This window comes from Streptomyces venezuelae, from assembly GCF_008642275.1.
Lineage (GTDB): Bacteria > Actinomycetota > Actinomycetes > Streptomycetales > Streptomycetaceae > Streptomyces > Streptomyces venezuelae_E.
Window position 1 is genome coordinate 1,184,045 of record NZ_CP029189.1, and the last position, 48,456, is coordinate 1,232,500.

The 48,456-nt window shown below is 71.1% G+C and carries 36 protein-coding genes, 2 rRNA genes and 1 riboswitch (2 of these 39 only partly in view); of the genes, 10 read left to right on the forward strand and 28 right to left on the reverse strand.

Going from position 1 to position 48,456, the window contains the following annotated elements:
* The 4 genes from DEJ51_RS04650 to DEJ51_RS04665 all read right to left on the reverse strand — a co-directional run.
* Nucleotides 1-6,718: the 5' portion of a type I polyketide synthase gene (locus tag DEJ51_RS04650; protein WP_223835666.1), read on the reverse strand. The gene continues 27,710 nt to the left of window position 1, outside the view; 6,718 of the gene's 34,428 nt are visible here — the first part of the coding sequence; its start codon is at nt 6,716-6,718; the stop codon falls past the left edge of the window.
* 283 nt (nt 6,719-7,001) lie between these two features.
* Nucleotides 7,002-8,546 (reverse strand): PH domain-containing protein, encoded by a 1,545-nt coding sequence (locus DEJ51_RS04655; RefSeq protein WP_150256425.1) that lies wholly within the window; start codon nt 8,544-8,546, stop codon nt 7,002-7,004.
* Nucleotides 8,543-9,043, reverse strand: a complete 501-nt coding sequence (locus DEJ51_RS04660; protein WP_150256426.1) for a PH domain-containing protein — start codon at nt 9,041-9,043, stop codon at nt 8,543-8,545. Before DEJ51_RS04660 ends, DEJ51_RS04655 begins: the two co-directional genes overlap by 4 nt.
* A gap of 42 nt (nt 9,044-9,085) precedes the next feature.
* Nucleotides 9,086-9,685 carry a hypothetical protein gene (locus tag DEJ51_RS04665; protein WP_190620209.1) on the reverse strand — a complete coding sequence of 200 codons (600 nt, stop codon included), beginning with the start codon at nt 9,683-9,685 and terminating at the stop codon, nt 9,086-9,088.
* Between the two features lie 157 nt (nt 9,686-9,842).
* Here DEJ51_RS04665 and DEJ51_RS04670 point away from each other — a divergent pair, with 157 nt between their 5' ends.
* Entirely contained in the window at nt 9,843-11,147 is a 1,305-nt protein-coding gene (locus tag DEJ51_RS04670) for a sensor histidine kinase (protein ID WP_223835667.1), read from the forward strand.
* A 19-nt stretch (nt 11,148-11,166) separates the two neighbouring features.
* Nucleotides 11,167-11,772, forward strand: coding sequence for a response regulator (locus tag DEJ51_RS04675; protein ID WP_150261698.1), 606 nt, complete (start codon nt 11,167-11,169; stop codon nt 11,770-11,772).
* A gap of 301 nt (nt 11,773-12,073) precedes the next feature.
* Here the strand turns inward: DEJ51_RS04675 and DEJ51_RS04685 are convergent, their stop codons facing one another.
* The 3 genes from DEJ51_RS04685 to DEJ51_RS04695 form a co-directional block, all read right to left on the reverse strand.
* On the reverse strand, nt 12,074-14,917 hold the full coding sequence (locus DEJ51_RS04685) for a helix-turn-helix transcriptional regulator (protein ID WP_150256428.1): 2,844 nt from the start codon (nt 14,915-14,917) through the stop codon (nt 12,074-12,076).
* Between the two features lie 113 nt (nt 14,918-15,030).
* Entirely contained in the window at nt 15,031-15,795 is a 765-nt protein-coding gene (locus DEJ51_RS04690) for a thioesterase II family protein (RefSeq protein WP_223835668.1), read from the reverse strand.
* A gap of 910 nt (nt 15,796-16,705) precedes the next feature.
* Nucleotides 16,706-17,320: a cysteine hydrolase gene (locus tag DEJ51_RS04695; RefSeq protein ID WP_150256430.1), complete on the reverse strand. Its 615-nt coding sequence runs from the start codon at nt 17,318-17,320 to the stop codon at nt 16,706-16,708.
* Nucleotides 17,321-17,450: 130 nt separating this feature from the next.
* On the opposite strand from DEJ51_RS04695, the gene DEJ51_RS04700 reads away from it, so the two are divergent.
* The gene (locus tag DEJ51_RS04700) at nt 17,451-17,876 is read left to right on the forward strand and encodes a pyridoxamine 5'-phosphate oxidase family protein (RefSeq protein ID WP_352338394.1); all 426 of its coding nucleotides are present in this window, start codon (nt 17,451-17,453) and stop codon (nt 17,874-17,876) included.
* Nucleotides 17,877-17,912: 36 nt separating this feature from the next.
* Here the strand turns inward: DEJ51_RS04700 and DEJ51_RS04705 are convergent, their stop codons facing one another.
* A complete protein-coding gene (locus tag DEJ51_RS04705) occupies nt 17,913-18,833 on the reverse strand; it encodes a LysR family transcriptional regulator (protein WP_150256432.1) in 921 nt (306 codons plus the stop codon).
* Between the two features lie 74 nt (nt 18,834-18,907).
* On the opposite strand from DEJ51_RS04705, the gene DEJ51_RS04710 reads away from it, so the two are divergent.
* Nucleotides 18,908-19,903 carry a DMT family transporter gene (locus DEJ51_RS04710; RefSeq protein ID WP_190620211.1) on the forward strand — a complete coding sequence of 332 codons (996 nt, stop codon included), beginning with the start codon at nt 18,908-18,910 and terminating at the stop codon, nt 19,901-19,903.
* 102 nt (nt 19,904-20,005) lie between these two features.
* Here DEJ51_RS04710 and DEJ51_RS04715 read toward each other — a convergent pair whose 3' ends face one another.
* Complete coding sequence (locus tag DEJ51_RS04715; protein ID WP_150256434.1) at nt 20,006-21,340, reverse strand: aminotransferase class I/II-fold pyridoxal phosphate-dependent enzyme; 1,335 nt, start codon at nt 21,338-21,340, stop codon at nt 20,006-20,008.
* A gap of 37 nt (nt 21,341-21,377) precedes the next feature.
* Here DEJ51_RS04715 and DEJ51_RS04720 point away from each other — a divergent pair, with 37 nt between their 5' ends.
* Nucleotides 21,378-22,040, forward strand: a complete 663-nt coding sequence (locus DEJ51_RS04720) for a pyridoxamine 5'-phosphate oxidase family protein (RefSeq protein ID WP_150256435.1) — start codon at nt 21,378-21,380, stop codon at nt 22,038-22,040.
* Here the strand turns inward: DEJ51_RS04720 and DEJ51_RS04725 are convergent.
* Both DEJ51_RS04725 and DEJ51_RS04730 read right to left on the reverse strand, forming a co-directional pair.
* Complete coding sequence (locus DEJ51_RS04725) at nt 22,022-23,014, reverse strand: DMT family transporter (protein ID WP_223835669.1); 993 nt, start codon at nt 23,012-23,014, stop codon at nt 22,022-22,024. The two genes, DEJ51_RS04720 and DEJ51_RS04725, sit on opposite strands and share 19 nt — an antisense overlap.
* A 162-nt stretch (nt 23,015-23,176) precedes the next feature.
* A complete protein-coding gene (locus DEJ51_RS04730; RefSeq protein WP_150256436.1) occupies nt 23,177-24,181 on the reverse strand; it encodes an EamA family transporter in 1,005 nt (334 codons plus the stop codon).
* A 172-nt stretch (nt 24,182-24,353) separates the two neighbouring features.
* On the opposite strand from DEJ51_RS04730, the gene DEJ51_RS04735 reads away from it, so the two are divergent.
* Entirely contained in the window at nt 24,354-24,782 is a 429-nt protein-coding gene (locus tag DEJ51_RS04735) for an SRPBCC family protein (RefSeq protein WP_150256438.1), read from the forward strand.
* Nucleotides 24,783-24,879: 97 nt separating this feature from the next.
* Here DEJ51_RS04735 and DEJ51_RS04740 read toward each other — a convergent pair whose 3' ends face one another.
* The gene (locus tag DEJ51_RS04740) at nt 24,880-25,500 is read right to left on the reverse strand and encodes a PadR family transcriptional regulator (RefSeq protein WP_150256439.1); all 621 of its coding nucleotides are present in this window, start codon (nt 25,498-25,500) and stop codon (nt 24,880-24,882) included.
* Between the two features lie 239 nt (nt 25,501-25,739).
* Here DEJ51_RS04740 and DEJ51_RS04745 point away from each other — a divergent pair, with 239 nt between their 5' ends.
* Nucleotides 25,740-26,582 carry a PhzF family phenazine biosynthesis protein gene (locus DEJ51_RS04745; RefSeq protein WP_150256441.1) on the forward strand — a complete coding sequence of 281 codons (843 nt, stop codon included), beginning with the start codon at nt 25,740-25,742 and terminating at the stop codon, nt 26,580-26,582.
* A gap of 96 nt (nt 26,583-26,678) precedes the next feature.
* On the opposite strand, the gene DEJ51_RS34395 is transcribed toward DEJ51_RS04745, so the two are convergent.
* The 3 genes from DEJ51_RS34395 to DEJ51_RS04755 form a co-directional block, all read right to left on the reverse strand.
* Entirely contained in the window at nt 26,679-27,434 is a 756-nt protein-coding gene (locus tag DEJ51_RS34395; RefSeq protein WP_190620213.1) for a hypothetical protein, read from the reverse strand.
* Between the two features lie 89 nt (nt 27,435-27,523).
* The gene (locus DEJ51_RS04750; RefSeq protein WP_411757284.1) at nt 27,524-28,363 is read right to left on the reverse strand and encodes a CPBP family intramembrane glutamic endopeptidase; all 840 of its coding nucleotides are present in this window, start codon (nt 28,361-28,363) and stop codon (nt 27,524-27,526) included.
* Between the two features lie 158 nt (nt 28,364-28,521).
* Nucleotides 28,522-30,054 (reverse strand): glutamate-cysteine ligase family protein, encoded by a 1,533-nt coding sequence (locus DEJ51_RS04755; protein WP_150256443.1) that lies wholly within the window; start codon nt 30,052-30,054, stop codon nt 28,522-28,524.
* 487 nt (nt 30,055-30,541) lie between these two features.
* Between DEJ51_RS04755 and DEJ51_RS04760 the strand changes: the two genes are divergently transcribed.
* Nucleotides 30,542-31,162 (forward strand): hypothetical protein, encoded by a 621-nt coding sequence (locus DEJ51_RS04760; protein ID WP_190620214.1) that lies wholly within the window; start codon nt 30,542-30,544, stop codon nt 31,160-31,162.
* Between the two features lie 261 nt (nt 31,163-31,423).
* Nucleotides 31,424-31,612, forward strand: coding sequence for a DUF5999 family protein (locus tag DEJ51_RS04765; RefSeq protein WP_030009772.1), 189 nt, complete (start codon nt 31,424-31,426; stop codon nt 31,610-31,612).
* Nucleotides 31,613-31,735: 123 nt separating this feature from the next.
* On the opposite strand, the gene gcvP is transcribed toward DEJ51_RS04765, so the two are convergent.
* Nucleotides 31,736-34,621, reverse strand: a complete 2,886-nt coding sequence (gene gcvP / locus DEJ51_RS04770) for an aminomethyl-transferring glycine dehydrogenase (protein WP_150256447.1) — start codon at nt 34,619-34,621, stop codon at nt 31,736-31,738.
* 192 nt (nt 34,622-34,813) lie between these two features.
* Nucleotides 34,814-34,912: riboswitch (glycine riboswitch) on the reverse strand.
* Between the two features lie 112 nt (nt 34,913-35,024).
* Here gcvP and DEJ51_RS04775 point away from each other — a divergent pair.
* A complete protein-coding gene (locus DEJ51_RS04775; protein ID WP_150256448.1) occupies nt 35,025-35,390 on the forward strand; it encodes a PRC-barrel domain-containing protein in 366 nt (121 codons plus the stop codon).
* Between the two features lie 34 nt (nt 35,391-35,424).
* On the opposite strand, the gene DEJ51_RS04780 is transcribed toward DEJ51_RS04775, so the two are convergent.
* The 12 genes from DEJ51_RS04780 to DEJ51_RS04835 form a co-directional block, all read right to left on the reverse strand.
* Entirely contained in the window at nt 35,425-36,933 is a 1,509-nt protein-coding gene (locus DEJ51_RS04780; RefSeq protein ID WP_150256449.1) for a DNA polymerase IV, read from the reverse strand.
* A gap of 43 nt (nt 36,934-36,976) precedes the next feature.
* Nucleotides 36,977-37,615, reverse strand: coding sequence for a MerR family transcriptional regulator (locus DEJ51_RS04785; RefSeq protein WP_150256451.1), 639 nt, complete (start codon nt 37,613-37,615; stop codon nt 36,977-36,979).
* A gap of 180 nt (nt 37,616-37,795) precedes the next feature.
* Nucleotides 37,796-38,269 (reverse strand): bifunctional nuclease family protein, encoded by a 474-nt coding sequence (locus DEJ51_RS04790; RefSeq protein ID WP_030009777.1) that lies wholly within the window; start codon nt 38,267-38,269, stop codon nt 37,796-37,798.
* 51 nt (nt 38,270-38,320) lie between these two features.
* On the reverse strand, nt 38,321-39,094 hold the full coding sequence (locus DEJ51_RS04795; protein ID WP_150256453.1) for a MerR family transcriptional regulator: 774 nt from the start codon (nt 39,092-39,094) through the stop codon (nt 38,321-38,323).
* A 19-nt stretch (nt 39,095-39,113) separates the two neighbouring features.
* Nucleotides 39,114-40,058, reverse strand: a complete 945-nt coding sequence (locus DEJ51_RS04800; protein WP_190620877.1) for an FHA domain-containing protein — start codon at nt 40,056-40,058, stop codon at nt 39,114-39,116.
* A gap of 85 nt (nt 40,059-40,143) precedes the next feature.
* Complete coding sequence (locus tag DEJ51_RS04805) at nt 40,144-41,133, reverse strand: DUF881 domain-containing protein (protein WP_223835671.1); 990 nt, start codon at nt 41,131-41,133, stop codon at nt 40,144-40,146.
* Nucleotides 41,134-41,138: 5 nt separating this feature from the next.
* Entirely contained in the window at nt 41,139-41,471 is a 333-nt protein-coding gene (locus tag DEJ51_RS04810; protein ID WP_030010496.1) for a small basic family protein, read from the reverse strand.
* On the reverse strand, nt 41,468-42,376 hold the full coding sequence (locus tag DEJ51_RS04815; protein ID WP_150256454.1) for a DUF881 domain-containing protein: 909 nt from the start codon (nt 42,374-42,376) through the stop codon (nt 41,468-41,470). The genes DEJ51_RS04810 and DEJ51_RS04815 overlap by 4 nt, the downstream gene beginning before the upstream one ends.
* Nucleotides 42,377-42,486: 110 nt before the next feature.
* A complete protein-coding gene (locus DEJ51_RS04820; protein WP_150256456.1) occupies nt 42,487-44,982 on the reverse strand; it encodes a mannose-1-phosphate guanyltransferase in 2,496 nt (831 codons plus the stop codon).
* Between the two features lie 100 nt (nt 44,983-45,082).
* Nucleotides 45,083-45,673 carry a CDP-alcohol phosphatidyltransferase family protein gene (locus DEJ51_RS04825; RefSeq protein ID WP_030718774.1) on the reverse strand — a complete coding sequence of 197 codons (591 nt, stop codon included), beginning with the start codon at nt 45,671-45,673 and terminating at the stop codon, nt 45,083-45,085.
* A gap of 139 nt (nt 45,674-45,812) precedes the next feature.
* Nucleotides 45,813-45,929, reverse strand: a 5S ribosomal RNA gene (gene rrf, locus DEJ51_RS04830).
* A 76-nt stretch (nt 45,930-46,005) separates the two neighbouring features.
* A 23S ribosomal RNA gene (locus tag DEJ51_RS04835) occupies nt 46,006-48,456 on the reverse strand (it continues 672 nt past the right edge of the window).

Below are 48,456 nucleotides of genomic sequence, written 5' to 3' on the forward strand. Positions count from 1 at the left end.
CCGTGAACAGGAAGGCCAGTCCGCCCCCGGACACCGTGCCCCGGGTCAGACCCGGCACCTGCTCGCCTGCCGCGAGGGCGCGCAGTCCGGTGAGCAGCTCCTCGCGGTCGGTGTTCTGCGCGACCAGCACGGCCCGGGTGTCGAGTGCGGACCGTCCGGCCGCGAGGGAGTGCGCGACGTCGGCGGCAGTGGCCCGCGGGTTCTCGGCGAGCCAGGACACGAGCTGTTCGGCCTGGGCGCGCAGCGCGTCCGTTCCCTTGCCGCTGACGACGAACGGCAGGACGGAGGTTGCGATCCCCGTCCCGGTCCGGTGACCGGCTCCCGTTGTCTCGCCGTCGAGCTGCGGGGCCTCCTCGATGATCGTGTGGGCGTTCGTACCGCTCAGGCCGAAGGAGGACACACCAGCCCGGCGCGGGCGGACCGTCCCGGGCCACGCGCGCGGCTCGGTCAGCAGCTCGACGTCACCGGCCGACCAGTCCACGAACGGCGTGGGCTCGTCGACGTGCAGGGTCTGCGGGAGCAGCCCGTGCTGCATCGCCAAAACCATCTTCATCACACCGGCGACACCGGCCGCGGCCTGCGTGTGACCGATGTTCGACTTGATGGATCCCAGCAACAGCGGTCGGCCGTCGGGGCGCTCCTGCCCGTAGGTGGCCAGCAGCGCCTGCGCCTCGATGGGGTCGCCGAGCCGCGTGCCCGTGCCGTGGGCCTCGACGGCGTCGACGTCGGCGGCCGACAGCCCGGCACTCGCCAGGGCCGCCCGGATCACCCGCTGCTGGGACGGACCGTTCGGGGCGGTGAGCCCGTTGCTCGCACCGTCCTGGTTGATCGCCGAGCCCCGGACCACCGCGAGCACCGGGTGCCCGTTGCGACGGGCGTCCGACAGCCGCTCGACGAGCAGCATGCCGACACCCTCACCCCAGCCGGTGCCATCGGCCGAAGCCGCGAACGCCTTGATCCGGCCGTTCTCCGCCAGACCACGCTGACGGCTGAAGTCGACGAACGCGTCCGGGGTGGACATGACGGTGACACCACCGGCGAGCGCCAGGGTGCACTCGCCCTGCCGCAGGGCCTGAACGGCCAGGTGCAGGGCGACCAACGAGGACGAGCAGGCCGTGTCGACCGTGATCGCCGGGCCTTCGAGGCCGAAGACGTACGAGATGCGGCCGGAGACGACGCTCGCCGCGTTGCCCGTACCGACGTGCCCTTCCAGGCCCTCGGCGGCGCCCGCGACCAGGGAGAGGTAGTCCTGTCCGTTGGTGCCGACGAAGACACCGGCGCGGCTGCCCTTGAGCGCGGCAGGGTCGATGCCGGCGCGCTCGAAGGTCTCCCAGGAGGTCTCCAGCAGCAGCCTCTGCTGCGGGTCCATCGCGAGCGCTTCGCGGGGCGAGATGCCGAAGAAGTCGGCGTCGAAGTCCGCCACGTCGTAGAGGAATCCGCCCTCGCTGGTGTACGAGGTCCCGGGCTGCTCCGGGTCGGCCGCGTGGAGCCGGTCCAGGTCCCAGCCGCGGTCGGCGGGGAACTCGGCGACGGCGTCCGCGCCCTCCGAGAGGAGGCGCCAGAGCTGCTCCGGCGTCCGCACGCCGCCGGGGAAGCGGCAGCTCATGGCCACGATGGCGATCGGGTCCTCGTCGGCCGCGACGGCACGGTCCGAGGAGGCGTCGGCCTCGGGAGCGGCGCCCATCAGCTCCCCGCGCAGGTACTCCGCGAGGGCCGAGGCCGTGGGGTGGTCGTAGACGAGGGTGGTGGGGAGCTGGAGCGCGGTGGCCGCGCCGAGTCGGTTGCGGAGGTCGACGGCGGCCAGGGAGTCGAAGCCGAGGTCCTTGAAGGCGCGCTCCGCACCCACCGCCTGCGCGTCGTCGTGGCCGAGGACCGCGGCGACGTGGGTACGGACCATGCCGAGCAGCTCGCGTTCCTGTTCGGCCCGGGGCAGCCCGGCCAGCTTCGCGAACACCCCTCCGACGACGTCGGCGCCGGTGACCACGATCCCGTGACCGGTGACGGCGGCAGCGGGTCGGTGCGTGAAGTCGGCGACCGAGGGGTTGGGGCGGACCGCCGCCACGACGGCGGAGAAGCGCTCCCAGTCGATGTCCGCGACGGTCAGGGCGGCTTCGGTGGTACCAACGGCCTGCACCAGAGCGGTGATTGCCGAGTCGGGCGCCATCGGCGGCACGCCCTCGCGCCGCATCCGCGCATCCATCGCCTCGTCGGCGGCCATGCCGCCCTCGGCCCACGGACCCCAAGCGAGCGAGGTCGCGACCAGCCCGGCCGCCCGCCGCTGCTCAGCCAGAGCATCCAAGGAGGCATTCGCAGCTGCATAGTTGGCCTGACCGGCCGCACCGATCGACCCACTCATCGAGGAGAAGAGAACGAAAGCGTCGAGCTCGACACCCAGCTCAACCGTCAGCTCGTGCAGGTTCAGCGCCGAGACGGCCTTCGCCCGCAGCACGCTCTCGAACCGCTCCGGCGTCAGCGCGTCCAGCACCCCGTCATCCAGCACACCAGCCGTGTGCACGACCGCGGTCAGCGTTTCCGCTTCGGCGGCCAGCAGCTCCCGCAGAGCCTCCCGGTCCGAAGCATCACAAGCAACGACGGACACATCGACACCCAGCTCGGCGACCAGCTCAGCCACACCAGGAGCATCCGGCCCACGGCGGCTGGTCAGCACCAGACGCTCAACCCCGGCACCGGCGAGCCAACGAGCCACCCGGCCACCCAGCGCACCGGTCCCACCGGTCACCAGAACCGTCCCGGACGGTGACCAGGAACCCTCGGCCCGAGGCGCACGCACCAGACGACGACCGAACACACCGGACGACCGGACCGCAACCTGATCCTCGACACCACCCAGGACCGCAACCAGCCGGCCCATGGCCCGCTCGTCGCACACCTCGGGCAGATCGACCAGACCGCCCCAGCGCTCGGGAACCTCAAGCGCAGCCACCCGACCCAGACCCCACACCTGCGCCTGAACCGCAGACACCAGACGGTCCGAACGACCCACACTCACAGCACCACGCGTCAGGCACCACAACGGCGCCCGAACCCCGGCATCACCCAACGCCTGCACCAGAACAGCCGTCGGCACAACACCCGCAGCCTCATCCAGCGCCAGCAACGACACCACACCAGCCACCGAACCAGCACCGGCACCGGCACCGGCACCGGCACCAGCCAGCAACTCGGCCAACCCAGCACGGTCCGTACCCGGCTCCACCACAACCCGGCGCACCCCAGAGCCCAACGCCCCGACGACAGCCGCGTCATCCACACCCACACCCGCAGCCGGCACCACGACCAGCCACTCACCGTCCAGCACACCCGCGGACGCCACCGTCAGCGGCTTCCACGACACCCGGTACCGCCAGCCGTCGACCTCGGACTGGGTGCGTGCCCTGCGGCGCCACGCCGACAGGGCCGGGACCACCTCGCTCAGGGGCTGGTCTCCGTCCGCGTCCAGTTCGAGGGTGGCGGCCAGCGCGGCCACGTCCTCGTGTTCGACGGCGTCCCAGAACTCGCTGTCGGCGGGGTCGGTCCCGCGCGGCCCGGCGGCGTTCTGCCCGGCGGCCTCGGGGCGGGCGTTCATCCAGTACCGCCGGCGCTGGAAGGGGTACGTCGGCAGCTCCACCCGCTGCGCGCCCGTACCGGCGTAGAAGGCGGCCCAGTCCACGTCCGAGCCCTGGACGAACATCCGGGCGACGGCGTCGAGCAGGGTGGCTGCCTCAGGGCGGCCCGCGCGCAGTCCGGCGGCGAAGACGGGTGCCGCTGTCGTGGCGTCCTGCGTGTCGGTGGCGACGGGGAGGCAGTCCTGGGCCAGGGCCGTGAGGACGGGGTCGGGGCCGAGTTCGAGGAAGGAGTCGGCGCCGCGGGCCCGCAGGGTGCGTACGCCGTCGAGGAAGCGGACGGCGTCGCGGACGTGCCGGACCCAGTGCTCGGGATCGGCCAGTTCGGCGGCGGTGGCCGTGGTGCCGGTGAGGAGGGAGACGACGGGCAGGGTGGGGGTGCCGTACTCCAGGACCTGCGCGACGCGGCGGAACTCGTCGAGCATGCCGTCCATGTGCGGGGAGTGGAAGGCGTGGCTGACGGTGAGGCGCTTGGTCTTGCGGCCCTGGGCCTCGAAGGCCTCGGCGACGGCGACAGCCGCGTCCTCGTCGCCGGCGATCACGACGGCCTGCGGTCCGTTGACGGCGGCGATGCTGACCCGGTCCGCCGTCAGGAGCGGCAGGACCTCGCCCTCCGCGGCCTGGACGGCGATCATGGCGCCACCGCCCGGCAGCGCCTGCATCAGCCGACCGCGCGCGGCGACCAGCGCACACGCGTCCTCCAGCGAGAAGACGCCCGCGACGTGCGCGGCGGCGATCTCACCGACGGAGTGGCCGGCCACGAACGACGGCCGCATTCCCCAGGACTCGACGAGGCGGAACAGCGCCACCTCGATCGCGAAGAGGGCCGGCTGGGTGTATGCGGTCTGGTGCAGGAGGGCTGCGGCGGGGGTGCCTTCGGTGGCGAACAGGACGTCGAGCAGCGGGAGTTCGAGCTGTTCGTTCAGGTACCAGGCGGCGTTGTCGAGGGCGTCCGCGAACACCGGGTGGGACTGGTACAGCTCGCGGCCCATGCCGAGGCGCTGGCTGCCCTGGCCGGTGAAGAGGACTGCGGAGCGGCCGGTGGCCGGGGTGCCGTGGACGACGGCGGGTGCGTCGGTCCCGTCGGCGAGGGAGCGCAGGGCGTGCTGGAGGGCGGTGCGGTCGTCGCCGAGGAGCACGGCGCGGTGGCCGAAGCGGCCTCGGGTGGCCGCCAGGGAGTGACCGAGGTCGAGGGGGGTGGCGTCCGGGTGGGTGTCGATCCAGTCTCCGAGGCGTCGGGCTGCGGCGCGCAGGGCCTCGGGGGTCTTGGCGGACAGGGCCCAGGGCAGGAGGCCGGGCAGGGGGCCGGGCAGTTGCGCCGTCCCGTGCGCGGGCTTGGCGGTGGAGTCGTCTTCCGGCGCACCTGTGTGCGCCGGCTCCGGCTCTTCGATGATGGCGTGGGCGTTGGTGCCGCTCATGCCGAACGACGAGATGCCGGCCCGGCGCGGGGCGTCCGGCGAGGCCGGCCAGTCGACGGCCTCGGTCAGCAGGGAGACGGCTCCGGCCTCCCAGTCGACGTGCGGGGTCGGCGCGTCGACGTGGAGGGTCTTGGGCAGCACCCCGTGGTGCATGGCCATGACCATCTTGATGACGCCGGCGACACCGGCGGCGGCCTGGGTGTGGCCGATGTTGGACTTCAGGGAGCCGAGTCGCAGCGGTCGGTCCTCCGGGCGGTCCTGGCCGTACGTGGCCAGTAGCGCCTGGGCTTCGATCGGGTCGCCGAGCTTCGTGCCCGTGCCGTGGGCTTCGACGGCGTCCACGTCGGCGGGGGTCAGGCCGGCGTTGGCGAGGGCCTGGCGGATGACGCGCTGCTGGGCGGGGCCGCTGGGGGCGGTGAGGCCGTTGCTGGCGCCGTCCTGGTTGATCGCGGTGCCGCGGACGACGGCGAGGACCTGGTGGCCGTTGCGGCGGGCGTCGGAGAGGCGCTCGACGACGAGCATGCCGACGCCCTCGCCCCAGGCGGTGCCGTCGGCGGCGGCCGCGAAGGGCTTGCAGCGGCCGTCGGCGGCGAGGCCGCGCTGGCGGCTGAAGGAGACGAAGGAGCCGGGGCTCGCCATGATCGCGACACCGCCGGCGAGGGCCAGGGAGCATTCGCCGGTGCGCAGGGCCTGGACGGCGAGGTGCAGGGCGGCGAGGGAGGAGGAGCAGGCGGTGTCGACGGTGACCGTGGGGCCTTCGAAGCCGAAGGTGTAGGCGATGCGGCCGGAGGCGACGCTCGCGGCGTTGCCGGTGACGAGGTAGCCCTCGAAGCCGTCCGCGGCGTCTTCGAGGCGGGGGCCGTATTCCTGGGTCTCGGCGCCGACGAACACGCCGACCTGGCCGCCGCGGAGTCCGGCGGGGTCGAGGCCGGCTCGGTCGAACGCCTCCCAGGAGGTCTCCAGCAGCAGGCGCTGCTGGGGGTCCATGGCGAGGGCCTCGCGCGGGGATATTCCGAAGAAGTCGGCGTCGAATTCGTCGGCGTCGTGGAGGAATCCGCCTTCGCGCGTGTACGTGGTGCCGGACCTGTCGGGGTCGGCGTCGTACAGGGAGTCGAGGTTCCAGCCGCGTCCGGTGGGGAATTCCGAAATGGCGTCGGTGCCGTCGGCGACGAGTTCCCAGAGTGCTTCCGGGGAATGCACGCCGCCGGGGAAGCGGCAGCCGATGCCGACGATGGCGATCGGTTCGTCGCTGCTGGTCGCGGCGGTGACGGGGGCTTCGGCGGGGGCGGTCAGTCCCAGCAGCTGCGTGTGGATACGGCGGGCGAGGTGGTTCGGGGTGGGGTGGTCGAAGGCCAGGGTGACGGGCAGGAGCAGGCCCGTTCCGGCCACGAGCCGGGCGTGCAGGTCGACGGCGGCGAGGGAGTCGAAGCCGAGGTCGAGGAAGGAGCGGTGCGGGTCGAGGGTGGCCGGCGCGGAGTCGCGCATGGCGGCGGTGACCAGCGCGGAGACCCAGTCGAGGAGCTCGGTGTGCTGTTCGTCCGGGGTCAGCCCGGCGAGGCGCTCGCGCCAGCCTTCCCGGAGGTCGGCGGCGGTGACGCTGTCGGTTCCACCCTGGGTTCCGCCCGCCTCGGAGGCGCCGTCGATTTCGGCTGCGAAATCCTGGGAATCGTTCAACATCGTGCGCTCCATCACTCCGTGCACAGAAACCTGAGACCAGTGACGACCCTGGCACGGAGGAGTTGGCGCAGAAACCCCTATCGCTCCCCTAGGGGCCCCTATTCGGGTTCCTTTGTCGGGGTGTTGGGCGACTCTGCGGGCGCAACCGAATCATGATGCCCTCGGTACGCGGAGAATTGCAAGAATTCCGAAGCATAAATCATGGGCGGGGAAAGGGAGAAACGGAGGAGGAGGGGCGGTCGCGGGGACCGCCCCTCCTCCTCCCGGGGGTTCGCCAGTTGGTCTAGGAGCGGCGTTCGATGAACGGCGCCAGCAGGCCGGGTACGGCCTCCTCGGCGAAGGTGAGGCCGTCGGATACCCGTATGTCGCGGACCTTGTAGACACCGTTGCCCGCGGCGGTGGCGGCGCCCAGGGTGAGCAGTCCGGCCCGGCGCTGGAAGGCGGACCGGGTGATCGACCAGCCGATGATGCCGTCCCGCTGGAAGGCGACGGTGCGGCGGGTGAAGGTGCCGGCGCGGGTGACGAGGTAGGGGCCGTGCAGGGCGTGGCCGAGGCTGCGGTAGGCGTCGTAGGCGAAGGCGGTGCCGATGAGGAAGAGCACGACGGCCGTGATCCAGCCGGTGTGGACGAGGACCGGGGTGAGCCACAGCCCGAGGCCCACGAACGGAGCGGCGAGCAGGGCGGCCCAGATCAGGGCGCGGTTGATCCTGCGGCGCAGGGCGGCCCGGGGGTGGGCGGTGAGGTCGGCGGCGGTCGTCGGGGAGACGGTCTCGCGCAGGACGTCGGCGGCGATCTGGCGGGCCAGGGCGACGGGGACGGGCGGGGTGAGGCGGCTGCGGCTGCTGTTCTCGTCCTCGTCGCCGAGGCCGCTGGCGACGGCCTTGACCCGGGCGCCCCTGGCCCAGCGCAGCAGGAGGGGTTCTGCGACTTCGGCGCCGCGCAGACGCTGTTCCTCGATGCTGACGGAGCGGGTGATGAGCAGGCCGCGGCGGACGCGGATCATGCCCGGTTCGTCGCGGTCGAGGCGGTAGCCGCCCCAGCCCTCGATGAAGGTGGCGGTGGAGCCGAGGACGCCGATGACGGCGATGACGAGGAGGGTGACGAGGATGCCGTACCACAGGGGTACGGAGCCGAAGCGGGCCTCGATGTCCTTGACGATGCCCAGTTCCAGCGGGTCGATCTTCATCTCGTGCAGGGTGCGGTAGACGCTTCCGACGGCGATGAAGACGCCGCCGACGCCCCAGAGGGTCAGGGGGGCGTAGCGCAGCCAGGCCCAGTCGAGTGCGGCGACGGTGGTGTCGGCGGTGGTGTCGGCGGGGGCGAGCCCGTGGCGGGCCTGGCGGAGTTCGCCGAGCTGCTGGTGGAGGGCTACGGCGTCGCGGACGGCGAGGCCGTCCAGGGAGAGGCCGCCGGAGGCGGAGCCCTGGTCGCCGGTGGCGACCTTCAGGGAGGTGAGGCCGAAGATCCGGTGGAGGGGTTTGCCGGTCAGGTCGACGCTGCGGATGCGGTCGACGGGGACGGAGCGCTCGCTGCGGAAGAAGTACCCCTTGTGGAGTTCCACGCGGTCGCCGGTGATCCGGTAGCGCGTGGTGAAGTACCGCATCAGGCTGATGCCGGAGATGACGAGGCAGGTGATGAGGAACGAGGCGCAGGTGATGAGGACCTGGAGGGTGACCTTGCCGCCGGCGAGGGCGGTGGTGGCGCCGAAGGTGGCCAGGGGCGCGGCGACCACGCTCAGGTTGACGAGGATCAGGCGGGGGTTGAGGCGCCCCCAGGTGTCTTCGGGGGCCCGGTCCGTGGTGTGCCGGACCGCGGTGTCGGGGCTCATGTGGCGTCTCCGGGCACGGCCTGGGTGGACCGGGTGAGGTGTTGCACGAGTTCGGTGGCGGTGCCGTGGTCGAGCCCCTTGATCTTCACGGCGCCGGCGGAGGAAGCGCTGGTGACGGTGATCCCGGAGAGCTTGAACAGCTGCTGGAGCGGGCCCCGGAGCATGTCGACGGTCTGGACGCGGGAGAGGGGGACGACCCGCCAGCGCTGCCAGAGCCAGCCGGAGGCGGCGTAGACGGCCTCGTCGGTCACCTCCCAGCGGTGGACCCGGTAGCGCCATATCGGCATGACGCCCATGTAGAGGAGTCCGGGGACGACGGCGACGAGGAAGAGCGGGCCGAAGACGAACCGGGCCGGTGCGATGGTGAGCCAGAGCACGCCGAAGACGAGCGGGAGCGGCAGGGCGAAGAGGGACGCCTGGAGGGTCCACCAGCCGACGGCGCGGCTCTCGAGGCGGTTGTGAGGCGGACGGAGCCTCAGTTCTTGGTTGTCTACCACTGCTTCACCCTTGTTCCTGAAACGGTTGGTGGATCTCGCCGGTCAACTCGTGCCGCGCTGTCGTCGGTGAGCGTGGTCGGTCTCGGCATCGGTGTCGTCGTCGGGCGCGGCATCGGCGACGGGGACGGGCACGGGGACGGTGGCGGCCCGGACGGCCCGCAACCGGGACTGCAGCACCGCGGTGCGGGCCGTCACCATCGACAGCGACATCAGGGCGAGCGAGCTGATGAGGACGTCGCTGCCGCTGAGCTGGTAGTCGGTGGTGAACCGGGTCATGCGTGCGCCGAACCAGTGTTCGCACCCGTAGGCGAAGAGGATCTGGCCGGCGCACAGCAGGGTCCAGACCGCCGCGTGCCCGGGTCCGCCGGTGCTGCGGATGTCCCCGGCCCGGTCGCTGTGGGCGCCGAGCAGGGAGCTCGCGACGAGGCCGCATATGGCCCCGACCCCGATCCCGGCGAGGTGCAGCGACATGTCGTTGCCCGCAGTCGGGAAGGAGTCCACGCAGGCGGCGACGGCGAGGACGGCCACCAGTGTGGGGGCCGCGGTCCTCACGGCGGTGATGCGCCGGTTGCCGGAATCCGTCGTGAGGATGACGGCCAGGATCGACCCGCAGGTGATGAGTGCCGTCGTGAACTGGCCCACGTGCCCGAACCCGCCCTTCCCGCATTCCTCGAAGTCCCGCGCTTCTTCCTGGATTCCACGGTAGGCGGGGTGCTGCGGGTGGCGGGACGACCGATCGGTGGGACCGGCTGTCAACCGATCGACGGACACGTGCGGGGGGCGTGGTAGGACTGGTGCCGTGCACATACACCCCGAGGAGACGCAGGCAGGGACGAAGGGTGAGGGGCCGGCCCCGCGGGCGGCCGTGAGCTACGGCCCCGATTCCGGGAGCCGTTGGTTCGGCCTGTGGGACGGCTACTTCGCGATCTCCTACCTCGTCACCGTCATTCTGCTCTTCACGTCCGCCGAGAGCCAGACCCACCGGGCGCTGTCCATCGGCGCGCTGACCCTGATCGTGCCCTGGTACGCGGGGCTGGGGCGACGGCTGATGATGAACCGGTCGAAGGGCCGGCGGAGCGTGGTGTTCTCCGTCGGGCTGTACGTGCTGTTCGCCGCGGCCGGTCTGCTCGATCTGGCGGCTTCCTTCGCGCTGTTCGCGGTGGTGCCGATGCTGATGATGAGCCTGTCGACGCCGCCCGCGATCGTGCTGGTGGTGCTGGCGAACCTGTGGCCGGTGACGGTGGTGTGGCTGCGGGGCGGGGAGTTCGACCCGCACATCCTGTCGGTGCTGCCGATCTCGCTGCTCGGGATCGCGCTGTCGGTGCTGCTCGGCCTGTGGATCACGCGGGTGGTGCGGCAGAGTGCCGACCGGGCGGAGCTGATCGCCGAGTTGCGGCAGAGCCGCGAGCGGGAGGCCCGGCTGTCGCGCCAGGCGGGGATCTCCGCGGAGCGGGAGCGGCTCGCGCGGGAGATCCACGACACGCTGGCGCAGAGCCTGACCAGTATCATCGGCCTGGTGCAGGCCGCGGAGTCGGACCTGGTGGCCCGCCCGGAGCGGGCCCGCAGCCGGCTCGGGCTGGCCGGGCGGGTCGCCCAGGACAGCTTGGCGGAGGCCCGCGGTTTCGTCTCGGCGCTGACTCCGCCGCCCTTGCGGGAGAGTTCGCTGGTGCAGGCCGTGCGCCGGCAGGCGGACTTGCTCCGGGAGGAGACGAGTCTGGTCGTGCGGTGCACGGCGCGGGGCGAGGAACAGCCGCTGCCGATGGCGGTGAACGTGGTGCTGCTGCGTTCCGCGCAGGAGGCGTTCGCCAACGTGCGCAAGCACGCGCGGGGCGCCCGTAGGGTGGACGTGCTGGTGGCGTACGCGCCGGACGCGGTACGGCTCGTGGTCCGCGACGACGGCGCCGGTTTCGCGTTGGACACTTCGCCGGACGCCCCGCGGGAAGCGGAGGGCGGCGGGCAGAGCGGCTTCGGGCTGCGCGGGATGCGTGCCCGGGTGGAGGAGATCGGCGGAATGGCAGAGTTCAGCAGCGGCCCGGGGACGGGCACGGCCATCGAGGTGCTGGTGCCGCTGGGCCCGGTGGAGCAGGAGCCGGCCGGTGAGTGAGCGCGGCCCGATCGGGGTGATGCTGGTCGACGACCATCCGGTGGTCCGGGAGGGCCTGTCCGCGATGCTTGAGCTGGACGAGGCCATCCGTGTCGTGGGGCAGGCGGGTTCGGGTGAGGAGGCGGTGCTCCTGGCGGCGCGGCTGCGTCCGGACATCGTCCTGCTGGACCTGCGGATGGGCGCGATGGACGGGGTGACGGCGACGGGCCACATCCTGCGGGAGTCGCCGGCGACCAAGGTGGTCATCGTCACGACGTACGAGGACGACGTGGACATCCTGCGGGCGGTGGAGGCCGGTGCGGCCGGGTACCTGCTCAAGGGCAGTTCCCGCGAGGAGCTGGTGCACGCGGTGAAGGCGGCGGCACGGGGCGAGACGGTGCTGACGCCGTCGCTGGCGCCGAAGCTGTTCCGGGCGCGGGTGGTGGAGGCACCGGTGCTGTCGGAGCGCGAGCGGGAGGTGCTGCAGCTGGTCCGGAAGGGCCTGACCAACGCGCACATCGGGCGCAGGCTGTTCATCAGCGAGGCGACGGTGAAGACGCACCTGCTGCGGGCGTTCAAGAAGCTGTCGGTGTCGGACCGCACGGCCGCGGTGATCACGGCCCTGGAGCGGGGCCTGCTGTCCTGACCGCACCCGGCCGGTACCGCACCGGCCGGGGCCTTCCCGACCGGCGCCGTTCCCGCAGGTGCCTTATCGGCCGGTTGCCTTGCCGCCGGTGCCCTACCGGCTGGCGCCCTGCCGGCCGGCGCCCTGCCGGCCGGCGCCCTGCCGGCCGGCGCCCTGCCGGCCGGCGCCCTGTCGGCCGGCGCCCTGTCGGCCGGCGCCCTGTCGGCCGGCGCCCTTCCCGCCGGGGTTCCGGTCTCCGGCCGGCCGCGGGACGGCCCCGGCGGGAGCACGGCCCGTGCGGCCGCGGCCGGGGGCGCCGGGTTCAGGCGATCCCCGGCAGGCTCAGGTCCCACAGCCGGGCGGGCAGGTCCCGGCGCCGCTTGACCTTCAGCTTGCGGTAGATCCGGGTCAGGTGTTGCTCGACCGTGGAGACGGTGACGTACAGCTTGGTGGCTATCTCCCGGTTGGTGTGGCCGCGGGCGGCGAGCAGGGCCACCCGTGCCTCCGCCTCGGAGAGCACCTCCGCCTCCCGGGGCGGTTCCGCCTCGCGCCCGGCGGTGACGGGCTCCCCGTCGCCCTGTCCGGGGGTGAACTGCTGGCACAGGGGTTGCGCCCCGCAGGACTTGGCGACGTGCCAGGCCTTGCGGACGAGCATCCGGGCCCGGTTGTAGTCCCCCGCGGAGCGGTGCGCGCTGCCCAGTTCACCCAGGGCACGGGCGAGCTGGAGCCGGTCCTCGCCCTGTTCGAGGAGTTCGACGGCTTCGGTGAGCCGTTTCAGACGGTACGTGAGGTCGCCGCTGGTCCGGGCGAGCGCGTACAGCAGGGGTCCGCGCTGCCGGACGCCCGTGGGGCCTGCCTCACGCTGCTTCTGTTGCTCGACGTACTCGCGGGCGCGGGTGACGTTGCGGATGGCGAGCCAGGCCTCGGCGGCGTCCAGCCGCCAGGGGACCAGCTCGGCGGCGTCCATGCCCCAGGCCTGCATGAGTTCGCCGCAGGTGAGGAAGTCGCGCAGGGCGGCGTGGTAGCGGCCGGTGGCGAGGTGGCAGCGGCCCCGGGCGCGGATGTAGTGCAGGCCGAGCTGTGTCTCCGGCATCAGTTCGGGTACGGGCTGTTCGAGCAGGGCCATCGCCTCGTCGAGGTTGCCCATCTGGGTCTCGGCCTCGATGAGGACGGCGAGCGGCAGGGCGATGCCGACGCCCCAGCACTGCGTGGAGATCAGCGACATGGCCTGCCGGGCCTGGGCGGCCGCGCCGGGCAGGTCGCCCTGGCGGAGGGCGACTTCGGCCCGTACGACGCCGAGGGTGGCATGCCAGCTCGGGGCGTTGCGGCCGGAGCACTCGGCGAGGAGCCGGTCGGTCCAGGTGAGGGCGAGTTCGAGGTTACCCGCGTAAATCAGAGCCAGGACGGCGAGGACGAGGGGCGTGAGGGTGCGGTCGCTGAGGTGGTAGCGCTGCAGCACCCGGGTGGCCTCGGCGACGGCCGCGTCGCCCGCGCCGCCGCGCAATGCGGTGCGCAGGGCCTCGGCGGCGGGCAGGTGGGCGTCCTCGGGCATGTCGTAGGGCGCGGCGGTGCCGTGGGCGGCGGGCTCGGGCCGGGCGGGTCCGTCGGTGGCGAACGCCTCGCGGACCGGGGGGCTGATGAGCGAGAGCCAGCTCTGCGCGGTGGCGAGGGTGTCGGGGGCGTAGGCGAAGGGCTGCCCGGCCTCCTCGGCCTGCTGCGCGGCCGTCTGCAGGCGGCGTACGGCCTCGGCGGCCTGGCGGGCCTCGCCCATCCAGGCGAGGCAGCTCACGGCGTGCAGCAGGTCGCGGTCGCTGAGGCGGCCGTCGTGGAACTCGCGGGACAGCTGGCGCAGGTGTCCTTCGGCGGCGCCCGGGCTGCTGCGCCAGACGATGCTGACGAGGCGGGATTTCAGGGCGGTGCGGCGCGAGCCCTCGGGGCAGGAGTCGACGGCGAGTTCGCCGCAGCGCAGGGCGAGCTGGGGGTCGTCCTCGACGAGTGCGTACTCGGCCGCCTCCTGCAGGACCGGTATCGCCCATTCCTCGGCCGGCTTGCGGGTGGCGAGGAGGTGGCGGGCGATGTCGAGGGCGGCGGCGCCCTCCTCGTGCAGGAGGCGGGCGGCGCGCTGGTGGAGTGCGGACAGCGCCCCGGGCGGGGCCGCGGCCAGGACGGCGGCGCGGGTGGCGGTCAGGCGGAAGGCGCCGTCGTGCAGGAGGCCGCACCGTGTGAGGTCCTGGACGGCGAGTTCGACGGCGCGGACGTGGACGTCGGTGATGCGCGCGATGAGGCCGGCGGGGGCGTCGCCGAGGACGGCGATGCCGCGCGCGACGGCCAGCATGTCGGGATCGCCGCGGTGCAGGCAGTCCAGGACGGCACGTTCGAAGGCCTCGGCGGGGGCGAGCGGCTGGAAGGGCTCGCTGTCGCCGAGGGCGGCCGTTCCGTCTTCCAGGAGCGCCTTGACGAGGAGCGGGTTTCCGCCGGTGGTGTCGTGGCAGTCGGCGGCGAGCCGTGCGGCGGCCCCGGCGAAGCGGCCGGACAGGACGCGCGCGGTGCCTTCCGCCGAGAGCAGCGGCAGGCGGATGGCGGTGCAGTGGGGCTGGCGGCGCAGCTCGGCGTGGAAGGCGAGCTGGGCGGGCAGCAGTCGGACGCCCTCGGTGAGGACGATCAGGACGCCGGACTGGCGGACACGGCGGGCCAGACAGAGGAGGAAGGCGCGGGAGAGCTCGTCGCCGTGGTGGACGTCGTCGACGGCGATGACGACGGTGCGGTCACGGGCGATGCGCAGGAGGGAGGCGCAGACGTGCGGCAGGACGCGCATGCCGGACTCGACGGCGGCCTCGGTGTCGCCGGTGTCCATGGCCTGGGCGGCGACGCCGTCGAGGAGGGCGGTGGCCTCGGCGTGGACGGCGGGATCGAGGGGGGCGGCGCCGTCGAGGATGCGGCGCAGGATGCCGAAGAAGAGGTAGCGCTCGGCGCGGGATCCGGCGGCCTCGAGAACCAGCGCTCCCGCGGAGAGGGCCCCCTCGGTGAAGCGTTCCAGCAGGGCCGTCTTGCCCGCGGCGATCGGCCCGCTGATGACGGCGACGCGGCCGCGGCCCCGGCTGGCGCTCCCGAGCAGGTCGTTCAGCGTCTCCCACTGTTTCTCGCGCTCGACGAACGTTGAAACCACTGTGTTCCCTTCCCCCGGGGGTGTTTCGAATGTGCGCCCTGCGGTACGCCGGGTCCTGCACTCCTCGCGCGTGCCGGCGGGCCGCAGGTCGTGCGGCCCGCCCGGCGACCGGCTCAGCCCTTCCGGGCGGCCGCTGCGAGCTCTTCAGAGACGATCTTCAAGACCTGTGCCTGTTGTTTGGCGAGAAAGAAATGACCTCCAGGGAAACTCTGGAGACTGAATCCGCCGAGGGTGTGGCCTTCCCAGGCTTGGGCTTCCTCGCGGCTGGTGCGCGGGTCGGATTCGCCTGTCAACACGGTGAGGGGGGTCTTCACCGTGTGCTCGGGAGCGGCGCGGTAGTTCTCGATGGCCGTGTAGTCGCTCCGGATGGCGGGAAGCACCATCCGCAGGATTTCCTCGTTGCCGAGAATGGCTGCGTCGGTGCCGCTGAGTTCGCGCATTTCGGCGACGATGCCGTCGTCGTCGCGCAGGTGCACGGTCTCGGGGCGGTGGCTGGAGGGCGAGCGCCGGCCCGAGGCGAAGATGTGGACCGGGTCGATGCCGTGGTCGCGTTCGAGGCGGCGCGTCACCTCGAAGGCGAGGACGGCGCCCATGCTGTGGCCGAAGAAGGCCAGCGGGCGGTCCACCCAGGGAAGGAGTGCGCTGGTCAGAGCGTCTGCGTAGACACCCATGTCGGTGATGCCCGGCTCGTGCCGGCGGTCCTGGCGTCCGGGGTACTGCACGGACAGGACGTCCACCGCGGGTGCCAGGGCCTGGGCCATGGGGAAGTAGAAGGAGGCGGACCCGCCGGCGTGCGGCAGGCAGACGAGCCGGATCGCAGCGTCGTCGGCGGCCTGATAGCGGCGGATCCAGGCGTCGGCATTCTCGTTGTCGATCAAGGGGATGAAAACTCCGTGTTCTTGTCCGGGCACGCACGTCAGTCCGTCGGATTTGTTTGAACGTTGCAGTACCCGTACACGCATTCCGTTTGGCTCATGTCTAGCAGAGCCCCCCTGCGTCCAGAACCCCTACATTGCCCCCCTACTACGGCCTGAAATCGGCCAGTCGCCGATGTGCGCAGGGGGTGCGATTTCCAGCCACGCGCGTCGGGATGCCGGATACTTTCGGCCTACAAGAGCCCTGGGTGCATGGGCGAATGGCTGGATGGGTGTGCCGGATTCGGGGCCGTCACCCGGATCCGGGGCGGGGGATGCGGCGCGTTCTCGCTCGCGATCCTCGCGCCACACCTCGGTCACGGCGGTCCGTCCGCAGAAGCGGACGGCCGCGACGCGGCGGTTCGTGCCGCTGCCGGACGGGCGGGGCTGACGGCCCGCGTGGGGCTGCCGGGCCGGTGTCCCAGCGGTTGCCCCCTATGGAGACCGCCACCCCTGCGGGGCGCGACCCCGGGCCGCCACGGTCGCCGGCCGCCGGTCCGCTCGGCTGCGCCACGGCGGCCTCGGCATCGATCGGCGGCACACCTCCGCCTGCGCCTCATGGAGGGCGGCGGGGGCGCGGCGGCCGGCCCTCCGGTCGGTTACGGCGTCACGCGGGCGAACGGGGTGATGGCTTCAAATGCAGTGCCGGAAGCGACGCAAGTGGGCGCACTTGTTTCGGCCATGTTACGGAGGGCCCGCAAGGGGTGGCCGCTCGGCCCCTGGACGCACCGCGAGCCGCAGGCCCCCGACCTCCGCTTCACGGGAGACTCGGCGGGCAGCCGCCACCGCTGCCCGCCCGAGCGGGAGAAGAGCGCCGAAGGGACAGCGGCAGGACCACGTGGCACCGGGTCCGCCCCGACCACGATGACGGGGGTCAGGTCGCGGGAGCCCACTGCAGGAGCAGCTCTTCGGCGGTGGTGACGGCCGCGACCAGCGCCAGGGAGTTGCGGATCACCTCGGCGGTGCAGGAGGCGGGCACCCCGGCGATGGCGTCGGCGGGGACCACCACCCGGTAGCCGAGGTTCACGGCGTCGAAGACGGTGTTGGGGATCGCGATGTTGGAAGAGACCCCGGTGACGACGAGGGTGCGGATGCCGAGGTTGCGCAGCAGGGGGTCGAGATCGGTGCCGGCCATCGGGGAGAGCCCGTGCAGCCGGCGGACCACCAGATCCTGCCCAGCGACGACGATGGGCGCGGCGACCTCCACCGCCCGGCTCCCGGTCAGCTGGCGTACGGGCAACCTCTCCGCGGCGCGGAAGAGCCGGGCGTTGGTGTTCGCGCCGAGCCCGTCGGGCCGTCGCTCGGCGACCGCGTGCAGCACCTGTACCCCGGCCCCGCGCGCGGCGTCGACCAGTGCGGCCACCCGTTCCAGCATCCCGGAGTCCCGGGCCTCCTTGGCGAGCTCGGGCAGCGCGCTCTCCTCTCCGACGACACCGTTCTGGCACTCGACGGTGAGCAGCGCGGTGGTGGCGGGATCGAGATCCTGCATGGCTCCCCCTGGCGTGGCGACGGAAGAGCCCTCATGATTCCTGACACATAGTCAGATGTGAAGGGGTGCAGGACGGATGGACGTGGACGGGGCACGAACCGGAACCTCACAGCGGCGGGGCCGGCGCATCATGATGAGCGACGCCGAAGTGGACTCCTTCCTGCGCGAGCAGAAGACCTGCCGGGTCGCGACGGTCTCCCCCGACGGGCGCCCGCACGTGGGTGCCCTGTGGTTCGCGTGGGACGGCGGCTCGCTGTGGCTGTACTCGATCACGCGCAGCCGCCGCTGGTCGGACCTGAAGAAGGATCCGCGGATCTCGGTGGTCGTGGACTCCGGCGAATCGTATGACGAACTGCGCGGGGTGGAGCTGTCCGGCAGCGCCGTCTTCGTGGGCGAGGCCCCGCGCACCGGCGAGCCCTGCCCCGAACTCGCGGAGGCCGAGCGGATCTTCCCCGCCAAGAACTTCGGCATCGAGGAGATGCCGCACGACGGACGGCACGCCTGGATCCGGCTGACCCCCGACTCGGTCGTCTCCTGGGACTTCCGCAAGCTCTAGGGGCCCGCGAGGTGGCGCACCAGCGCGCCGGCGGACCTACCGGAGTACGGCGGCCGCCTGCCGCAGCGCGTCGACCGCGGCCCGGATGGAGGGCCGGCGGTCGGCGTCCGCGCGCCAGACGGCGTACACATGGCGGCGTACGCTGTCGCACACCGGCAGCAGCCGCACGCCCGGCGGCACCGGGCCGCGCCCCAGCCTCGGCGCCACGCACACGCCGAGCCCGGCCTCCACGAAGGCCAGCTGGGTGTGGTGCTCCTCGGCGATGTGGGCGATGCGCGGCTCGATGCCCGTACCGCGCAGGGTGAAGACCAGCCACTCGTGGCAGAACTGCCCCTCGTTCCAGGAGATCCAGTCGTCGTCTCCGAATGCGGCGAGGGAGATCCCGGCCTTCCCGGAGCTCCCGATCCCGTCGGCCAGCCGGTGCCCGGCCGGGACCGCGATGTCGACGGCGTCGTCCAGCAGGTGGGTGCGGGTGAGCTCGGCGGGCACCGGCATCCGCTTGTTGTGCCAGTCGATCGCCAGGGCCAGGTCGAGGTCTCCGCGTACGACGGCCGCCATGCCCTCCTCGGGCTCCCGCTCGCGCACCCCGACCCGCAGCTCCGGATGACCGGCCCGCAGCGCGGCCAGGGCCTGGGGCAGCAGCCCGCGCATGGCGGTCGGGAAGGCGCCGATCCGCAACTCCCCCACGGCGCAGCCCCGCTGGGCCTCGACGTCGGCCTGGGCGAGCTCCACCTGGGAGATGATCCGGGCGGCGTGATCGGCGAGCAGCCGCCCGGCATCGGTGAGCCGGACCCCGCGCCCGTTCCTGGCCAGCAGCGGCTGTCCGACCTCGCGCTCCAGCTTGGCCAGCTGCTGGGACACGGCGGAGGTGGTGACGTGGAGGCCGTCGGCCGCGCCGCTGACCGAGCCGTGGCGGGCGAGGGCATCGAGGGTGCGCAGGCGCTCCAGGTTCAACATGTAAGCAATGCTACGGCGTCACCACGAGAAACTTTCGCTTGTCCTACGAAGTTGATACGAGCACAGTAAAGGGCATGAGCGCACCGACCACCCCCGGGCCGACCCTCCCGGCCTCCTCCCCCGCCACGCCCCCCACCACCGCCGCCCCCTCCACCACCGTCACCACCGGCCGGCGCCGGGGCGGCCTCCTGGACTGGCGGGTCCGGTTCGCGATCCTGTCGGTGATCTGGGGCTTCAGCTTCCTCCTGATCAAGGTCGGCACGGAGGCGTACGCACCCTTCCAGGTGGCACTGGGCCGGGTCCTGTTCGGCGCGCTCGCCCTCCTCACCGTGCTGCTGGTCCGCCGCGAGCCGCTCCCCCGGGGACGGCGCACCTGGGCCCACCTGACCGTGGCGGCACTGCTGCTCAACACGGCCCCGTTCTCGCTCTTCGCGTACGCGGAGCTGAGCATCCCCTCCAGCCTGGCCGGGATCTGCAACGCCACCTCCCCGCTGTGGGGCATGGCGCTGTCGCTGGTCGCCCTGTCCGAGGACCGGCCGACGCGCCGCCGCTTCGCCGGGCTGGGCCTGGGCTTCCTCGGTGTCCTGACCGTGCTCGGTGCCTGGCAAGGCTTCTCCGGCGTCGACGCCAAGGGCACCGCGTTCGCCCTGCTGGCGTCCCTCTGCTACCCCGTCGGCTGGATCTACGTCCGCCGCACACTGGCCGGGACCCCCGGCTCCCCGGTGGCCCTGACCGGCGGCCAGCTCATGATCTCCACGCTGCAGCTGGCGCTCGTGAGCGCCGCGTTCACCTCCGCCCCGACGTCGTTCCCGCTCTGGCCGACCCTGTCGGTGATCGCGCTGGGCGCCCTCGGCACGGGCATGGCCCTGCAGATGCAGTACGGGCTGGTGACGGAGGTCGGTCCGACCACCGCCCAGATGGTCACGTACTTCATCCCGGTCATCGCCACCACGGCGGGCGTCCTGGTCCTCGGTGAGCAGCTCCACTGGAACACCCCGGTCGGCGCCGCGATCGTCCTCGCCGGTGCGGCCCTCACCCAGACCCGCCCCGGAGCCCGCAAGCCCGCCTGACCGGAGCCGGCGGCCGCGGCCACGCCCGCACCTCCGGCCCGGCCCCTGTCCGATCCCCGGCGTCCGCCGCCCTCCACGGGCGGCGGACGCCGGCGGTCGCGGTCAGTCGTACCGCACCCCCGCCGCCCCCACACTGACCGCCGCGGCCACCGCGTCGGCCAGGGCCGGCAGGTCGTCCACCGCCAGCTGCGACACCGTCAGCCGCACACCCGGTCCCGACTCGACCCGGAAGACCGCTCCGGCGCACACCCCCCAACCGGCGGACAGCAGCCTGGTCACCACCACCGTCTCGTCGGCGACCGGAACCCAGACGTTCAGGCCGCTGCGCCCGTGCGCCCGCACCCCCCGCTCCCGCAGCGCCTCGACCAGGGCGTCCCGCCGTGCCGCGTACGAGCGGGCCACCGCCGCCGGGTCCACCGCGCCCGAGGTCCACAGCTCCACCACCGCGTACTGCAGCAGCCGGCTCACCCAGCCCGGCCCGAGCCGCTGCCGCCCCCGCAGCCGGTCCAGCGTGACCGCGTCGCCCGTCAGCACGGCGAGCCGCAGGTCCGGCCCGTACGCCTTCGCCGTGGACCGCACCAGCACCCAGTGCCGGGTCACCCCGCCCAGCGGATGCAACGGCAGGTCGACGATCCCGTTCCCGTGGTCGTCCTCGATCAGCAGCACCTCGGGGTGGCCCGCCAGCAGCTCCCGCAGTTCGCCCGCGCGGCGCGCGGACACCGCGGCCCCGGTCGGGTTCTGCGCCCGCGAGGTCACCACCAGCGCCCGCGCCCCGGCCTCCAGTGCCCGGGCCACCGCCTCCGGCCGGGGCCCGTCGTCGTCCACGGCCACCGGCAGCACGCGCAGGCCGAGCGCCGGGACCAGGTCCAGCGCCCCGCCCCAGCCCGGGTCCTCGACCGCCACCGCGTCGCCCGCCCGCAGATGGGCGGTGAGCACCCGTTCGATGGCGTCCAGCGCGCCCGAGCTCACCGCCACCGGCCCCGGCGGCACCCCGTCCGCGTCGAAGCCGGCCCGGGCCAGTTCCGCGAGCTCCGGGGCGACCGGGTCCGCGCCGTAGAGCGTCGGCGCCTGCCCGTACCTCCGGGCGGCCGCCGCCAGCGGCCCCTCCAGCGCGGGGAGCAGGGACACGTCCGGACTGCCCTCCGCGAGGTCCCGTACGCCCTCCGGCACCGCCATGCGCAGTGCGTCCCGAGGCGTGCTCGACGGGCGGGACCGCACCCGGCTGCCGCGCCGCCCGTCGGTTTCGATGACCCCGCGCTCGCGCAGCGTCCGGTAGGCCGCGGCCACCGTGTTGGGGTTCACCCCCAGTTCGCCCGCCAGCTCCCGCATCGGCGGCAGCAACGAGCCCGGCGGGAGCGCGCCCGATGCCACGCCCGCTTCCACTCCGGCCGCGATATCCGCTGCGCGCCGTCCTGTGATCCGATAGTCTCCTAGCACAAAGCATATTATGCACTAGTGCAATGGAGTTGGCACGATGACCGCCACCGACAGCTACGAGCCCACCGCCCTCACCGTCCCCACCCGGTCCCGCGACCGGGCGCGCTACGACCACGAGACCGTGCACTCGATACTCGACGGGGCCTACATCTGCCACCTCGGCTTCATCCGCGGCGGCGCGCCCGTGGTCCTGCCCACGCTGTACGCCCGGGTCGGCGAGTCGCTCTACATGCACGGCTCCACCGGATCGCGCCCGCTGCTCGCGGCCGGCCGCACCGACCCGGGCCTGCCCGTCTGCGTGACCGTGACCCTCGTCGACGGACTGGTCCTGGCCCGCTCGGCCTTCCACCACTCGATCAACTACCGCTCGGTGGTCGTGCACGGCACCGCCCACCAGGTCACGGACGAGGCCGAGTGCCGCACGGCCCTCGACGCCATGGTCGACGCCGTCGCCCCGGGCCGCTCGGCCGACACCCGGCCGCCCACCGCCCGGGAGCTGGCCGCCACCGCGGTGATCCGCGTGGACCTCGCCGAGGTGTCCGCGAAGATCCGCAGCGGTCCGGTGAACGACGGAGCCGAGGACCTGGACCTGCCCTACTGGGCGGGCGTGGTCCCGGTGGCCCCGGTGTACGGGACCCCGGTGCCCGCCGCGGACCTGACCCCCGGCATCGCCGTCCCGGACTACCTCAGCGCGCTCTGAGGGCCACGCGGCGCGGGAGCGGGCACGGGCGCGGGAGTGGACGCGGGCACGGGCGCGGGGGTCGCCGGCCGCCGCGCCTCCGCCACGATCAGTGCGCCCACCGCCGTCAGCAGCAGTACGGTGCCGAGGACCACGGCACCGGTCAGCCGTTCCCCGAGCAGCAGCACGGCGATCACGGCCGCGCTCACCGGCTCGATCAGCATGATCACCGAAACGGTGGCGGCCCGTACCGCCGCGGCACCCGTGAAGTAGAGCGCGTACGCCAGCGCGGTCGGCACGGTGGCGACGTACACCAGCAGCCAGAGCACCCGCCCGAGGTCGGCGGTGTGCGGCAGCAGGCCCTCCACGGCGGCGAGCGGCAGCAGGCACACCGTGCCCACCGCGACCGACCAGGCGGTGGTCACCAGCGGGTCCCCGCCCGCCCCGCGCTGCCCGAGCCACCGCGCCCGCAGGGTCATCCCGGCGTACCCGGCGGCCGACAGCAGGGCCCAGCCGACACCGAGCGGGCGCACCTCACCGCCGCCGCTGCCCAGCACGAGGACGGCCAGCCCGGCCAGCGCCCCCAGCACGGCGAGCACGCCGCCCGAGCCGAGCCGCTCGCCCATCCAGTACCGGGCGCCCAGAGCGATGATCACGGGCCCGGCGCCGAGGGTGACCACGGTGCCGACCGCGAGGCCGGTGGCCTGCACGGAGGCGAAGTAGGCGGCCTGGAAGAGGGTGAAGAGGAGCCCGGTCCCGATCAGCGAGGCGGCGGAGGGCCGTACGCGCCCCGGGCCGGGCCGGGAGCCTCGTACGGCGAGCACCCCGAGCAGCACCAGGAGCCCGCCCGCGCAGCGCCAGAAGGACAGGGCGAGCGGGCCGAGGTCACTGGCCAGGAAGAGGAGGGAGGCGGCCGCCCCGGCGGTGCCCCAGGCGGCTCCGGCGACGACGAGGTACAGCAGACTGCGCCCGGCAGCGGGCGAATGGTTCGACACGAGATGTCTCCGCGCATGCGTGAAGGATGAAAGAAGCAGGTCATCGCTTCGCGGGCAGCACGGACCCGCCCGGGGGCCGCCCGGGCCGGGTTACTGCGAGGTGACGCCGCCCGCGGCTAGGCGGCCGGCGGCGAAAGCACAGTCAGGTACATGGTGGCCACCTTAACCCTTGGCGGCCGGGGACGGCTCGCGGTCCAGGGCGGCGGGCTCGGACGCGGCCGTCGCCGCCACGGCCGCCACCGCCGCGGCCGGTGCGGTCGCGGGTGCCGGCCGGGAGGACTGTGCGATGAAGGCGCCGCCCAGCACCAGGCCGCCGCCGACGATCTGCCAGGTGGACAGGTGCTCGCCGAGCAGGATCCAGGCGAAGACGGTGGCGACGACCGCCTCCAGGAAGGCCACGACTCCGGCGATCTGGGGCGAGAGCCGGCGCACCGAGACCACGCCGGTCAGGTAGGCGAAGACGGTCGCGACCAGCACCACCCAGGCGAGCAGCACCGGCGCGGGCACCATCGTCCCGCCGACGGAGGCCTCGCCGCCCAGCACCTGCCAGTCCATCTGCCAGGGCCGGGCGATCACGGTCATCACCAGGGTGCCGACGAGCATGCCGTACGCGATGACGCCGAGCGGGTCGGGTGCGTCGTCCCCGTCGGCGCCCTGGTCGGCGAAGACGAAGTAGAACGCCTGGCAGCAGGCGGCGGCGAGACCGAAGAGCACGCCGAGCAGGTCCAGGCTCAGCCCGGCCCAGATCTCGACCACGCAGGCCAGTCCCACGACGGCCACGGCCGCGCCCGCGGCGGCACCGCGCGTGACGGGCTTGCGCTGCACGAAGCGGATGTAGCCGAGCAGCAGCGCCGGGCCCAGGTACTCCAGCAGCAGGGCCACGCCGACGGGGATGCGGGACAGGGAGGCGAAGTAGAAGGCCTGCACACCCGCGACGGCGACCAGCCCGAAGCCCGCGAGCAGCGCGGGCCTGCGCAGCACGAGGTCACGGTGGCGCCAGGCGAGCGGGGACAGTACGAGGGCCGCCCCGGCGACCCTGAGCCAGACCATGTGGAGGGGATCCAGACCCGCTTCTATCAGCGGCTTCGCCGCCACTCCGGAACCACCGAACGCGAACGCCGAGACGAGGGCGAGGCCCAGTCCGGCATTTCTCCCTGACGCTTGCATCCAGCCATCATGACAGGGCAGGTCAGGACCGTCACGGGGATGACACCTGTTGAGACGGAGTCGAGATCACCCCTCGTCCACAGCCCCTATATCTGACAGGTCGTCAGTATTGAATGTTCCGCCCGCCGGGGCTACCTTCCGCCGCACGTACCCGACGAGAAGGGGTGGTCGCATGGCCGAAGTCACCGCGGAATCACGCATCGAGGCGTCCGCCGCGCAGCTCTGGTCCCAGCTGACGGACTGGGACGCGTACGGGCAGTGGAGCATGACCCACACGAACTTCCCCCAGGGCGGACCCGAGAACCTCGCGGTCGGCGCCACCTTCGCGGAGAACATGAAGATGATGGGCTTCCCCGCCGAGGTCGTCTGGACCGTCTCCGAGCTGGAGGTCGAGCGCCTCTTCGCCATCACGGGCAAGGGCCCGATGGGCGTGGCGGTCCTCACCCGGTACACCCTGACCCCGGACGGCGAGGCCACCACCGTCTGCATCGACGGCGAGTTCACCGGGGCCGCCGTGTCCCTGATGGCGGGCAAGCTCAAGGACTCGGCCACCGCCGCCCTGAACGAGTCGCTGCGCAAGCTGGCCGGCCTGGTCGTCTGAGCGCCGAACCGCCCGGGCCGTACGCGAAGGCGCGCCCCGCGGGACGTACTCGCGGGGCGCGCCTTCGCGTGCTGTCGCACGTCGGGGCCGTCCGGACTCAGTGCTCGTCGGCCAGGATCAGGTAGAGCTTCTTGCGGGCGTCGTTGACGACCCCGAGCGCCTTCTCCCGCTGCTGGGGCGAGCCGGTCTTGAAGACCTGCGCGAAGGCCTCCATCAGGCCGACGCCGGCCGTCCGTACCTCCTGCATCGCCTCGAAGTCGAAGCCGCGCCCGGCATCCGCCCAGGGGGCGTCCGGGCCCGACTCGGCCTCGGTGCGGCCGGCGTCGGTGAGCGTGAACAGCTTCTTGCCGCCCTCGCTCGCACTGGCGATCAGGCCCTCGTCCTCCAGCAGCTGCAGGGTCGGGTAGACCGAGCCGGGGCTGGGCTTCCAGGCCCCGCCGCTGCGCTCGCCGATCTCCTGGATCATCTCGTAGCCGTGCATCGGCCGGTCGGCGAGCAGCGCCAGGATCGAGGCGCGCACATCGCCGCGCCGGGCCCGGCCACGCGGTCCCCCGCGTCCGCCGCGGCCGCCGAAGGGGCCTGCGCCGAAGGGCGGGCCGAACGGGCCGAAGGCGGCGCGCCGCCCCTTGAATCCCTCCCGACGATCGGGCCCGCAGTGGTCGTGACCCCGTCCGTGGTCATGCCCGTGGTCGTGTCCGTGCTGTCCGTGTGAACGCATGACTGCGCTCCTTTCGTCACGTTGTGGTCGCTTCATCGGTTGTCCGATGACTCCACTATCGGCGACGCCTCGCGATGTGTCAACGATATATCGGAATGAGTCGCCGACAGTCGACCACCGAGCACGCCCCGGGATGGCGCCGCACCAGAGCGCGTCCGGCTGCCCGCGCCCGCCCGGCAGGGCCAGTCACCCCGGATTGGCCTTTGTCGACGATCAAGGAATCGCCCTACCGTCGGGGCATGCGCATCCGAATCGTCGACGCCTTCACCGACCGTCCCTTCCACGGGAACCCCGCCGCCGTGCTGCTCCTCGACACCGGGTTCCCCTCGGACGCCTGGCTCCAGCAGGTCGCCTGCGAGATGAACCTCTCCGAGACCGCCTTCGCCCACCCCCTGCCCCCCGGCGGGGACGCCGACTGGGCGCTGCGCTGGTTCACCCCGGCGGCCGAGGTCGACATGTGCGGCCACGCCACCCTGGCGACCGCGCACGTACTGGCCACGAGCGGGCTCGCCACGGGACGGGTCCGCTTCTCCGCGCGCTGCGGGATCCTCACCACCGAGACCGCCGATGACGGCACGGTCACCATGGACTTCCCGACGTCCTCGCTGACCCCGGTGCCCGCGCCGGCCGCCGTGGACCACGCGCTGGGCGGTCCCCCGATCCTCTCCGTGCACGACACCGCCGACCACATCGGCGACCTCGTCGTGGAGCTCGCCGACGAGAAGACCGTCCGCGAGCTGGAGCCGGACCACGCGGCCCTGCGCGCCTTCGCCCGGCGGGGGGTGATCGTCACGGCGCCTGCCGAGGATCCCTCACTCGGGTACGACTTCGTCTCCCGCGGCTTCTTCCCCGCCTTCGGGATCGACGAGGACCCGGTCACCGGGAGCGCCCACACCGCGCTCGCCCCGTTCTGGGCGCAGCGGCTGGGGCGGACCGAGCTGACCGGCCTCCAGGGCGGTGCGCGGCGCGGTCTCGTACGGGTGACGCTGGCGGGCGACCGCACCCTGCTGGCCGGCCGGGCCGTCACGGTCGTCGACGGTGAGCTCCTCGCCTCCCCGCCGGGAGCCGGACAGGCGGGGTGACCGGGGGCACGACGAAGCAGGGGTCCGGGGCACGGGCGCGGGACACGGGCTCCGGGCCGGGCCGGACCGGGCCGGGCCGGGCCGGACAGGGTGGGTTCAGCCCGGGGACCCGCCCCCGTCGCCGTTCCGGTCGCCGCTCCCGTCGCCCTTCGCGTCCCGCTTCGGCCGCCCCTTCGCCTTCGCCTTCGCCTCCGCCTTCGCCCGCACCGCGGCGTGCCACTGCGCGTCCTGCTCCACCCAGGCCGCCGAGTCGATCCGCTTGCGGTAGATCTGCTCCGGCTCCGCCGCGCCCAGATGCACCGTCCACCCCCACAGGACCGCCGACACGAGGAAGAAGACGCCCGCCGCTCCCAGATAGGAGAGGATCTCGTCGGACTCGGAGGCCCCCTCCTCGTGCATGAAACCGGGTACGCCGCGGATCAGCGCGTTCACCCACCAGGCGAGCGCCACGTTGAACAGGACGAGGGAGACCCAGTAGGCGATCCTCATGCTCTTCGCAGCTCCGCTGGCCTCCCCCAACAGCAGGAGACGCCGCAGCGAGACCGGTCCCGTCCGGTGGCGGCCGCCCGTGTCCTCCTTGGCCCGGCGCACCGACGCGTAGCACTCGTCCAGCCATCGCCCCGGCTCCGGGTCCGGCGGCGGGGAGTCGGTCGGCGCCAGCTGTTTGGCCTGGATCCAGCCCGAGAGGAACTGGATCTCCAGCTGGGCCTTCTCCAGGCGCCTGCGGTAGTGGTGGTCGGAGCTGCGGGCCTCGCGGCGGTCCCGGATGAGGAGGCTGATGCCGCCGACCAGACCGGTGACCACGGGCACCAGGAAGGGTGCGAACGGTACCAAGGTGTCCAGTACAGCCACCGGGCGCGCCTCCTTGCTCGCCTCCAGCGTCGCACCGCCCCGGCGCCCGCCACCGCCCGGAAGGGCCGATCGGGTGGGCCCGCCGCGGGTCACGGTGTCGGCAGCCAGCCCACCTTGCCCGCGAGCAGGGCGTACCCGCCGAAGGCCACGATGTCGAGGAGCGCGTGCGCGACGACGAGAGGTGCCACCCGGCCCCAGCGTCGGTAGGCGAGGACGAAGACGACGCCCATCACCACGTTGCCGATGAAGCCGCCGATGCCCTGGTAGAGGTGGTACGAGCCGCGCAGCACCGAACTGGCCACCAGTGCGGCCGTCGGCGACCAGCCCAGCTGGCCGAGCCTGCGCAGCAGGTAGGCCAGCACGATGACCTCCTCCACCACGGCGTTCTGCAGTGCGGAGAGGATCAGCACGGGGAACTTCCACCACACGTCGGGCAGTGCCTCCGGCACCACCGTGAGGTTGAATCCACCGGCCCGGGCGCCCAGGTAGAAGGCGAGCCCCGCACTTCCGATCCCGGCCGCGACGAGGGCGCCCCGGCCCAGGTCCCACCAGGGACGGGTGCGGTCGAAGCCCAGTACGCGGAGCCCGGGGGCGCCCTCGCGGGTCAGCAGGTGCGCCACCAGCAGTACGGGCACCAGGGCGCTCGCGATGCCGAACAGCTGCCAGGCCAGGTCCAGCCAGGGCCGGCCCGGGGCGTAGGAGCCGTTGAGGGTGGCCGCCTGGTCCTTGAGACCGCCGGGCTTGGTGAGCGAGCCGATGAAGCTGATCAGCGCCGAGAGCCCGCTCGCACCCAGCGACAGCGCGAGGACGAGCAGCGTCTCGGTGCGCAGCAGGCTCCGCCGCCCGTCCTCGTCCAGTTCCACGAACACCGGCTCCGGCTCCGTCCGCACGCCCGACTCCGTCCTGCCATCCCGTTGCGACCACCCCATACTGCCTCCTCGACGGACCGCGAGGATCGCTGCGGGGCCCGCACCGGGATCATGGGGGGACGGACGACGGACGACGGACGACGTACGTACGTACGGACGGTCGACGGGCGGTGGTGCGGCGGACACCGGTGCGGGCCGCCGCACCACCCCGTGGCGGGTCAGCGCACGACGGGCGCCGAGGCGCTCACCTCCTCCGTCAGTCCGACCGGCCAGGTGTGCACCGGGTCGCCCTTGTGCATCAGCTCGGCATACCGCCGGGTCGTGGCGGCCAGCGCCTCGTCCCGCTCCAGACCGGCGGCGAGCGCCCGGTGGTAGGTGTCCACCTGCCAGGTCGCCCCGTTCACCCGGCGCCGGCAGCGCTCCTCGATGATGCCGAGGTAGTGGTCCCGGTCCGCGGGCTCGATGCTCCAGGCGTCCAGCCCCGCCGCGGCCATCGGCAGCAGCTCGTCCAGGACCAGCCGTACGGCCGGCACGCTCGCCAGCCCTCCGGCCCGGCCGCGGCGCGGCCACCGCAGCCGCGCGTCGATCCCGTACCGGCAGGCCGCGTCGAAGTTCGCCTCCGCCTCGGCGAAGGGCAGCCGGGTCCACACCGGGCGTGGTTCGTCCGCGAGGGTGCGTACGAGCCCGTAGTAGAAGGCGGCGTTGGCGACGACGTCGGCGACGGTGGGCCCGGCCGGCAGCACCCGGTTCTCCACGCGCAGGTGCGGCACCCCGTCGGCGACCCCGTACACGGGCCGGTTCCACCGGTAGACGGTGCCGTTGTGCAGGACCAGTTCCTGCAGCCCGGGTATCCCGCCCTCGGCGAGCACCCGCAGCGGCTCCTCCTCGTCGCAGATGGGCAGCAGGGCGGGGAAGTAGCGGACGTTCTCGGCGAAGAGCTCGTACGCCGAGTCCACCCAGCGCTCCCCGAACCAGGTGCGCGGCCGCACGCCCTGGGCCTGGAGCTCGGGCGGCCGGGTGTCGGTGGCCTGCGTGAACAGCGGCGGCCGCGACTCCCGCCACAGCTCACGTCCGAACAGGAAAGGCGAGTTGGCGCCGACGGCTATCTGCACCGCGGTCACCGCCTGCGCCGCGTTCCACACCGCCGGGAACCGGGCCGGGGTCACCTGCAGGTGCAGTTGTACGGAGGTGCAGGCTGCCTCCGGCACGATCGACCCGGAGGTCCAGATCAGCCGTTCGACGCCGTCGATGTCGAGGGTGAAGTCCTCTCCGCGCATCATCAGGATCTGCTCGTTGAGCAGCGAGTAGCGGTCCACCGCCGACAGGTTCGCGGCGACCAGGTCCGCGCGGGAGATCGTCGGCAGAATACCGATCATCACCACTCCGGCGTCGATCTCCGCGGCCTGCCGGTGGGCATAGCCGAGTCCGGCGCTGAGTTCCTCGGCGAGCTGGTCGAAAACCCGGCCGCCGAGCCGGTGCGGAAGGACGTTCACCTCCAGATTGAACATTCCCAGCTCGGTCTGGAAATCGGGGCTCGCAATCCGCTCCAGCACCTGTGCATTCAGCATTCTCGGCAACCCGTCGGCACCCGCGAGATTCAGCTCGATCTCCAGTCCCATCATGTTCTTCGGGCGATCGAACCTCTTCTCCGCCAGGAGCCGCTCCAGTCCCTCCAGGCACTCGTGGAGCTTCCTTCGATACCGCTGCCGATCGGACAGGTCGAATCCGCCTGCCACGACCTTCTCCCCCATCGAAGCGTCCCTCCTCGAATGGGCCTGGCCGGTGACACCCAGGCGCGCGTTACGGTCGATGATGCCCCGGCAGCGTGATCCATAACGCGCGGGGGGCGTGCGTGGCGAGGAGCGCGCGCCGGTTTGGCCGAAGGGCGCTTCGGCACATTCACCTGGCAAGTCGCCGGATGCAAATTCCGCTTAGACTTTGCCTTGTTCGGAAAACCGACGCTTTCCAGCCGAGCCCCCTTCCGGTAACCTCCGAGGTCAGCGCGACATGTTCGCGCGCATCCGGCATGAATGGCACGTCAGCGGGTCCGGTAAGCGCCTTGCCGGCAATAGGCGGGACAGCTAGCCGAAACACTGCGTGAACACATGTCGTATAAACTCCGCAAACGAGGCAGAGAGTTGGCGCGCGGCCATTGCCCCTCGGCCCCCCTCTGGCCCCAGAATGCGAGTCCGCACCTGCCCCCGTTCCACCGGTCTCCCAAGTGAGAGGCGACCCACCATGCCGCTGCATGTCCCTCCGGCTCCCGCGCCCGCCCTGCGCAGCGTCCTCGCGGCACTCGGTTCCCCCACCGCCGTCCACGAGGCACACACCCCGGCCCTGCGCGCGATCCAGGGGCCGCTGACCGCCGAACTCCCCCTTCCGGTGCACGTCCTCGACCGGCTGGGCATGTCCAACCTCGCGGCCGGCGGCAGGCCGCCGCGTACCCGGCTCACGGGCTGGCGGTTCCTGATCCGCAGCGGGGAGCGCCATGTCGCGGCGGCCGACACCCGGCTGACTCCCGACGGCTGGGTCTTCTCCCATTTCTTCGAGGGCCCCTATGTCGCGGCCACCGAACGCGCCCTGCGCCAGGCCGAGTCCCTCACCACCCACTACCAGCCACGGCTGCTGTCGGTTCCGGAGCTCTACATGCTGACGCTGTGGCTGCACGGCGCGGTGGGCGCCGACGCCGACGCCGGGCTGCCGGCCGGCGAGGACCTGCTGGTGCCCCTCGCTCCCGCCCCGCCCGGCATCGCCGCGTACCGGCCGCATCCGGTCTCCGAGCTGCTGCCCGTACTCACCCGCCGACTGACCCCGGCACCGGCCGCGGCGCCTCCGTCCCTGGCCGCACCCGCCGCCTGACCCGAATCACCCATTCGGCCTAGTCCACCCGGGCCACCTGCGAACCATCCGAAATGACAGGGGAGTTGGCCTGAACCGCCCGCACGAGTGATGCGTCATCAATCTGTGAGGACAGCTGCCGGGAAATACCTGCGAAGCGGCTGTCATGGGGGAAGACTGATGACACGCTCCCCGCGGGTGCGGGGATGACCCAGGGGGACGGCCATGAACCACGCATCGAGCCGTAGCACACAGACCACACCGCAGCGAAAGAACGCATCCATGTGCCAGCACCAGCCAGCCTGCCCGTCAGCCGAATCCGCCGACCGGGAGGCCGCGCGCCCGGTGGCCAACCACCCGGAGCAGGGCTGGAGCCTGCTGTGCAATGGCGTCCTGCTCTTCGAGGACACCGGTGAACTGCTGCCGGACGGCCAGATCATCGCCCCGCACCGGCCGCTCGCGGCGGCCTGAGGGGCCGAGCCGTCCGGCCGACCGTGGCGAACGGCGAAGGGGCCGGTCCGGGAGAGTCTCCCGGACCGGCCCCTTGTTCACGTCCTACGACCGTCATACGGCGGCCGTAGGACGCGGAACGCCTCAGGCGTCGTACTCGTCCAGCGGCGGGCAGGAGCACACCAGGTTCCGGTCACCGAACGCACCGTCGATGCGGCGCACCGGCGGCCAGTACTTCTCGGCGGCCGTGACCCCGCCCGGGAAGACGGCCTCGTCCCGGGTGTACGGGTGGCTCCACTCGCCGCCCAGCGCCGCCGCGGTGTGCGGGGCGTTCGCCAGCGGGTTGTCGTTCACCGGCCACTCGCCGCCCGAGACCCGCTCGATCTCGCCGCGGATGGCGATCATCGCGTCGCAGAAGCGGTCGATCTCGGCGAGGTCCTCGGACTCCGTCGGCTCGATCATCAGCGTGCCGGCGACCGGGAAGGACATGGTCGGCGCGTGGAAGCCGTAGTCGATCAGACGCTTGGCGATGTCGTCCACGCTCACGCCGGTGGCCTTCGACAGCGGCCGCAGGTCGATGATGCACTCGTGCGCGACCAGGTTGCCCGGGCCGGTGTAGAGCACCGGGTAGTGCGGCTCCAGGCGCTTGGCGATGTAGTTGGCGCCGAGCACCGCCACCTGGGTGGCGCGCTTGAGGCCCTCGCCGCCCATCAGGCGCACGTACGACCACGAGATGGGCAGGATGCCCGCCGAGCCCCACGGAGCGGCCGAGATCGGGCCGACGCCCGTCTCCGGGCCCGCGGTCGGCTGGAGCGGGTGGTTCGGCAGGTACGGGGCCAGGTGCGCCCGGACACCGACCGGGCCGACGCCCGGACCGCCGCCGCCGTGCGGGATGCAGAAGGTCTTGTGCAGGTTCAGGTGCGAGACGTCGCCGCCGAAGTGACCCGGCTTGGCCAGGCCGACCAGGGCGTTGAGGTTGGCGCCGTCGACGTAGACCTGGCCGCCGGCCTCGTGCACCTGGGCGCAGATGTCGGCGACGTGCTCCTCGAACACACCGTGCGTCGACGGGTAGGTGATCATCAGCACGGCGAGCTCGTCGCGGTGCTGCTCGATCTTGGCCCGCAGGTCGGCGGTGTCCACCTCGCCGTCGTCGGCGGTCTTGACGACGACGACCTTCATGCCGGCCATCACGGCGCTGGCGGCGTTGGTGCCGTGCGCGGAGGACGGGATCAGGCAGACGGTGCGCTGCTCGTCGCCGTTCGCCCGGTGGTAGGCGCGGACGGCCAGCAGGCCGGCGAGCTCACCCTGGGAGCCGGCGTTCGGCTGGATGGAGACCTTGTCGTAGCCGGTCACCTCGCAGAGACGTTCCTCCAGCTCGTTGATGAGCGTGAGGTAGCCCTCGGCCTGCTCCACCGGCGCGAACGGGTGCAGCTGGCCGAATTCGGGCCAGGTCACCGGCTCCATCTCGGTGGTCGCGTTGAGCTTCATGGTGCAGGAGCCCAGCGGGATCATGCCGCGGTCCAGCGCGTAGTCCTTGTCCGAGAGCTTGCGCAGGTAGCGCAGCATCGCGGTCTCGGAGCGGTGCTGGTGGAAGACCGGGTGCGTCAGGTACGCGTCCGAGCGCAGCAGGGCCTCGGGCAGCGTGTCGGCGGTGGTCGCGTCCAGCGCCTCGATGTCCGCGGTGACGCCGAAGGCGGCCCAGACGGCTTCGACGTCGGCGCGCAGCGTGGTCTCGTCGCAGGCGACGGAGACCAGGTCGGCGTCCACCTGGAACAGGTTGACCCCGCCCTCGCGGGCGGCGGCGACGACCTCGGCGGCACGGCCCGGCACCCGGGCGGTGATCGTGTCGAAGTACGAGCCGTGCACGATCTCGACCCCGCCGGCCGTCAGACCGGCGGCGAGGAGGGTGGCGTAGCGGTGGGTGCGGGTCGCGATCGTCCGCAGGCCGTCCGGGCCGTGGTAGACGGCGTACATGCCGGCCATGACGGCGAGCAGCACCTGCGCGGTACAGATGTTGCTGGTGGCCTTCTCACGGCGGATGTGCTGCTCGCGGGTCTGCAGCGCCAGGCGGTAGGCCTTGTTGCCGTCCGCGTCCACGGAGACGCCGACGAGGCGGCCGGGCAGGGAGCGGGCGTGCTTGTCCTGGACGGCCATGTAACCGGCGTGCGGTCCGCCGAAGCCCATCGGGACGCCGAAGCGCTGCGTGGTGCCGACGGCGATGTCCGCGCCGAGCGCACCCGGGGACGTCAGCAGGGTCAGCGCCAGCAGGTCGGCGGCGACGGCGACGACGGCGCCGAGCTCGTGCGCCTGGTCGATGACGGGCTTGATGTCCCGGACGGCACCGGAGGCACCGGGGTACTGGACCAGGACGCCGTAGACGCCGCGCTCGGCGACCTCGGCCGGGATGCCGGCGGACAGGTCGGCGACGACGACCTCGATGCCGATCGGCTCGGCGCGGGTCTCGATGACGGCGATCGTCTGCGGCAGCGCGTCGGCGTCCACGAGGAAGACGTTGCCCTTGGCCTTGCCCACGCGGCGGGCCAGGGTCATGGCCTCGGCGGCCGCCGTGCCCTCGTCGAGGAGCGAGGCGCCCGAGGTCGGCAGCCCGGTCAGCTCGGCGACGACCGTCTGGAAGTTCAGGAGGGCTTCGAGGCGGCCCTGGGAGATCTCGGGCTGGTAGGGCGTGTACGCCGTGTACCAGGCCGGGTTCTCCATGACGTTGCGGAGGATCACCGGCGGCGTGAAGGTCCCGTAGTAGCCGAGACCGATCATCGGGGAGAGGACCTGGTTGCGGTCGGCGAGCGAGCGGAGCTCGGCCAGCACCTCGGCCTCGGTGCGCGCCTCGGGCAGGTCGAGCGCCTCGGCGGTCTTGATCACATCCGGGACCGCGGCAGCGGTCAGTTCGTCCAGGGAGCCGTAGCCCACCTGGGCGAGCATCTTCGCCTGCGCCTCGGCATCCGGGCCGATGTGGCGCTGTTCGAAGGGGATGCCTCGCTCCAGCTGGGAGAGCGGAATGCGGTTGGCGGTCATGTACGGAGGCCTCCTGGTCGTATGACCTGCGAGGGGCACCACGGCGCGGGCACCCGGACGGCCTCCCCCTCTGTCATCTGCACCTGAGAGTTTCACCGGAGTCACGGGGGTCTCCCGAGGATCCGGCTTTCACCGTCGGTGAGGAGGGGGACCGGCACTGCGCCCGGTACCCGCCCTGCTTTCCAGAGTGGCCTCGTCCGTGCGGTACGTATGCCTGAGAGATTCCGGGGAGGATTTGCTCCTTCGGCGCCTCCGTCTCGATCACTCGGAGGACTCTCCCGCACAGGGTCGACAGCCGTCCACCAGCGTACCAGCGAGGATCTGAACCCTCCCCGAGTGGCCTCCGCTGCGGTTATGCACTTCTGTAGTCATTACGGAGCAGTTGCGACCTTTTGGAGGGACCGTGCAGACCGACATCGATCCGCGCAGCCTGATCGGCCGCAAGGCGTTCGACCGCAATGGCACCAAGATCGGCACGATCGACGAGGTCTACCTCGACGATGCCACGGGCGTCCCCGAGTGGGCCGCGGTCCGGACGGGGCTCTTCAGCCGGGACGCGTTCGTTCCGCTGGAGCCGAGCGAGCTGGTGGGTGACACCCTGCGGGTGCCCTTCGAACGCGCTCTCATCAGGGACGCCCCGGACTTCGGCGTCGGGCGCCACCTCTCCCCCGAACAGGAGCTGCAGCTCTACCACCACTACGGACTGGACACGACCCTCCCGTCGGACTTCAACCACGACTTCGGCCGCCTGGCGGGCGACGAGAGCTGACCCGTCCCTGCGGATCCCGCCGGGCCCGACACCCCTAACCGGTCCCGTCCTGCGGATCCGGGCCGGCCCCCGGCAGCGGCAGCGGATCGGACGGCTCCAGCTCCGGGTCGTCCACGCGGAAGGTCCGCACCCGGCCGGGCTCGGATCCGGGCTGCTCGAACCGCACGGTCACCCGCCCGACCCCGCTGCCCTGCACCCAGCCGGGTCCGTACACGGCATGCCGTACGTCGCTGCCGGCCATCCAGCGCCGTTCGGGGGCCGGCTCCGGCTCCCCGGGCGGCCCGGCGGCCTCCTGGGCGCTTCCGGCCGGCACCTCGGCGGCACCGCCCGCCACCGCTTCCCCTGCGGCCCCGTCCGCCCTGTGGGGGCCGTCCGCGCCGTCGGCCCTGTCCGTGTCCCTCCCGTCCGTCCCGACCCTCCCGTCCGTCCTGTCCGCCCCGCCCGCACCCTCGGTCCCGTCCGGCTCCGCCGCGAGCGACTGCGCGAACAGGTCCTCCTGCGTGTAGTCCGCCAGCCCGCTCACCCCGACTCCCAGCAGCCGCACCCCACCCGTGGTGTCCACGCCCTCCAGCAGCCGCGCCGCCGCCTCCCTCACCACCGCCGGGTCGTCCGTGGGCCCCCGCAAGGTCTCGGACCGGGTCAGCGTGGAGAAGTCGTACCGGCGCACCTTGAGCACGATCGTGCGCCCCGAGTGCCCCGAGTCCCGCAGCCGCCGCACGCACCGGTCCGCGAGCCGCTGCACCTCGCCGCGGATCCGTACCCGGTCGTGCAGGTCCACGTCGAAGGTGTCCTCGACCGACACCGACTTCGCGTCCCGCTCCGCGACCACCGGCCGGTCGTCCAGCCCGAGCGCCATCCGGTACAGCCCGGCACCCGCCGAGCGGCCGACCATGCGCACCAGCTCGTCCTCGCCGGCCTCCGCCAGCTCCCCCACCGTGGTGATCCCGGCCCGGCGCAGGTGCTCGCCCGTGGCCGGCCCCACCCCGGGCAGGGTCCGTACCGACATGGGCGCGAGCAGCTCGCGCTCCGTCCCCGGCTCGATCAGCAGCAGTCCGGCGGGCTTGGCCTCCTCGGAGGCCACCTTGGCCAGCATCTTCGACCCGGCCAGCCCCACCGACCCGCTGAGCCCCGTGGCGGCCCGGATGCCGGCTCGCAGCCGCTCCCCCGCCTCCCGCGCGCTGCGCGAGTCGAAGGCCACCCCGCCCGCTTCCAGGTCCACGAAGGCCTCGTCCAGGCTCAGGGGCTCCACCAGGGGCGACAGTTCCCGCAGCATGGCCATCACCACGTCGCTGACCTGCCGGTAGAGGCTGAAGCGGGGGATCAGATACGCGCCGTTCGGGCAGAGCCGCCGCGCCTGCCCCATCGGCATCGCCGAGTGCACCCCGAACCGCCTGGCCTCGTACGAGGCCGTGGCGACGACGCCACGCGGGCCGAGGCCTCCGACGATGACGGCCTTGCCCCGCAGGCTCGGCTTCGACGCCTGCTCCACGGAGGCGTAGAAGGCGTCCATGTCCAGGTGCAGGATGGTCGGCGCGGCTCTCACAGCCCGATGCTGCCCTATCCCACTGACAATGCCCCGGCTCGGGTCAGACGGCGCGGTTGCGGCGGGCGGCCAGCTCGTCGGTCGGGTTGTGCCGCACCAGGGTCTCGCCCGTGTCCACACGCTCCCCGTGCAGCTGTGACAGCGCGCTCTCGACGTCGCGCCACACCACGCCCACGGCGATCCCGAAGACGCCCTGCCCGCCCTGGAGCAGGCTCACGACCTGGTCCGGCGAGGTGCACTCGTACACGGTGGCGCCGTCACTCATCAGCGTCATCCGTTCGAGGTCCGACAACCCGCGGTCCTGCAGGTGCTGGACCGCCGTACGGATGTTCTGCAGCGCCACCCCGGTGTCCAGGAAGCGCTTGACGATCTTGAGGACCACGACGTCGCGGAAGCTGTAGAGCCGCTGGGTCCCCGCCCCGTAGGAGGTCCGCACGCTGGGCTCCACCAGCCCGGTCCGGGCCCAGTAGTCCAGCTGCCGGTACGTGATGCCGGCCGCGGCGCAGGCCGTGGGCCCGCGGTATCCGATCCGCTCGGGCTCCGGGTCCGCGCCCACCGGTCCGACCGGCGTCGACTCCGGCTGACGGCGCGCGGAACCGACCGCACCGCCGCGCAGCGGGTACGGCCCAGCCTCACTCCGTGTGGGGGTGCCCCCGGTCGTACCGTCGCCCGTGATCCTCACGCCGACCCTCCGTCCTTGACCTGCCCACCTTGAAGGTAGGCAGTCACCAGGGGTGCGTCAACGATCGCCACACTCGGCACGCCGAGTGATAATCACCCTGAGAGTGGTTTCCCGTATCCCTTTACGGGGAAAGGCTAATCGAATGGCCTGAAGATCCCCGAGGACGACGCGGCCGACGCCTCACTGCGGGCCGGTGCCGAAGTCCTCCGGTGAGATCTGGTCGAGGAACTCGCGGAACTTCTCCACCTCGTCCTCCTGCTCGTCCGGAATGGCGATTCCGGCGTCGTCCAGCACGCCGTCACTGCCGTAGATGGGCGTCCCCGTCCGCAGGGCGAGGGCTATGGCGTCGGAGGGACGCGCACTCACCTCGACCCCGCTGGCGAAGACGAGCTCCGCGTAGAAGACGCCCTCCCGCAGATCCGTGATCCGGACCTCGGTGAGCTCCTCGCCGATCGCCTCCAGCACGTCCTTGAACAGGTCGTGCGTCAGCGGCCGGGCAGGGGCCATCCCCTGCTGCGCGAAGGCAATGGCGGTCGCCTCCCCTGGACCGATCCAGATGGGGAGGTACCGGTCGCCTCCCACTTCACGCAGGAGCACGATCGGTTGGTTGGAGGGCATTTCCACCCGGACACCCACAACGTCGAGCTCGTTCACACAGCAACCCTAGGACCTGCTCGGCAGGTTTGGGTAGTCGGGCCCCCCACCTCAGGGCAGCCGGACCCCGAGAGCGGTCCGTACGAACGCCTCGTGGAGCCGTACGGAGAGCCCCGCCAGCTCCTTCAAGGTGGCCTCCGCATGCGCCCGGGTCTGCGGATTGCGATGCCTGCGCAGCGGTGCCACCACCTGCTCCACCAGCCCCGCCTCACGGTCCGCGGCAGCCTTCATCGTCCGCAGGTGCCGCGGCTCCAGCCCGAACCGGCCCAGGTCGGCCACCAGCCGGGCGACCGTGACCGCCTCTGCGTCGAATGCGCCGTCCGAGCCCTCCGCCAGCAGCCCGTACGACTCCCACTCGACCAGCTGCGCCTCGTCCACCCCCGCGGCCGCCAGCAGCTCGGCACGGCCGACCCGGGTCACGGTGGGCTGCTCCCGGCCCACTTCGCCGTAGGCGTCCGCCGGTCCGGCGGGCTCGGTGGAGTCCCCGTGCGCGGTGGGCGCCGGGATGCGGATCTGCTCTCCGCGTGCCAGCGCGTCGAGCTGCTCGCGGATGACCTTCAGCGGCAGGTAGTGGTCACGCTGCAGCCGCAGGATCCGGGCGAGCCGCTCCACGTCGTCGGTGCTGAACTTGCGGTATCCCGAAGGTGTGCGCCGGGGCTCGACGAGCCCCTCCGCCTCCAGAAAACGGATCTTCGAGATGGTGACTTCGGGGAACTCGTCACGCAGCGTGGTGAGCACCGTGCCGATGCTCACCAGCCGCCCGGCCTGGCCGGCGGTGCCGGCGGCGCCACTTCGCGGGGCACCGCCGGTCGGGGTACGCAGCATGGAACCTTCCCTAAAAGGGTCAGATGCCCCGCAGGCTCGCGTAGAAGACCAGCCGGTACTTGCCGATCTGCACCTCGTCGCCGTTCTGCAGCGCGACGGAGTCGATCGGTTCACGGTTCACGTACGTGCCGTTGAGGCTGCCGACATCGGCGACGGTGAAGCCGCCCTCCTGGCTCCTGCGGAACTCGACATGGCGCCGGGAGACGGTGACGTCGTCCAGGAAGATGTCGCTCTGCGGGTGGCGGCCGGCCGTGGTCAGCTCACCGTCCAGCAGGAAACGGCTCCCCGAGTTGGGACCGCGCCGCACGATGAGCAGAGCGGAACCGGGGGGCAGCGCTTCCACCGCGGCCTGCGCCTCGGGGGACAGCGAGGAGGACGACACGTGCTGTCCCGACACCTCGGCCTCGTAGGCCTCAAGGCCCGAGATCGAGATGGTGGACGTGGTCTCCGAGGCACGCTCCGGCGTCAGACCCGCCCGCAGCGGCGCACCGCAGTTCGAGCAGAACCGACTGGCCGCATCGCTGCGGTGTCCGCACCTGCTGCAAATCTGCTCGGCCGACATGGACGGCTCCTCGCGCCGCGGATGCCCCGCGGATGCATTGGTGGCATACGGGTCGGGGGCAAACCCTCCACCCGCACTTGAGGTTGATGGTTCACCGAAACCTATGCGTCCGGTACCAGCAGGGTCAACAGCCGACGCGCCGGGGGCACCGGAAACATCACCCGGGCCGGCGACCTCGTCCCGGAAGAGCGGCCGGTCGCCCTGCCCTTCCACGTCACCGCGCGCGGCGCGGTGCCGTGCCGCGCCGCCTTCCTCGCGGTTCTTCTTGCCGAACAACTTCTCAAACAACTTCACGGGCGATTCCCCTTGACCTAAACAGACCCGCCCGTGGGGCAGGACGAACTCCGAACGCAGACACCTGCCGACCCGGACATTCTCACAACGTCCGTAACCACCAGACAGTTTCCACCACGCACCGCGACTTCGGTGCGCCGACCCCCCGCAGGCATCCGCCCGCGTGGGCCGCTCCACTCATCACTCCGATTCATCACGATGACGACCGAGCGTAGTCAGGCTGCTTCGCAGCCCGCAAGGCATCCACAACGATCTTCGCCGACCGTGTGACGGCAACGGTGGCCTGCTCCTTCTCCAGCGTCTGGACGACACCGCCCGGAATGTTCAGCGCGGGCTCCAGATCCTGGGGCTTGCCGATCACCCTGAACTCATAGGGTTGTGTGATCTTCTTACCGTCGATGGCGACCGCGCCGTTCTCGTCCGAGAAGTACGAGCCCGCCACGATGCGCACCCCGTTGATCTGGATCGCCTCGGCCCCGGCCGCCCGAAGCTCCTGAAGCGTGTCCAGCAGCTGGTCGGACTGCACCTGGCCCGTGGGATCCGTGATCTTCAGCGTGATGCCCGGCCCCTGCGCTGCCACCGTACCGGCCAGGATGCCGAGTTGGCGTTCCTTCTCGACGGTCTGCCTGCGGGCCTCCTCGGCCTGGTTGGAGCTGTTCTCCAGCTCCTTGCGCTGGTCCTCCAGCTGCTGCTTCTCGTCCTCCAGGCGCTTGGTCCGCCCGTCGAGCTCGTCGAGGATCCGTACGAGGTCCTCCTGGCGGGCCCCGCGCAGTGCGCTGGAGTCGCTGTTGGACCGGACCTGGATCGCCAGACCGAGCCCCAGGACGAACAGCAGCAGCGCCACGATCAGTTGGGCCCGGCTCACCCGCGGCGGCCACAGCCCGGCCGCCAGGCGCTGCCGTCCGGTCTCCTCGGGCTGCCCCGGAGCCTCCTCGGACGGCTGCGACGGCTCCGGCGACGGCCCGGGCCGCGCCGACTGCGAGGGCTGCGGTGCCGAAGGCTGCGAGGGCCGCGGTGCCGAGGGCTGCGAGGGCTGCTGCACCGGCGGCTCCGGCGGCTCCGAAGACCCGGGAGACTGCGGCGGCCGCGGGGACTCGGGAGCCCGCTGCGGCTCGGGAGCCTTCGGCGGCTCCGGCGGCCGGCCCGCGCCCTCCGGCTCCTCGGGGCTGTCGTTCGTACTCATCGGCCTCACGCCCGGAACACGTGCCGGCGGATGGCCGCGGCGTTGGAGAAGATGCGGATGCCGAGGACCACGACCACACCCGTGGACAGCTGCGACCCGACCCCGAGCTTGTCGCCGAGGAAGACGATCAGCGCGGCCACGACGACGTTCGACAGGAACGACACCACGAAGACCTTGTCCACGAAGATGCCGTCGAGCATCGCGCGGAGGCCGCCGAACACCGCGTCCAGCGCCGCCACCACGGCGATCGGCAGATATGGCTCCACCACGGCCGGCACTTCGGGCCGGACCAGAAGTCCGGCCACCACTCCGGCCAAGAGGCCCAGTACCGCGATCACGATGCACCCTTCTGCTGCTCTGCCGGTGTAGCTGTACGTACGGTCAGACTCGACGCGGCCGGCAACCGCAGGTCGTCCGCCGGGGACAGGGCGTAACGGATCCCGTAGCTCTCCTGCAGCACGTGCAGGTACTGTCCGTCCGCCGAGTCCTGGAAGGCCGTGCCGAGCCGCTTCTTGTCCCCCAGCGCCAGCACCTCGTACGGCGGCACCAGAGGCCTGTTGTCGACCAGTATCGCGTCACCCGCGGCTCTGATCGCCGACAGTTCCGTCAGCCGCTGACCGTTGATGGAGATCGCTTCCGCACCGGACTGCCAGAGGCCGTTGACGATCTTCTGCATGTCACGGTCGCGGAGCCGGCCGGTGTCCGAGAAACCGGAGCTCTCGCGCGGTTTGCCGCCGCCGCCCGACGAGGCGCCCTTCGCGTCGTCGACCACCAGCTTGACTCCCGGCCCGCGGACCTCCGTGGCACCCGCCAGCAGGGCCACGAGCTCGCCCTGGCCCCCGCCCGGCTGTTTCAGTGCCGCCCGCTGGCGCGCCGCGACGTCGGTCCTGAGACGGTCGACGTCACGCTCCAGGCCGTGCGCGCGGTCATCCGCCCGCTCCACCCGGTCGATCAGTTCCTGACGCTCCTTGGCCAGCACCGGCGCGGCGATCCGCGCCTCGGCGGCACCGAGCGTGACGACCATGGCGGTCACGACGAGTCCGGCCGCGAGCCCCAGCTTGGCCTTGAGGGTCCGGGGCAGACCCGCCGTACCCTCCGCTTCGCGCCGGGCCGCGGCCTCCGCGTAGCCCTCGTCGAGACTGTGGTCCATCACGTGCGTCAGCAGCGACATGGAAGCGTCCGGGCGCGCGGGCGCAGGAGACGCCGAAGTCCGGTTGTGGGGCGGCTGCGACATGCCGCACATCGTCGCATGTCGGCAGCGCAGTCACCCAATGCGTCCATCCGGTGGTCCGGGCCGGCCCTCCCCGGACCCGGCCCACCGGACTTCCGCCCACGTCATCGCATGCGGGGCACTTACTGCCCGGCACCCTCCACGATGCCCGCCCACTCGTCCAGCAGGGCCTGCGCGGTGCCGTCGTCGGGGCCTTCGGCCCACAGGTGGGTGACCGCTTCTGCCGGGTCCGGCAGGACCAGCGCCCACCGTCCGTCGGCCTCGACGACGCGCACCCCGTCGGTGGTGTCGACCTGCCGGTCGCCGGCCACCTCCACGACCCGCCGCATGACGAGCCCCTTGACCGCCCACGGCGTCGACACGTCCCGCCGGAGCACATGGGCCCGTGGAATCCGGGCGTCGATCTGGCTCAGCGTGAGCTGTGTACGGGCCACGAGCCCCAGCAGCTGTACGAAGGCGGCCGAACCGTCGAAGACGCTGCTGAATTCCGGAACGATGAAGCCGCCCCGGCCGTCTCCACCGAAGATGGTGTTCTCCGCCCGGCCCACGCGGGTCAGGTCGTCGGGCGAGGTCGTCGTCCACTCGACCTGCGTCCCGTGGTAGGCCGCGACCTGCTCGGCCACCCTCGTCGTGGTCACCGGAAGCGCGACCTTGCCGCTGCGCTTCTCCGCGGCCACCAGGTCGAGCATCACGAGCAGCGCCCGGTCGTCCTCGATGATGCGCCCGCGCTCGTCCACCAGGGAGATCCGCTCGCCCACCGGGTCGAACCGCACGCCGAAGGCCGCCCGCGCCGAGGCCACGATCTCGCCCAGCCGCACCAGCCCGGCCCGCCGGGACTCCCTGGTCTCCGTCGGCCGGGACTCGTCGAGCCCCGGATTGATCGTCAGCGCGTCCACGCCGAGCCGGCCCAGCAAGCTGGGCAGGACGAGCCCGGCGCTTCCGTTCGAGGCGTCCACGACCACCTTGAGCCCGGCATCGGCGATGCCGGTCGTGTCCACCCGTCGTAGCAGCGAGCCGGTGTAGGCGTCGAAGACACTGCCCGGGAACTGCAGGTCTCCGATCTCGCCGGGGAACGCCCGCCGGTACTCCTGGCGCGCGTACACCCGGTCCAGCTTGCGCTGCCCCTGGAGCGAGAGGTCCGCTCCGCGTTCGTCCAGGAACATGATGTCCACGGAGTCCGGCACTCCGGGCGAGGTGCGCAGCACGATCCCGCCGGCGCTGCCGCGTGCGGTCTGCTGCCGTGCCACCGGCAGCGGCACGTTCTCCAGGTCCCGTACGTTGATGGCGCTGGCCTGGAGCGCGGAGATCACCGCTCGCTTGAGTGCTCGGGCGCCTCGCGAGTGGTCACGGGCCGTGGTGACGATCGCGCCCTTCTTCAGGGTCGTGGCGTACGCGCCGGCGAGCCGGACCACCACCTCGGGCGTGATCTCCACGTTCAGGATGCCGGAGACCCCGCGCGCGCCGAAGAGGTGCGCCTGGCCCCGGGACTCCCAGATGACCGACGTGTTGACGAAGGCGCCGGCCTCGATGGTCTTGAACGGGTAGACCCGCACATTGCCCTGGACGATCGATTCCTCGCCGACGAGGCACTCGTCGCCGATGACGGCCCCGTCCTCGATGCGGGCGGCCCGCATGATGTCGGTGTTCTTGCCGATGACACAGCCGCGGAGATTGCTGTGGGGCCCGATGTACACGTTGTCGTGGACGACGGCCCGATGCAGGAAGGCCCCGCCCTTGACGACGACGTTCGAGCCGATGACGGTGTGCTCGCGGATCTCCGCACCGGCCTCGACCTTGGCGTAGTCCCCGATGTAGAGCGGCCCGCGCAGCACCGCGTCGGGGCTCACCTCCGCGCCTTCGGCGATCCACACCCCGGGCGAGATCTCGAAGCCGTCCATCTCGATCTGGACCTTGCCCTCGAGCACGTCGGCCTGGGCCTTGACGTAGCTCTCGTGCGTGCCGACGTCCTCCCAGTAGCCCTCGGCGACGTAGCCGAAGATGGGCTTGCCTTCCTTCATCAGCTGCGGGAAGACGTCTCCGGACCAGTCGACGGACACGTCCGGGTCCACGTAGTCGAAGACCTCGGGCTCCATGACGTAGATGCCGGTGTTGACGGTGTCCGAGAACACCTGCCCCCAGGTCGGCTTCTCCAGGAACCGCTCGACCTTGCCCTCCTCGTCCACGATCGTGATGCCGAATTCCAGCGGGTTGGGCACCCGGGTCAGGCAGACCGTGACGAGGGCGCCCTTCTCCTTGTGGAAGCGGATCAGATCGGTGAGGTCGAAGTCGGTGAGCGCATCGCCGGAAATGACGACGAAGGCATCGTCCTTCAGAGCCTCCTCGGCGTTCTTCACACTGCCGGCGGTCCCGAGTGGCTTCTCCTCGTGGGCATACGTGAGCTCCATTCCGAGCTCTTCGCCATCCCCGAAGTAGTTCTTGACGAGTGACGCCAGGAACTGCACGGTGACCACGGTCTCATTGAGCCCATGCCGCTTGAGCAGCCTGAGCACATGCTCCATGATCGGCCGGTTGGCCACCGGCAGGAGCGGCTTGGGCATGCTCGAAGTCATGGGGCGAAGACGCGTGCCCTCGCCACCGGCCATCACGACGGCCTTCATGTCGGAAGAGTCCTCCTTGGGAGACGACAGTCGTACCGACCCTCACCCGTCTCGGGCGGTGACTCCGCAACTCCTCCGTGTCATCCGTCGCCGGGCGGGCTCAATCGGCCGTGGAGTCGGCCTTCACCAGACGGCGGACCTGAACCACGTAAAGGATTCCTGCCCACCAATAGAGGGTTGTACCCCATACGGCGAACGCCCATCCGAAAACTGCGGCCAACCAGGCCAACCAGCCGCTTCCGTCACTGAGCAGCAGCAGGGGAAACGCGTACATCAGGTTGAAGGTGGCGGCCTTGCCGAGGAAGTTGACCTGCGGCGGCGGATAGCCGTGACGGCGCAGGATCCACACCATGACCAGCAACATCAGCTCACGCGCGAGCAGCGCCCCGGTGAGCCACAGCGGCAGAATCTCGCGATAGGTCAGACCGAAGAGCGTCGACAGGATGTACAGCCGGTCTGCGGCCGGATCGAGCAGCCGCCCGAGCTTGCTGATCTGATTCCAGCGCCGTGCGAGCTTCCCGTCGAGGTAGTCGCTGATCCCGCTGAGCATGAGGACGGCAAGGGCCCACCCGTCGTACTCCGCGAGGATCAGCCACAAGAACAGGGGCACGCCGGCCAGGCGAGCCATGCTCAGGATGTTCGGAATGGTGAAAATTCGGTCAGTCTGAACCCGAGTCTCCTGGACCTCCACCCGGGGGCCTCCACTGTGACGGTAGAAAATGGTCGTTCGATGCCCCCTGACCCTACAGGAGTCCACACACGTGTCCTGAACGCAGAAAAGCCCCGCACCGAACCCCGAAGGGTTTGGTGCGGGGCTTCCCGCAATGATTGTTCGGCGGCGTCCTACTCTCCCACAGGGTCCCCCCTGCAGTACCATCGGCGCTGAAAGGCTTAGCTTCCGGGTTCGGAATGTAGCCGGGCGTTTCCCTAACGCTATGACCACCGAAACACTATGAAATTTGAACGCTGGCGTATTCACAGCCGTTCGTTATTTCAGAACTAACACAGTGGACGCGAGCAACTGAGGACAAGCCCTCGGCCTATTAGTACCAGTCAGCTTCACCCGTTACCGGGCTTCCACATCTGGCCTATCAACCCAGTCGTCTACTGGGAGCCTTACCCTCTCAAGGAGGTGGGAATACTCATCTTGAAGCAGGCTTCCCGCTTAGATGCTTTCAGCGGTTATCCCTCCCGAACGTAGCCAACCAGCCGTGCCCTTGGCAGGACAACTGGCACACCAGAGGTTCGTCCGTCCCGGTCCTCTCGTACTAGGGACAGCCCTTCTCAATATTCCTACGCGCACAGCGGATAGGGACCGAACTGTCTCACGACGTTCTAAACCCAGCTCGCGTACCGCTTTAATGGGCGAACAGCCCAACCCTTGGGACCGACTCCAGCCCCAGGATGCGACGAGCCGACATCGAGGTGCCAAACCATCCCGTCGATATGGACTCTTGGGGAAGATCAGCCTGTTATCCCCGGGGTACCTTTTATCCGTTGAGCGACGGCGCTTCCACAAGCCACCGCCGGATCACTAGTCCCGACTTTCGTCCCTGCTCGACCCGTCGGTCTCACAGTCAAGCTCCCTTGTGCACTTACACTCAACACCTGATTGCCAACCAGGCTGAGGGAACCTTTGGGCGCCTCCGTTACCCTTTGGGAGGCAACCGCCCCAGTTAAACTACCCATCAGACACTGTCCCTGATCCGGATCACGGACCGAGGTTAGACATCCAGCACGACCAGAGTGGTATTTCAACGGCGACTCCACAACCACTGGCGTGGCTGCTTCAAAGTCTCCCACCTATCCTACACAAGCCGAACCGAACACCAATATCAAACTGTAGTAAAGGTCCCGGGGTCTTTCCGTCCTGCTGCGCGAAACGAGCATCTTTACTCGTAGTGCAATTTCACCGGGCCTATGGTTGAGACAGTCGAGAAGTCGTTACGCCATTCGTGCAGGTCGGAACTTACCCGACAAGGAATTTCGCTACCTTAGGATGGTTATAGTTACCACCGCCGTTTACTGGCGCTTAAGTTCTCAGCTTCGCAACCCCGAAAGGTCACTAACCGGTCCCCTTAACGTTCCAGCACCGGGCAGGCGTCAGTCCGTATACATCGCCTTACGGCTTCGCACGGACCTGTGTTTTTAGTAAACAGTCGCTTCTCGCTGGTCTCTGCGGCCACCCCCAGCTCAGAGTGCAAGACTCATCACCAGGAATGGCCCCCCTTCTCCCGAAGTTACGGGGGCATTTTGCCGAGTTCCTTAACCATAGTTCACCCGAACGCCTCGGTATTCTCTACCTGACCACCTGAGTCGGTTTAGGGTACGGGCCGCCATGAAACTCGCTAGAGGCTTTTCTCGACAGCATAGGATCATCCACTTCACCACAATCGGCTCGGCATCAGGTCTCAGCCTTAATGAGGGACGGATTTGCCTACCCCTCGGCCTACACCCTTACCCCGGGACTACCACCGCCCGGGCTGGACTACCTTCCTGCGTCACCCCATCGCTTACCTACTACAAGTCTGGTTCGTCGGCTCCACCACTTTCCTTTCCCCGAAGGGTCCGGAACGGCTTCACGGACTTAGCATCGCCTGATTCGATATTGGGCGTTTCAAAGCGGGTACCGGAATATCAACCGGTTGTCCATCGACTACGCCTGTCGGCCTCGCCTTAGGTCCCGACTTACCCTGGGCAGATCAGCTTGACCCAGGAACCCTTAGTCAATCGGCGCACACGTTTCTCACGTGTGTATCGCTACTCATGCCTGCATTCTCACTCGTGAACCGTCCACAACTAGCTTCCGCTGCTGCTTCACCCGGCACACGACGCTCCCCTACCCATCACAGCCTCCGTTGGGAGTATTGCTGCAATGACACGACTTCGGCGGTACGCTTGAGCCCCGCTACATTGTCGGCGCGGAATCACTTGACCAGTGAGCTATTACGCACTCTTTCAAGGGTGGCTGCTTCTAAGCCAACCTCCTGGTTGTCTCTGCGACTCCACATCCTTTCCCACTTAGCGTACGCTTAGGGGCCTTAGTCGATGCTCTGGGCTGTTTCCCTCTCGACCATGGAGCTTATCCCCCACAGTCTCACTGCCGTGCTCTCACTTACCGGCATTCGGAGTTTGGCTAAGGTCAGTAACCCGGTAGGGCCCATCGCCTATCCAGTGCTCTACCTCCGGCAAGAAACACACGACGCTGCACCTAAATGCATTTCGGGGAGAACCAGCTATCACGGAGTTTGATTGGCCTTTCACCCCTAACCACAGGTCATCCCCCAGGTTTTCAACCCTGGTGGGTTCGGTCCTCCACGAAGTCTTACCTCCGCTTCAACCTGCCCATGGCTAGATCACTCCGCTTCGGGTCTAGAGCGTGCAACTCAATCGCCCTATTCGGACTCGCTTTCGCTACGGCTTCCCCACACGGGTTAACCTCGCTACACACCGCTAACTCGCAGGCTCATTCTT

Excerpts from the sequence above, each read along its gene's own strand:
- DEJ51_RS04755 (WP_150256443.1), bottom strand. The coding sequence starts at position 30,054 with ATGGGGGAGAAGGTCGTGGCAGGCGGATTCGACCTGTCCGATCGGCAG.
- DEJ51_RS04675 (WP_150261698.1), top strand. The coding sequence starts at position 11,167 with ATGCTGGTCGACGACCATCCGGTGGTCCGGGAGGGCCTGTCCGCGATG.
- DEJ51_RS04710 (WP_190620211.1), top strand. The coding sequence starts at position 18,908 with ATGAGCGCACCGACCACCCCCGGGCCGACCCTCCCGGCCTCCTCCCCC.
- DEJ51_RS04760 (WP_190620214.1), top strand. The coding sequence starts at position 30,542 with ATGCCGCTGCATGTCCCTCCGGCTCCCGCGCCCGCCCTGCGCAGCGTC.
- DEJ51_RS04805 (WP_223835671.1), bottom strand. The coding sequence starts at position 41,133 with ATGAGTACGAACGACAGCCCCGAGGAGCCGGAGGGCGCGGGCCGGCCG.
- DEJ51_RS04745 (WP_150256441.1), top strand. The coding sequence starts at position 25,740 with ATGCGCATCCGAATCGTCGACGCCTTCACCGACCGTCCCTTCCACGGG.
- DEJ51_RS04730 (WP_150256436.1), bottom strand. The coding sequence starts at position 24,181 with ATGCAAGCGTCAGGGAGAAATGCCGGACTGGGCCTCGCCCTCGTCTCG.
- DEJ51_RS04705 (WP_150256432.1), bottom strand. The coding sequence starts at position 18,833 with ATGTTGAACCTGGAGCGCCTGCGCACCCTCGATGCCCTCGCCCGCCAC.
- DEJ51_RS04655 (WP_150256425.1), bottom strand. The coding sequence starts at position 8,546 with ATGAGCCCCGACACCGCGGTCCGGCACACCACGGACCGGGCCCCCGAA.
- DEJ51_RS04735 (WP_150256438.1), top strand. The coding sequence starts at position 24,354 with ATGGCCGAAGTCACCGCGGAATCACGCATCGAGGCGTCCGCCGCGCAG.
- DEJ51_RS04740 (WP_150256439.1), bottom strand. The coding sequence starts at position 25,500 with ATGCGTTCACACGGACAGCACGGACACGACCACGGGCATGACCACGGA.
- DEJ51_RS04795 (WP_150256453.1), bottom strand. The coding sequence starts at position 39,094 with ATGCTGCGTACCCCGACCGGCGGTGCCCCGCGAAGTGGCGCCGCCGGC.
- DEJ51_RS04815 (WP_150256454.1), bottom strand. The coding sequence starts at position 42,376 with ATGTGCGGCATGTCGCAGCCGCCCCACAACCGGACTTCGGCGTCTCCT.
- DEJ51_RS04750 (WP_411757284.1), bottom strand. The coding sequence starts at position 28,363 with ATGGGGTGGTCGCAACGGGATGGCAGGACGGAGTCGGGCGTGCGGACG.
- DEJ51_RS04765 (WP_030009772.1), top strand. The coding sequence starts at position 31,424 with ATGTGCCAGCACCAGCCAGCCTGCCCGTCAGCCGAATCCGCCGACCGG.
- DEJ51_RS04820 (WP_150256456.1), bottom strand. The coding sequence starts at position 44,982 with ATGAAGGCCGTCGTGATGGCCGGTGGCGAGGGCACGCGTCTTCGCCCC.
- gcvP (WP_150256447.1), bottom strand. The coding sequence starts at position 34,621 with ATGACCGCCAACCGCATTCCGCTCTCCCAGCTGGAGCGAGGCATCCCC.
- DEJ51_RS04695 (WP_150256430.1), bottom strand. The coding sequence starts at position 17,320 with ATGCAGGATCTCGATCCCGCCACCACCGCGCTGCTCACCGTCGAGTGC.
- DEJ51_RS04720 (WP_150256435.1), top strand. The coding sequence starts at position 21,378 with ATGACCGCCACCGACAGCTACGAGCCCACCGCCCTCACCGTCCCCACC.
- DEJ51_RS04700 (WP_352338394.1), top strand. The coding sequence starts at position 17,451 with ATGATGAGCGACGCCGAAGTGGACTCCTTCCTGCGCGAGCAGAAGACC.